We start from the raw sequence: 41,272 nt of genomic DNA, 5'->3' as shown, positions 1-41,272 counted from the left end.
GACGCTCCGGACGAGGGATCGAGGCGGGGTCGACGTGCCGTGCCCCTGTGGATAACTTCGGATGCCACGGTAGTCACCCCGGCTGTGAACGGCAACCTGCCCTTGAAAACACACGCGCGTGTTGCGCGCGCCGGGCATGCCGCGGTTGTGGATAATGGCTGTGCGGTTTGTGCCGGACGTCGAGCACCGAAGCGCGCAGATTTGCTCTGCGCGCCAGTAAGACGTACCCTAAGTCGGTTGACTTATGCCTTTTCGGCAGTTCCCCATGTCTCCGGTCGAAGTGAATCCGGTGGCAGTATTCCGGAGTGATTCCATGAGCAAGCGCACCTTCCAGCCCAACAACCGTCGTCGCGCCAAGAAGCACGGCTTCCGCGCCCGCATGCGTACGCGTGCCGGTCGCGGCATCCTCGCTGCCCGCCGCGCGAAGGGCCGCACCGAGCTCTCTGCGTAGTCCGCTGTGCTCGCCCGCCCCTCTCGGTTGACCCGCGGGAGCGACTATCGCCTGGTCGTTCGACGCGGTTCCCGTTGTGGCGGAGCGCGCGTCATCACGTCGATGCTGTCGACGGGCGAGAGCAGAGCCGCGAGGTTCGGATTCATCATCAGCAAGCAGGTGGGCACCGCAGTGGTGCGCAACACCGTGCGCCGGCGACTCAAAGCCGTGTGCGCGGAAGCACTGCCGCGCGTCCCCGAGGGCACGGATGTCGTCATCCGTGCCCTTCCTGCGTCCGCGAAGGCGTCCTTCGCGGAACTCGAGGCGGACGTCCACCGTTGCCTCGGCAGACTCTCCGCCTCCGCGCCGGCGGGATCGTCATGACCGCGCTGCCGGCGTCGTCCATCGGCACGGCGCGGCTGCAGGGTCGCGATGTGCTCCGCAGCATCCCGCTGATCCCGCGGAACCTCGTTCTCGGGTTCCTCACCGCGTACCGCAAGGTGATCTCGCCGATGTACGGGGATGTGTGTGCGTATTACCCCAGCTGCTCCGCCTACGCTGTAGGTGCGGTGCAGCAGCACGGTGCTGTGAAGGGAGCGATGCTCTCCGCATGGCGCATCCTTCGCTGCAACCCCTGGACCAGCGGTGGCGTCGACGACGTCCGTCCGCATGACCACTTCCGTTACGACCTGACCGCGCACGGTTTCGTCGTCCCTTCCCGAAAGGACTGATCGGTGGGTCTTGACCTTCTGCTCGCCAGCGCCACCCCCAGCCAAGAACCGGCTGCGGGTGGATTCGACCTGATCGGCACCATCCTCTGGCCACTGAAGTGGGTGGTCGAGCTGATCCTCGTCGCCTGGCACTGGCTCTTCACCACCGTCGGACTCCCCGCCGCATCCGGCATCACCTGGGTGCTGTCGATCGTCGGTCTCGTCATCGTCGTGCGCGCCGCGCTGATCCCGCTCTTCGTGAAGCAGATCAAGAGCCAGCGGAAGATGATGGAAATCGCTCCTGAACTGCGAAAAGTTCAGGAGAAGTATCGCGGCAAGAAGGATCAGCTCTCTCGCGAGGCGATGAGCCGCGAGACCATGGCGCTGTACAAGAAGCACGGCACGACGCCGATGTCGAGCTGTCTGCCGCTGCTCGTGCAGATGCCGATCTTCTTCTCGCTGTACAGCGTGCTGAGCGACGTCAGCAAGCACGCGCGAGACAACATCGGTGGTGTCGGTCTTCTCAGCCCGGAGCTGACGAAGGAGTTCTACGACGCCAAGCTGTTCGGTGTGGCCTCGCTGCACGAGACGCTCGGCAACGCGGTGGACGCCCAGAACACGACGGCCATCATCATCCTGGTCACGCTCGTCGTCCTCATGATCGCGTCGCAGTTCTTCACGCAGCTGCAGATCATCTCCAAGAACCTGTCCCCCGAGGCCAAGACCGGCCAGGCGTACCAGATGCAGAAGATCATGCTGTACGTGCTGCCGCTCGGCTTCATCTTCTCGGGTGTCTTCTTCCCGCTCGGCGTCGTCGTGTACTGGTTCATCTCGAACCTCTGGACCATGGGTCAGCAGTTCCTCGTCATCCGTGAGATGCCGACGCCGGGTTCCGAGGCCGCCAAGGCTCGCGAGGAGCGCTTGGCTCGCAAGGGCAAGGCGATCGATTCGTCCGGCAAGGTCGTGCCGATGGCAGCGTACGAGGCGGAGCAGCAGCGCCTGCTCGAGGAGGCGGAGAAGGCGAAGGCCGCCGCCCCAAGCGTCAGCAGCCTGTCGGCAAGAAGCGTGCGAAGAAGAAGGGGAGCGGTTCATGAGCGAGGTCGTGACCGAGAACGACGTGCCCACGGTGGCACAGCTGGAGCACGAGGGCGACGTCGCCGCCGACTACCTCGAGGAGCTGCTCGACATCGCCGACATCGATGGCGACCTGAACCTCGACGTTCGTCAGGGCCGCGCCTACGTCTCCGTGGAGGCAGAGGGTGACGCGCTCGCGCTGCTCTCCGCTCCCGAGACGGTGCAGGCGCTGCAGGAGCTGACGCGCCTGGCTGTGCAGAGCAAGACCGGTTCCTTCTCGCGCCTCATCCTCGACATCGCCGGCTCGCGCGACACGCGCCGCCGTCAGCTGGAGACCCTGGTGGACGCCGCTGCCGCGAAGCTCGACGAGGGATCCTCGCAGGCGTCGCTGCCCTCGATGTCGAGCTACGAGCGCAAGCTGGTGCACGACATCGCTGCGGAGCGTGGCCTGGTGTCCGAGTCCTACGGCGAGGGCGCCGACCGTCACACGGTCCTGCGTCGTCGTTGATGGCTCAGAACCCTGCTTCCACGCGATGACCGGCGAAGATCTCGTTCTGGAGGAGGAGCCCGCGGTCGCCGCGCAGCTCTTCGCGGACCGAATCGATGCCGCCCGCGCCTTCACCGCAGCACTTGCGCGTGAGGGGGAGGAGCGCGGTCTCATCGGTCCCCTGGAACTCCCGCGCCTGTGGACTCGTCACATCCTGAACAGTGCGATCGCGGCACCACTCTTCCACGGTTCTGTCGCGGACATCGGCTCTGGAGCCGGACTCCCGGGTATCGTGCTCGCCATCGCCCGTCCGGACGTCACCTGGACGCTCGTCGAGCCGATGGAGCGTCGCATCACCTGGCTCACCGAGCAGGTACAGGCCCTCGGGCTGGAGAATGTCACCGTACTCCGTGCTCGTGCGGAGGATGTCCGGCCGGTGGGCGGGTTCGATGTGGTGACCGCCCGCGCGGTGAGTGCACTGCGGACCTTGATCCCGATCACCGCCCCGCTCGTCCGCGACGGCGGGGAGCTGACACTCCTTAAAGGAATGAACGCTGCGAACGAGATCGAGGCCGCTCAGAAGCAGATCAAGAAGTTCCGGCTGAGTGATGTGCGCGTAGAGGTTCTGGGCGAGGGAGTGCTCCCGGAGACCACTCGTGTCGTCCGGGCCCGGGTTCGGTAGCCGTCCCGTCGTCTGAGCGGGGTGTTTCACGTGAAACACCCCGCTTTCGCGTTCGGTGCCGTCGTGATGACGCGCGTGCTCGTCGAGTTTCACGTGAAACGGTCGCGGTCGGCCAGGATGCGCTCTGCGGCTGTGATTGGTTGATGTGTGGGCGGCAACTCCTTCGCGTCGCCGAAGCGTGAGCTACGCCTGCGCAGCGGCAGTCCCCTACGGCGCAGGGACGTCTAGGAGGAGTCGCGCCGAGCGATGTTTGACGTGAAACGTCTGGATCAGGAGACGCTTGCCAGCGAGATGACGTGGGTTCTCACTTGATGGGCCGTGTGCCGAACAGAGGTCTCGCTCTCCCGGAGGATTCGGTCGACACACTCTCCCTGGTGGTGATGGCCGACCAGGCGCCGACACCCGCACGCAGTGCGTACCAACCGAAGTGGAGGTCTCGCACCTCCTTGGCAATGGGTGTTTCACGTGAAACATCAGAGCGCGGGCCGGTGGCTTCGCACGGAAGGTGCTCGTCGCCATCGATCTCCGCTTGTAGGCCGAGTCGGTGGTGTTGGCGCACGTAAGTCGGTTGGTGGCTCAAGGTTCAGCGAGGGCACCCGACGGCTGCGGCTCGGTGTTTCACGTGAACACAATCGCTTCTCGGCGGCCGATCGGCGCTGTGACCGGGTATCACCGACGTGGAGTGGATGCGGGAGCAGAAGTGCGTCCTGGGGGGAGAGGGCGACACTTGGAGCACGGGCCTGTAGCCGGCGCGATCCGTCGTGACCTGCGCATCCTGTAGCTGCTTGTTCTCGTCCGCCCGGCGCATCGCAGGGGCAGGTGGTGGGTCGGTCAGGTCCCGCTGGAACGCTCGGCGTGCACGGGTCAGCGCTCTCGGCGAGTTGTGCCCTGAGAGACAGGCTCGCCCACTTGATGCGGAACAGCTACGGGGCGTGGGCAGACGGTACACAGGCACGCACCGTTTCACGTGAAACGGACGGTCGATGACCTCCGCAGGCCACTTCGGGATTGTCCGCGGGAGCGTCGCCTCGGCGGAGCGGGGGCCGCTTTGTCGGGATTTCACTATGCCGCGGCGAAAGGCCAACGGGCATTACTCCGGCGGATGGGATGACAGTTGGGCGTGTGTCAGTGCCCCCAGGCCCCCATCCCGCAACCAGAGCGTCCGTTCCAGACCCCGACCGTGTGAGGCGGCCCCTGTTTCACGTGAAACAAGGGACGCTTCTCCCGCAGCTCCGCGATGACGATGTAGAGGTGCGGTACCGCTCATTCCGCGCCGCGACCGGGCCACTGGCGAGGGAACGTCGGCGCGAGCGATTAGAGTGGAACGCGGCCCCGAAAGGAGTGGATGTTTCACGTGAAACAGTCCGAAAAGGCTTCCTCGAACGAATCGTTCGGGATGGATACACCGCTCGCGCGGGAACTCGCCGACCTGTCCGCCCGGAGACGCGCGCTGGAGAGCACCACGGTGCAGTTCACGGGGGAGACCCGAGTGCTGACGGTGTCGAACCAGAAGGGTGGCGTCGGCAAGACGACCACCGCGGTCAACATCGGATCAGCACTGGCCGCGTTGGGCGCGAAAGTCCTGGTGATCGACCTCGATCCGCAGGGGAACGCCTCCACGGCACTCGGGGTGCCGCACAGTGCAGAGGTCCCCAGCGTCTATGACGTACTGATCGATGAGATGCCTCTCGCCGACGTCGTGCAGCCGAGTCCGGAGAACCCGAACCTCTTCTGTGCGCCGAGTACCATCCACCTCGCAGGCGCCGAGATCGAGCTCGTCGCCCAGGTGGCACGAGAGCACCGCCTGCGACGTGCTCTGGATGTGTACCTCGCTGACCACCCGATGGACTTCGTCATCATCGACTGCCCGCCGTCGCTCGGTCTGCTCACGATCAACGCCTTCACCGCTGCGTCTGAGGTCTTCATCCCGATCCAGTGCGAGTACTACGCGCTGGAGGGGCTGAGCCAGTTGCTCGGGAGCATCCAGATGATCCAGAAGCACCTGAATCCGCCGCTGCACCTCTCCACGATCCTGCTGACCATGTTCGACGGGCGCACGCGCCTCGCGCAGCAGGTCGCCGAAGAGGTTCGCACGCACTTCCCGGAACAGGTGCTGGAGACCGTGATCCCGCGTTCGGTCCGGGTGTCCGAGGCTCCGAGCTTCGGACAGACCGTGATCGCCTACGACGGACAGTCCGCCGGAGCGATCGCCTATCGGGAAGCGGCTGTCGAGATCGCGTCGCGCACCGCGACACAGAGCAAGGAGAAATGATGGCCAAGCGCACTGGACTGGGTCGGGGTATCGGCGCCCTCATTCCGACCGCCGATCAGGCGGAACGTCCTGTCGACGTCTTCTTCCCCGGAGCGAGCCTGCGGCAGACCGCGGTGGACGAGGCCGCCCCGGCGGAGGAGTCGCAGCCGGACACCGAGGTCGACACCCCCGATCTGGAAGCCGTGCCGGGAATCCACCTGATCCAGGTCGACCCGCATTCGATCGTCGCGAATCCGCGTCAGCCCCGCACTCACTTCGATCCGGAGGACCTGGCGGAGCTGGTGCACAGCGTTCGCGAGTTCGGCGTCCTCCAGCCGGTGGTCGTGCGCAAGAACGCCGACGGCGACTACGAGCTGATCATGGGGGAGCGGCGTACCAGGGCCGCCCGCGAGGCAGGGCTCGACGCCATCCCGGCGATCGTCCGCGAGACGGCGGACGAAGATCTGCTCCGTGACGCCCTGCTCGAGAACCTGCACCGTTCGGAGCTGAACCCTCTGGAAGAGGCCTCCGCGTATCAGCAGCTGCTGGAGGACTTCGGCATCACACAGGAGGAGCTGGCCACCCGCATCGGCCGCTCCCGCCCGCAGATCAGCAACACGATCCGCCTCCTCAAGCTTCCGGTGCCGGTGCAGCAGCGGGTCGCGGCCGGCGTGCTCACCGCGGGTCACGCACGCGCCATCCTCAGCCTCGAGACGCCGGAATCGATGCAGCGTCTCGCCGACAAGGTCGTGAACGAAGACCTGTCGGTGCGGGCGACGGAGCAGGCCGCGAAGTCGCGGCCGTCGGCCGGTAAGACCCTGAAGCCGACGCCCGGTGCGCGGCGCGCCTACCTCGATGAGGTCGCCGGCAAGCTCGGTGACCGCCTCAACACCCGGGTGAAGATCGCCCTGGGTGCTCGAAAAGGCCAGGTCACGATCGATTTCGCTTCGATCCAGGATCTGAACCGCATCCTCGAGGAACTGGGCGAGAGCAGCTACGGCGCCGGGCGATAGCCGGGTGGCACGCGGTCCTCTAGACTCGCGTGATCGATGACGATGAGGGGGATGTCATGTCCAGACCAGTGGATGCAGCAGGTATCCGACGCCGCGTGATCGCGGTCAGCATCGCGGCGGCGTTGGGAGGGTTCCTCTTCGGGTTCGACACCGCCGTGATCAACGGCGCCGTCGACGCTCTCGCCGGCGACGTCTCGGGCTTCGACCTCGGCACCGGATTGAAGGGCTTCGCGGTCTCGTCCGCTCTCATCGGCTGCGCCGTCGGAGCATGGTTCGCCGGTCCGGTGTCCAACAGGTTCGGACGCATCCCGGTCATGGTGGTCGCGGCCGGCATGTTCTTCATCTCCGCGATCGGCTCCGGACTCGCGTTCAGCGTCGTCGACCTCATCATCTGGCGCGTGATCGGTGGCCTCGGCGTCGGAGCAGCCTCCGTCATCGCGCCCGCGTACATCGCCGAAGTCTCCCCCGCCGCCATCCGAGGTCGTCTCGGCTCGCTGCAGCAGCTGGCGATCGTGACCGGTATCTTCGCTGCTCTCCTGTCCGATGCGCTGCTCGCCGGAATCGCGGGAGAGGCCGATCAGCCCCTGTGGGGCCTCACCGCGTGGCGGTGGATGTTCATGGTCGCGGCGATCCCCGCCCTCGTCTACGGCCTGGTGTCGCTCCGACTCCCGGAATCGCCGCGCTATCTCGTCCGCAAGGGGGAGATGAAGCGCGCGGCAGACGTGCTCGAGACGGTGACGGGCACGATCGACGTCGACGCCAAGATCAAGGAGATCACGGGCACGATCGACACGGAGCGTTCGGAGTCGCTGCGCGACCTGCGCGGTAACCGTCTGGGCCTGAAGCCGATCGTGTGGATCGGCATCCTGCTGTCGGTGTTCCAGCAGTTCGTGGGCATCAACGTGATCTTCTACTACTCCACGACCCTGTGGCAGTCCGTGGGCTTCGATGAATCCAGCGCCCTCCTCACTTCCGTGATCACATCGGTCACGAACATCGTCGTCACGATCGTCGCTATCCTGCTCGTCGACAAGATCGGCCGGCGCATCATGCTGCTGGTGGGTTCGGTGGGGATGACCGTGACCCTGGGCCTCATGGCCGTCGCGTTCTCGTTCGGCACGCTCGACGCGCAGGGCACCGCGACGCTCCCCGATCCCTGGGCGACGATCGCCCTGATCTGCGCCAACGGGTTCGTGGTGTTCTTCGGCGCGAGCTGGGGTCCGCTGGTCTGGGTCCTGCTGGGCGAGATCTTCCCGAACTCGATCCGCGCCGGTGCCCTCGCGGTGGCCGCCGCGGCGCAGTGGGTCGCGAACTTCTTCATCTCCACGACGTTCCCGGCGTTCGCCGAGATCGGACTCACCTTTGCGTACGGGTTCTACGCCTTCTTCGCACTCCTGTCGTTCTTCTTCGTGTTCTTCAAGGTTCCCGAGACCAAGGGCAAGGAGCTCGAGGAGATGAGCGAGAACATGAAGGTGGAGCGCCGGAGGGGCCCGCAGCCGACGTAGGCTGGATGCATGAGCGAGTCCGTCGAACGTCGCGCGAGCCTGGAAGTGCTGCGCGCCGAAGCAGCCGACGAACTCGCTGTGCTCATTCAGGAGCGGCTCCTCGGCGGGGAAGATCCCTGGGAGTTCATGGAGGAGCTGCCGAGCGTCGACGAGCTGGTGGTCTACCTGCTGCGCGCCGACAACATCAACGCGAATGACGGGGTGCGACCCAATGCTGCCCGCCACTACCGCGTGCTCCGCCAGATCGCACTGGAGTATCCGGAGCTGACGTCGGCGGTGTGGGGACTCCTGGACGAGAAGCAGCGCCACCGCCGGTGGGACCCGACCGTCGCAGACGCCTCCTGAGATGACCGTCGCGCTGGTTCCCTACGACCCGGCGTGGCCATCCCTCTTCCGGCAGACGGTCGTGGAGCTGCGTGCTCACGGCAACCCGGGATGGGTGATCGAGCACATCGGCTCGACCGCGATCCGGGGGATGAGCGCGAAGCCGGTGATCGACGTCGCCGTCCGCATCGCGGATGACTCTGACTTCGTTGCGCACCGCGCGGGGCTGGAGGCTGCGGGGTGGCGGATCGGCAGCGCCGTCCGCGCCCACCGGGTGATGATCTTCGTCGAGGACGGAGAGCGGACGCGCATCGCGCACTTCTTCGAAACCGCGTCCTGGGACCGGGTGAACCAGCGGATCCTGCGCGATTGGCTGCGGACGCACCCCGAGGATGCCGAGCTGTACGAGCGCGCGAAGCACGCCGCAGCCATGGCTGCTCAGCGAGGGACGGCGTCGTACAACGACGGGAAGACGGTGACGATCCAGGTGATCATCGACCGGGCTCGTGCGGAGCGCGGACTGCCCCCGGTCCCGGTCTCCGACAAGCGCTGACCGGGCGACGCCGTACGACGGCTGCGGACACAGGAAGGGCCGCACCTCCGAGGAGGTACGGCCCTTCGAGTCTGTGGGGATCAGCCGATGAACGCGGCCAGGTCCTTCTCCAGCGCGAACTTCGGCTTCGCGCCGATGATGGTCGTCTTGACCTCACCACCGCTGAAGACCTTCATCGCCGGGATCGACGTGATCTGGTACTTCATCGCCAGCTCCGGGTTCTCGTCCACGTTGAGCTTGAGGATGGTGATCTTGTCGGGGTTGTCGGCCTGGATCTCATCCAGCACCGGCGCGACCATGCGACACGGACCGCACCACTCGGCCCAGAAGTCCACCAGCACGGGACCGTCGGCCTGCAGAACGTCCTGCTCCCAGGTCGCCTGGCTCGTAGCCTTTGCACTCATCAGAGTTTCTCCTTGTTCGAGGTTCGCCTGCTACAACAACGGGCGAGGGGAAAGTGTTCCCGGCCCTGATCAGGCCGTGATGATCTCGGCGGCTTCCGCGGCGGGCACCTCGACGGACGCATCCTCGAGGTCAGCGAGGAAGTGCTCCGCGTCGAGAGCGGCGACCGTACCGGAGCCGGCAGCCGTGATGGCCTGACGGTAGGTGGGGTCGATGACGTCGCCCGCGGCGAACACACCGGGAACGGAGGTGCGCGAGGAGCGACCGTCGACCCAGATGGTGCCCTCCGGCGTGAGCTCGAGCTTGTCGTGCACGAGGTGGGTCCGCGGGTCGTTGCCGATCGCGATGAACAGCCCGTCGAGGGGAAGGTCGCGCAGGGTGCCGTCGACCGTGGAGCGCAGCTGCACGCCCTTCACCGCGTCGCCACCGAGCACCTCGGCGACCTCGCTGTTCCACACGAACTCGATCTTCTCGTTCGCGAAGGCGCGCTCCTGCATGATCTTGGAGGCTCGCAGGGAGTCCTTGCGGTGGATGACGTAGACCTTGTCGGCGAAGCGGGTGAGGAACGTGGCCTCCTCCATCGCGGAGTCACCGCCGCCGACCACCGCGATCGTCTTCTCGCGGAAGAAGAAGCCGTCGCAGGTCGCGCACCAGGACACGCCGTAGCCGGAGAGACGCTCTTCGCCCTCGATGTTCAGCTTGCGGTAAGCGGATCCGGTCGCGTAGATCAGCGTCTGCGTCTCGTGCACCGTCCCGGAACCGAGCGTGACGGTCTTGACGGGGCCGGCAAGGTCGAGCTCGGTGACGTCGTCGTAGACGACCTCGGTGCCGAACCGCTCGGCCTGCTCCTGGAACTTCGCCATCAGTTCAGGACCCTGGATGCCTTCGGGGAAGCCGGGGTAGTTCTCGACCTCGGTGGTGTTCATCAGCTCGCCGCCGACCTCGACCGAGCTCGCGATGAGCAGCGGCTTGAGGTTCGCTCGGGCCGCATAGATGGCAGCCGTGAATCCGGCGGGGCCGGAGCCGATGATGATGACCTGACGCATGTGCTCTCCGTCTTAGAAACTGCAGTCGAATGACCTTCGAGTGGTTCAACCCATGGTAACCGCGGGGCATTCCCCGGACAGTCTGCGCCGCGGTGCTGGGAGAACGCTCCGCCCGGAGCCGACCTCCGGCTCAGCGACCGGGGAGGAAGCGGCGCACCAGCCCGCTGGCGGCCTTGAGCTCGGGCGCGCGCAGCACAGCCAGGATCGCGACGTACACGGCCACGACGACGAGCCCGATGATCGCGGTGCCGAGTGCGCCCTGGATCTTGTCGTCCATCGTCCACCCGTCGGTGCCGCCCAGCAGGGCGAACACCCCCCAGCCGGCGAGACCGGCGGGGATCCCGGCGACGGCGAAGCGTGCGATGGCGGACATCCAGGAGCGGATGCGCAGGCCACCGAGCTTGCGGTGCAGCAGCCAGGTGGCCACGACGGTCTGCAGGATGCTCGCGATCGACTGCCCGAGGGCGACCGCCGCGGCGAGGGAGGTGAGGGGGATGATCCCGGCTTCCCGGAGACCGAGCGCGGCGAGGGCCGTGACCACGATGAGCACGCACTGGAAGATCGTGAACCAGAACGGGGTGCGGGTGTCGTCGTACGCGTAGAAGGTGCGCTGCACGATGAACAGGATCGTCAGGGGGATCAGACCGAAGAGGTAGGCGATCAGCACCAGCGCGGCCGCCTGGGCGTCGTCGGCGGAGTCGGTGAAGACCCGTGACGCGGGGATGGCCGCCGCGGCGACGGCGGCGGTGGCGGCCACGATGAAGAAGAGCAGCGTCCGGATGCTCTGCGCGATGTCGGCGCGCACCTCATCATCGCGGCCGGCGGCGGCATGCCCGCTGATCTGCGTGAAGTACGGGGTGCCGATCGAGAGCACGATCACCGAATACGGGAGCATGAAGATCAGCCAGGCGTTGGCGGTGACTGTGGCCGATGCACCGAGACCGGCCACCTCGCTGACGATGTACCCCTGGAGGATCCCCGCGGACAGGCTCGCGAAGGCCATGAGGAACGTCCAGCCGGCGAGACGGCCGACATTGCCGAGGCCCACGCCGCGCCAGTGGAAGTCGGGCTTCAGCGCGAGGCCCGTGCGACGCCAGAAGACGAGCAGGACGACCGCCTGGAGGGCGATTCCGAGCGTTGCGGTGGCGCCGAGCAGGGTGATCATCTCCGGCGTCCAGGCTGCCGCCTTCGTGGGCACCGGACCGAAGAGGGCGCCGAGAGCGAGGAACCCCGCGATCGACACGATGTTGTTGACGACGGGCGCCCAGGTGAACGGTCCGAATATCTTGCGTGCGTTCAGCGCCTCGCCGAGCATCGCGTAGAGGCCGTACAGGAGGATCTGGGGCAGGCACCAGTAGGCGAGCGCCGTGGCGAGGGCGAGGGTGGCCTCGTTCGCCTTGCCGGCCACCAGGTGCACGAGCCACGGGGCTGCGGCGGTGGCGATGCCCGCCACCACGACCAGGACGACGGTTCCGAGGGTGAACAGCTTGGAGATGAAGGCGTTGCCCCCGTCCGCGTCCGCCGTCGCCTTGACGATCTGGGGGACGATGACGGCCGTCAGGATGCCGACCGAGATGAGCGAGAAGACGCTGTTCGGCAGCTGATTCGCATACGTGAACGCGTCTGCTGCTTCGGAGGCCACGGAGCCGAGGACGCCGACGAGCACGATGCTGCGGAGCAGCCCGGTGACGCGGGAGACGAGAGTGCCGGCGCCGATGATGGCGCTCGCGCGCCCGAGGCTACTCACGCGGTGCTCCGGGTTCGTCGAGCATGGCCTGCGTCTCCTCCAGCGATTCGATCTGCGCCTCGACGGCCGCCTCCTCAGCGGATTCGCGTCGCTTCCGTCGGACCGTGCGGATGACGCCGAGAGCGATCAACAGGACCGTGAGACCGCCGAAGATCACGAGTCCGATGGCCTCCCACTCCGCGCGCACGGCGACCCTGACCGACTGATCGCCCTGGATGAGGACGCCGGTGGGACTGTAGAGATTGAGCCGGAGGGTGACCTCGCCGCTGCCGACGCGGGCCGACACCGGCACCTTCACGCGGGTCGTCGAGTTCGCCTGCACCTCGGTCTCGATCATGGGCTTGACCTCGAGGCGGGGGTCGGTCGGCGAGGCGAAGAGCTGCACCGTCACCGGCCACGGCAGGTCGTTGCGCACGGCGATCGGGAGGTCGGCGTTGGCCGTGAGGAGCTGGATCGTGCTCGATGGCGGGATGCTGACAGCCGCGAGAGTGCCCTGCGTCCGCGCCTGGTGCTCGGCCACGTCCTCGGCGAACGCGCTTTCCGAGGTGCCGACGGCGAGTGTGCGCATGATCCGGATCCGCTCCGGGCTCAGCAGCACCTGAGGGTCGCTGAGGATGGAGGAGAAGGCCGTGAGGGCTCCCTCGTCGGCGAGCAGACTCGTCACGGCGGCGGCGCGAGCGGGGTCGGGCGCATCCGTGAGAGTAGCCGCGGCGGCAGGCGTCGCACGGAGGGCGGCGAGTTCGAATCCGATCGAGTCCGCCGTGGAGATCGCGTCACGCAGCGCGTCGGACGACCGATTCTCGTCTCGATCCAGCCCGATGAGCAGGGGAGCACCCGGAGCGCGGCCCTGCGCGAGCTGGAGGAGAGCGGTCGCTTCGGCGAGCAGCCGCTGCCGCTTCACGGCATCCGCGGTGCCGGCCACCTGGGACAGCGCCTGCGAGATCGCGGCATCCGTCACCAGCAGATCCTGGCCGTCCACGGTCGCGTGCGCGACGCTCTGCCCGCCGACGGCCGTCGACGAGACGATCGTGGTGGTCCCGTTCCCGAGATAGCCGGCGAAGGCACGCAGATCGCCTTGCGTGAGGCTGTCGTCCGGCCAGAGGATCCGCGGGAGGGCCCCCTCGACGGCGGTGAGCTCCGCGTCGGTCGGCAGCACGGGTGCGTCCGTGGGCTGCGGGGTCGGCACGGATGCCGCCCCGGGAGTCGCCGTCGGAGTGGGGGTGGCTGTGGCCGCATCGCGCGGGAAGTTCACGGGGTCGAGGTACGGAGCCAGAGTCGTCGGCTGCAGCAGCTCGGGCAGCCCCGCCTGCGCCTGGGCGGCGGCATCCGCGTCGGCGAACTGGAGAGCGAATCGCGTGTTCGGAAGCTCGTCGAGCCGTGTGAGCCATTCGCGGGCCGTCTCCGGAGCCGACGTGCCGAGCACCCGGATCGCGGCGGGGATCGCCGGGTCGAGGGCGATCACGGCCGTGGTCCCTGCGACGCCGTCGAGTTGTGCCGTCAGATCGCCGTCCGGGGCGGTGAGCGTCGAGAGCTCCTCGGCGGTCAGCAGCGCACCGTCGGCGGGGGTGGCGGTCACGGGGACGAGGACCCCGATCTGCGTGGTCTCGGAGGCGGCCACCACGAGCACGCTGGTCGCGGTCGTCTCGACTCGGACCCGCGAATCCTCGCCGAGCCGTGCGCCGGTCAGCTCCGCACGGAGCGGGTACACCCCCGGGGGGAGGTCGCCGATGGTGCTCTCCGGAACGAAGATCGTGCTGGTCGCGTCAGCGCCGGCGTTCACGGCAGGAGTCTGGTCGCTGCCGATCGAGACGAAGTCGCCGGCGGCCTCGCCGTCATCGAGCCACGTCGACACGGCTGCGTCATCGGTCAACGGAGTCCTGTTGAGCTCGACGTCCACCTGACCGGCCGAGAGCCGCGATTCGCTGTCGTTCTCGACCGTGACCATCGCGGTGGCCGACGATCCCGGCGCGATGAGACCCCGCAGCCCGGCGGAGACATGCAGCGCGACGCTCTGCTCATCGCTCGACGGAGTCGGATCGGCGGCACTCGCCGACGCCGGTGCCACGACAGCGAGGCCGCCGACGGCGATCGCGAGAACAGCGGTCCTGGCGGCGAGCCGTCGTAGGCGCGCACGGAGGCCGTGTTCGGGGGTGGTCGCGGTCATGGAGGTCTTCCTCGAACGCCCGGGAAAGGGCTGATCGTGAGTACTGACCTTGCGATTCTAGGAGGCTCGGGGAAGGAGAACCCTGAAGACGCGTAGAGTGACGGCCGTGTCCGACACCCCCGCACCCTTCCCTGACCCGCTCCTGACCGCCGCGCTCGCCGCGGATCTGGACAGCGCCGATCTCCGTTCGGAGCCTCTTCGGCGACTGTGGGGGGAAGAAGCGGACGATGCCCTCGCCCGCGGCATGCGGGAGCCGATCCTGCGTGCGATCGCGGACGACCGCGGGGTGCTCGCGACACTCGGACGACTGCTGGTGCTGGGAATGGCTCAGCCGACGCGTGCGGTGGCCGACGCGCTGCCCCGCCTGGGCGTGGACGGCCTCGTCGCCCTCGGGCTCGCGACGCGTAAGGGCGACGACGTGATCCCGACCGCGCTCCTGCGCCCCCAGTCGTTCGTCGACGCGGACGGCGTCGGGGAGTGGTGGATCGCCAGCGACCTCGACGAGGTGGCTCTCGACGGCCCGCTGCCCGCCGATCACGTGCTCGGCGTGGGGGGCGCGTCACGGACTCTGGCCGAGACGGTCGTGCCCGTGCAGGTCGACCGCGCGCTCGACCTGGGCACGGGGTGCGGCATCCAGGCGCTTCTCGTATCCCGCAGAGCCCGATCGGTCGTCGCGACGGACATCTCCGCTCGCGCTCTGGCGTTCGCCGAGCTCAACGCCCGCCTCAACGGGGTGACGAACATCGAGTTCCGGCTCGGGAGCATGTTCGAGCCGGTGGCGGGGGAGGCGTTCGACCTGATCGTCTCCAATCCCCCCTTCGTGATCACCCCGCGCGTGGATGGGGTCCCGGCGTACGAGTACCGCGACGGCGGCCTGGTGGGTGACGCGCTGGTGGAGCAGTTCGTGCGGACCGCCCCGCGGTTCCTGACGCCGAACGGCATCGCGCAGCTGCTCGGCAACTGGGAGTCGAAGGCGGGCGTCACCGGTCTCGTCCGGCTCGAGGCCTGGGTACCGACGGACCTCGACCTCTGGGTCATCCAGCGAGAGGAGCTCTCCCCGCTGGCATACGCGGAACTGTGGATCCGTGACGGAGGAACGACACCGCGCGACTCCGCTTTCACCCCGCTGCTCACCGCGTGGCTCGACGACTTCGCAGCGCGAGGGGTGACGGCGATCGGGTTCGGCTACGTGCTGCTCCGGCGGCCCGCCGCGGGCGACGACGCAGAACCTCTCCGGCGCACCGAGCGGATCGCCCAGCCCGTGTCGAACGTCGGAGCCGCCCTGGGCGCCGGACTGGCGGCCCACGACGCGCTGGCGCACGGAGTCCCTACGACGCTGGTGACGGCGCCGGATGTCACCGAGGCGCGGCACTTCCTGCCCGGCAACGACGATCCGAGCGTCATCGAGCTGCGGCAGGGCGGGGGATTCGCCCGCACCGTCAACGTGGATCCCGCGCTCGCCGGATTCGTCGGCGCCTGCGACGGAGAGCTGACCGTGATGCAGATCGCCGCTGCTCTGGCAGACCTGTTCGAGGTGCCCCTCGACGAGCTGTGGGCCGAACTGGAGCCGCGCATCCGCTCGCTCGTCCGCGACGGTCTGCTCGTGCCGGGGGAATAGAAGCGCCTTCCATGCGTTCGAATACATCATGAAGGCTTTCGGATTCCTCTCCTTCGGGCACTACGCGGATGTGCCCGGTTCGGCGACCCGCACGGCGGGCGACATGCTGAAGCAGACCATCGAGATCGCCGAGGGCGCAGACGAGATCGGCGTCAACGGCGCCTCGGTGCGCGTGCACCACTGGGCGCGTCAGGCCGCGTCGCCGATGCCTCTGCTCTCCGCCATGGCGGCCCGCACGAAGCGCATCGAGGTCGGCACCGGCGTGATCGACATGCGCTACGAGAACCCTTTCCAGTTCGCGGAGGAGGCCGCCGCCCTGGACCTGATCGCCGACGGACGCATCGCGCTCGGCGTCAGCCGCGGTTCACCCGAGACGGCCCTGCGCGGCTACGAGACCTTCGGGTTCCACGACGAGGAGGACCCCGAGCGCGGCAGCGTGCTCGCTCGCGAGAAGTTCGACCTGTTCCTGCGTGCGATCGACGGCGAAGGACTCGCACCCGGCGACCCGCGCATGGTGGGCGCCGGCCGGTACCTGGCGATCGAGCCGCAGTCGCCCACACTCCGCGATCACATCTGGTGGGGATCGGGATCCCGCGCGACCGCGGAGGAGACCGGACGCAAGGGCCTCAACATGATGAGCTCGACCCTCGTGACCGAAGCGACGGGTCAGCCGTTCCACGAGCTGCAGCGCGAGCAGATCGACCTCTTCCGCGCGGCGTACAAGGAGGCCGGCCACACCGGCACCCCGCGTGTCTCGGTGAGCCGCAGCGTCTTCCCCCTGGTGTCCGACATGGACCGCGCGTACTTCGGCCTCCGCAGCGAGGAGAACGCCGACCAGGTCGGCATCATCGACGGATTCCGCTCCACGTTCGGCAAGACCTACGCCGCGGAGCCCGACGTGCTGATCGAGCAGCTCCGCCAGGACGAGGCCGTGATGGCCGCAGACACCCTGATGCTCACGATCCCGAACCAGCTCGGACCGGACTACAACCTGCACGTGCTGGAGTCGTTCGCGAAGCACGTCGCTCCCGCGCTCGGCTGGAAGCCGAACACGGAGGGCCCGGTCCAGGGGTACCCGATCGCCTGAGAGCGAACCGTCTCTTGACACGGGGCGGGCGAGCACGGACGCTGGGGGACGGCGCGTCGAACGGACGCGGCGTCCCCCTTCTCCTCCGGAGGCCCCGATGACCCGTGTCCGCGTCGATCTCAACATCTCGCTCGACGGCTTCGCCACGACGACCGACCAGACGCCGGAGAACCCCTTCGGCGAGGATTGGGGTCGCCTGACCGCCGCCTACACCGCCACGCGCACCTTCCAGGAGCGCGTGTTCCACGACACGAGCGGAGCCGGGACCACGGGCGTCGACGAGAAATACGCCGCACAGTACTTCGAGAACATCGGGGCGGAGATCATGGGGGCCGGGATGTTCGGTCTCCACGCGAATCCGGACGACCCCGACTGGCGCGGCTGGTGGGGCGAGGAGCCCCCCTTCCACGCCCCGGTCTTCGTGCTGACGCACGCTCCGCGTCCGTCGATCGAGTTCGACAACGGCACCAGCTTCCACTTCCTCTCGGCATCCCCGGAGGAGGCGCTGCAGAAGGCCGTCGAGGCCGCGGACGGACGCGACGTGCGCGTCGGCGGGGGCGCGACGACCGTGCGCGAGTTCCTGCGCGCCGGTCTGATCGACGACCTGCACGTCGGGATCACCCCGATCCTGACCGGCAGCGGCATCCGGCTGTGGGACGACCTCCGCGGACTGGAGTCCGGTCACCGCGTGACCTCCGAGGTCGCGGAGTCCGGCGTCGTGCACGTCACGTTCTCGCGCGAGGGCTGATCCTCAGCCGCTCTCGCCGCGTCGTCGGAGGCCCCGCGCGACCAGCAGGCCGGCGGCGGCCGCGAGCAGGCCCGCTGCGGCGAGCAGCGCTGTCGGGCCGGAGAGGCCTGTGGCGGCGAGGTCACCCGCCCCCGGATCAGCCGTGGGGGCGGGAGCCGGGGTGCTCGGGCTCGGGTTCGGGCTCGGTGTGGGGTCCGGCGTGTCCGCCGTGTAGGAGTTGTCGATCGTGACGGTCGTGTCCGTCCCCGCGGCGACCGGGAACCAGCTGTCGAACGGCTCGAGAGGAACCGCGGCGCCATCGTCGGTGCGCACGGTCGCCGAGGTCACCACGGAGGCGCCCGCTGCGGCTCCCGTCGCCGTCTCGACGACTCGGCAGCGCTGATCGTCGAGCACAGGGGCCTCGCCGGTGTCGAACGCCGCGCTTCCCCGCGGGACGGTGAACGCGTAGTCGGTGTCCGGAGTGCACTGCACCTCCAACTCGGCATCGCCGTCGCGCAGTCCGACGTCGGTCGTGGCGTTCTTGATCACGCGCAGGTGCCCCGCCGGCCGGAACACGTTCGTGAAGTCGCAGACGGCGTCCGGGTTCTGGGTCGTGAGGGTCACGTCGACGCTGGCCGCCGCGAGATCCACGTCGGCGTCGTTGGGTCCGCAGTCCACGGATTCGAGAGCCCACGAGCCCGCGGCGCTCGGTGCGGGCAGGAGTTCGACGATCCCGTACCGGGAGGCGGGGTCGACCACCAGCTCACTCGGCGCTGCGCCGTCCCACTCCACTTCCTCGAACCGATCGGCGTCGGTGGTCGTGACGGTCGCGCGATACGCCTCCCCGGCGTCGGCGGCGATGCGCTCGCCATCCCGCTGGGTGACCACGAACCCCGCGGTGCCGGGCGTGGGCGAGGTGGCCTTGCGGATCGTGATCCTGCCGCCGGGAGTGAACTCGTTCGTGACGAGGCAGTCGAACCCCTCGCCCTCGCCGATGCGGATACTGCCTGTGCGCTGCCGACCTTCCGTCGTGACCGGCACAGTGCTGCCGTTGCACTGCGCGTCCACGAGATCCCAGCTGCCCGCACCGGTGGGCGCAGGCAGGGTCTCCGTCACGGTGTAGGTGCCGGGGATCGACCCGACGGCGTCCGCGACGAGAGCCTGATCGCCGTCTCCCTCCGTGGTGACGGTGGCGGTGCGGTCGACGCCGGGGTCGGGGACATCGATCGTGAACGGGAACGTCCCCCCGCCGCCGAGCGTGAGCTTCGAGAGCGAGCCCGGCCCCGTGAGCACCCGCTCGTTCGTGAACGTGCAGGTGACGGTGTCTCCGGCGAGCAGACCGATCTGCGCCGTCTGCCCCGAGATGGACACCGGCGTCCCTCGGGCGCTGGTGCACGCCGGCGGTCCTGCGGGCTGCCAGCCGTCGCCGACCGACGCCTCCGAGACCTGCCAGGCGGGGTCGCCCGCACCGACGGCGCCGCGGACGAAGGTCTGCGACGCGGGTGCTGTCGCGGTCGGGGCGAGGAGGAAGTCGTTCACGCCATCGGCGTTCGTGTCGGCGAACGAGAGGTTGCCGTCGAAGCGGAACGTGCCCTGCCCGAGCGAGCCGGGAGCGAGCTGCTTCCGGATGACGATCGTCCCGGACTCCGGTGGCGGTGAGACGGCGTAGTAGTAGCAGAACACGTGCGACTGGTTCTTGGGGAATGAGACGAACTCCACGTTGTCTCCGTTGACGGCGTCCTGTGCGCAACGCAGGGCCGCGTAACCGTAGGTGGTCTGCTGTCCGTTCAGCGGCGCGGTCGGTGTGCCGCCCTGGACCCACAGGGTGCGACCGGAGCGGACGATGGCCGCCTGAGCGCTGTCGAGCGGCACGGTCACGGCACCGTCGATCGTGCGCCCGGTGTCGGCGCCGTTCGCGTCGAGTTCGGGCACCTCGGGACGCGTGACGATCCCCGTGCCGAACGGCTGCGTCACCGTGGACAGGTCGAGCGTCGCGGGTGACTTGCCCTGGTACGACTGCCCCAGCGTCAGGCGCCAGTCCGAGAGCGGTCGGCAGTTCGGAGACCCGGCGGCCTCATCCGCGACGGTCACGACCCCGTTCCCCGGATACGTGCTGTCGGGGCCGAGGTCCCGGAGCGACTCCATGAGGTTGTTGCGCGCCTTGTTCGCCATCACATCGGTGTACTCGTCGCACACTCGGGCGACATAGGTCACCAACAGCGGGACATCCGCGGCGGTGGGCGGCAGCACGACCGCCGCGGCGCCGCCCGGAGCGAGGACCGAACCCAGCAGGATCGTGCCCGTCAGCAGGGACGCTATCCGCCCGCGTCGTCGATCCGTCGTCTTCCTCATTCGTCGCGCCCTCCTCGCAGCTGCGCGGCAGAACACCCCCCGGTGTCGACACAGCACTGCCGACAGTACGACGCGGGCGCGACGAGACCCCCATCCAGCTCGACCCGCATTCCGGTCTTCCGATATACGTTGGCGCGATGCGGTGGGGCTACGTCTCACGCGGACGCACATTCACACCCAGGTCGCACGGATCTGCGCTTTTCCCCGCGACCGCGCGAGGATCTGCGACCGCGTGAGGAAATTGCGACTGCGTGAGGAAATTGCGACTGCGTGAGGATTTGCGACTGCGTGAGGAAACTGCGACTGCGTGAGGAAACTGCGACTGCGTGAGGAAACTGCGACGGCGTGAGGAAACTGCGACTGCGTGAGGATTTGCGACGGCGTGAGGAAACTGCGACCGCGCGAGGAAACTGCGACCGCGCGAGGAAACTGCGACGGCGTGAGGAAACTGCGACGGCGTGAGGAAACTGCCTAGCTGGCGGAAGGGGGCCCGAACAGCTCCTCACCGTGCTCGTGAAGCAGCCTGTACGCGTCGGCGAAGGTCTCCGGCTCCGGCTCCCCTGGTCTCCCGTAGCGGGCGAGGAGGAGACCGAGCAGACCGCGCGCCGGAGGAGTGAGCGGCTTGAGGTGGTCGTCCTCGTTCGGCTGCGGCGTCGTGTCCTCGGGGTTCGGCGGGGTGTAGGCGGGAGTGGTCACCGGCCAGTCCGCGGGGTGCCGCGGCTTGTCGAGGTTCACCACGTTCAGCAGGGTGTTCGCGGACTGGTCGCGGTCGTTGAGCGGCTTGAGCCCATGGAGACGGGAGAGCGTCGCGGTCACCGAACCGTGGTGCATCTCGTCGTGGATGATCGTCCCGCGCTTCGTGTACGCCGACACCGCGATCGCCGGGACGCGGCAGCCGAGCCGGTCGAAGGTGAAGCCCATCTCGCCGGCGCCCGTGTCGGGGGTGGGCTTGGTCGCGGCGGGCGGTGGCACGTGGTCGTAGCATCCGCCGTGCTCGTCGAACGTGATCAGCAGCAGGGTGTTGACGGCGTTCGAGCCCTTCGGCGAGGCGCTCGTGCGCACGGCCTCGTAGATGTCATGGATGAGCCGGTCTCCGGCGCGCACGTCGGAGATCGCGCTGTCGAACACGGGCTCGCCGTCGACCTCGCTCTCGCGCGGCTTTCCGAACGGCGGATGGAAGTCGTTGTGGTCGTAGACCATGCGCGGCTCGATGAACGCGTATGCGGGGAGGGTGCCGTTCTTCGCGTCGGCGTAGAAGTCCTCCATCGTGCCGAAGTGCTCCGTGCGCCAATACTTCTCCAGCACCGTCGCATGAAGCATCCCCGTGAAGGAGACGAGCTGGAGCTTGTCGATGTAGACCTTCCAGCTGAGCTTCTCGTCCTCGAGGCGATTGAACACCGTCGGTGCTGCGGGGGCTTCGATCCACTTGCGGTAGCCGCCGCCGGCCTGGTTCGTCACGAAACCGTGCGAGGTCGAGGCGTGGAAGAAGGACCGGTTACAGAAGGTCTGCGACGGCACTCCCGCGTACCAGTGATCGAACACCGCGAACTCGGCGGCGAGGGTCGACAGCACCGGAAGCATCTCGGGCGAGAACGAGCCCATGATGTGCCTGGCCTCGTCGACGCTCGGCTCCTTGCCCTGGCGGAGGCGCCGGAAGTTGATGATGTAGTCCTGGAGGAAGCCGGACATCGCCGCCTTCTCGCCGTGCGTCGGCGCGTTGAAGGGCGCGCTCATCTGATCGACGAACAGATCGGCGTTGGACTTGGGGTCGACCGTGCCGAAGATCTGCGTGTTGACGTGCGGATACTCCTCACCGGGGTCCGGATCGGGAAGGCTCATGATCCGGTCGGTGTCGCCGGTGTAGACATGGGCATCGACCACCGTGCCGTCCGAGGCGGTGTTGCTGTACGAACCGAAGTTCAGACCCTCGAACTTCTCGCCGTCCGGCAGGTTCTGCGACGAGTACAGATAGCCGAGGAGGTTGTCGAAGGAGCGGTTCTCGCCCATCACGACGACGAGGTGATCGAACCCCGGCTCGCTCCGCGGCGTGAGCGCGGCGAAGGGGTCCGGGTCGTCGGCGAAGCCGTTGCGACCGCTGCCGCCCGCGACGGAGGCGCCGATCGCCGCGCCTCCAGCTCCGCCGACGACGGCGCCGGCGATCGCTGCGCCGCCCACCTTGAAGAACCCGCGACGAGACGTGTCGCGGGGAGCGGATGCGGGGGTGGGGGTGTCGTCTTCGGCCACGAGGCGATCCTAAGCGCGGACATCGCCCGACCACAGGGGTCTCAGAATATTGGTGTTCCAGGAGGAGGATCGGCGCCTCTGGGAGGATCGACGGATGCAGCCCGCCATCCTCACCACGGATCCCGCCCGGCCCTGGGCCCGACCCTCGGTGGTGTTCGCCGCCTTCCTCGCGGCTCTGCTCGGCGCGGTCCTGCTCTTCAGCGGGGACAGCGGACCCGTCTTGCTCCTCTGCCTCGTGGCGGTCGCGCCCGCAGCGGTCGTGACGATGTTCGCGGCGCGGTGGCTGGCACCACGGGGGCTGCGGGCCTGGACTCCGACCCTGCTCGCGGTGGTGTGGGGCGCGGGCGGTGCCGCCCTCCTCGCGGCCTGGGGAGGCGCCTGGGTCTCCGACGTGGTGGTCTACGTCGACGACCAGAACGTGCTGCGCGAGGCGATCCCGAGCTCGTGGGTGCTGACTCCGCTCGTCGAGGAGCTCGCCAAGGGGGTGGGTGTGCTCGCCGTGCTGCTGCTCGCTCGACGCGCGGGACTCCGGGGTGTGCTGTTCGGGGCGATGGTCGGCGCGCTCGTCGGCGTCGGTTTCGGGTGGATCGAGGACGCAGCCGCGATCGCTTCGGACATCGCGACGAACGACCTCGGCTACGGCATCGGCAGCTGGATCGTGCGCACGGCGACCGCTCCGACCCATGCCGCGTTCACGATCTGGACCGGGGCGGCGTTCGGACTGGCGATGGCGATGCGCCGACGCTGGGCGCGACCGCTGATCGCGCTCGCCGGATTCGCGGTCGCCTGTGTGGCGCACGGTGCGGTCAATCACGCCAACCTCACCGGATTCCGCGTCGCGCTGCTCACGGCCTTCGGCTGGGTCGCCCTCACCGCCGCCGTGGCCGTCACCGCCCGCCTGCTCCTCACCCGCCTTCGCCCCTGACGCCCCGTCCGCCTCGCGCCCGTCCGCCTGCACAACTTCGGAGATCTGAGACGACACGCCGGCCGGAACCGGCGGTGCTGCGGTGTGTCGCGACCGATCTCCGAAGTTGTGCGTGGGGAAGCGTGGGGGGAAGAGCGTGGGGAAGAGCGGCGGGAGCGCGTGGGGAAGCGCACGGGGGGAGGGGGAGGGGCGGGGCGCCGCCGGGGGAGCCGACGGCGCCCAGGGCGTGCGAGGGACTAGTCCGCGGGAGGAGCCTCGGCGACGGCGTGCTGCCGACGGCGACGCAGGGCGAACAGGCCCAGGCCGGCGGCGAGCAGCACCACAGCCGCGATCACATACGGCATGCTGTCGGCTCCGGTCGCGGCGAGGTCTCCGTCCGAAGATCCGGTGGATGCGCCGCCGGAGCCGCCCTGACCGGGGGCGACGGCACCGCCGCCCGCCGCAGCGGTGACCGTGACCGGCGTCGTGACCTCCGTGCCGTCGGGGAGGATCACGGCCAGCGTATGCGTCCCCGCCGGGGTCTCCGCCGGAATCGCGACCGTGCGGGAGAACGTGCCGTCCGTCGCCGCGGTGACCGTGCCCAGCGACACCGGGTCGGAGCGGAGTTCGAGCTTCAGCTCGGCCCCTGGCGTGAAGCCGTCGCCCGACACCGAGAGCGTGCCGCCGGCGACGACCGTGGCGGCCCCGAGCGAAACCGTCGCGGGCGTCTCGGGTTCCGGCTCCTCGATGACCGGCGGGGTCACGCCGGCCTCGGTGACCCACTTCTCGCCGGCGTCGGACTTCGTCACGGTGAACGTGTCGTACACCGCGCCGACGGGAAGGTCGGTCGAAGCCGACGCGGTCTTCTCCGCGAGGTAGGAGCGGTACACGAGCTGATCCTTCGAGACGTCGATGACCTGGTACGTCGTGACACCCTCGCCGCGCAGCACCTGGGTGGCGCCGTTGTTGGTCCAGACGTTCTTCTCGGCGGTCTCGAGGTCGTAGTGCTTCGCGCCCGAGTTCGACACCACGTACACCGGGCCGGAGGTGAGACCGGGGGTCTCCGTCGCATCCGTGTTCACGTATCCGCGGGCGTAGGTGTGGTCGTGGCCCATGAGCACGAGGTCGATGTCGTTGCGCTGGAAGACGGGCAGCCACTCGGCGCGGAGTACCGGCTCATCGCGGCCGGCCGAGGCCGAGAACACCGGCTGGTGGAACGTGACGACGTTCCACTTGGACGGACTGTTCTGCAGCAGCAGATCGAGCCAGGCGGCCTGGAAGCGTGTCCAGAGGACGGCGATCTGACTCGACGGGCACTCCTCGCCCGTGCACGAGGGAAGCCCCGCCGGAGTGAGGAAGGTCGTGTCGCGGGTCGCGTTCAGCGTGATGAAGCGCACGCCCTGGTAGTCGGTGTAGTACGCCGTCTCGGCGGCGAACGAGCTCCAGTGGTCGAAGAACGCGCGGTACTGCTGCGCGACCTCCGAGTCGCCCTTGGCGAGGTCGGCCAGCTCGCCGATCGTGCTCGTCGACGGGTTGTTGTGCGGGTACTCGAACGCGGCCTTCCAGGCCGTGAGCAGCTTGTCGCCGGAGTACTCGTGGTTGCCGGGGGCGGCCATCACGTTGGTGCGGACGGCCGAGTCCTTCATGCCCTTGAACCAGTTGACCCACTCGTTCTCGTTGCTCGACGTGTTGATCAGGTCGCCCGCGTGCACGGAGCCGATGGAGCGCGGGGCGTTGGCTTCAGCCTGCTTGACGACGCTCGGCCACGTGGTGTCGAGTCCGATCTGGGCGTCGCCGTAGTAGATGAACTGGAAGTCGGTCGCGTTCGGGTCTGCGGTGCGGAACGTGAACCAGTCGCTCCAGCTGCCGGGCAGACCGACCCGGTACCGGTACTCGGTGGCGGGGGTGAGGGCGGTCACCGTGGCGGAGAAGTGCTTGTTGAGGTTGCCGTTGACGACGCCGGCGTCATAGGCGTCGATCGTGCGGGTCTCCCCGCCGGCCGCGGGCGCGATCTCGACCTGGCCGACGGTGTGCGAGGCATCGCCGGCGAGCCACGAGAAGGACTGCGAGACGGTGGGCTGCTCGGTCGGGGTGAGGATCACCCGGGTGGGCGGGGCGACGACCGGGCTGCCGGGCTCGGATGCCTTGACCAGGGTGAGCGACGACATGTCGAAGTAGATGTCTGAGCTGGTCGCGCGGTCCTGGAACAGCGACACCGCGATCGTGTTCGTGCCGTCGCGCAGCAGGTCGCCCTCGGCGCTGAACGTGCTGGTGAGCGGGTCGCCGTTGGAGTCACCGGCGTACTCGACGTTGGCGGTGTCGGTGATGCGTCCGTCGACGTAACGGGCGACCTCTTCGCCGTTGATCCAGACGATGAGCGCGTCGTCGTAGGTGACGGTGCTCTGCAGCGCAGCGACCTGCTCGGCGACGCCCGCCTCCAGCTCGAAGGTCGTGCGGAAGAAGTAGGTCGGGACCGTCGGGGCCGCCGTCCCGTCGAGGTAGTGGTTCAGGAGGGTCTTCGGCGTCTGAGGGCCGACCGGGGCGAGCTTCCCGCCCTTCGCGCCGAACGATCCCGGGGCGGTCTTCCACGCGCTGTCGTCGTAGGCGGGGAGGGTCCAGTCGCGCAGAGCCGCCGGTGCGGGCGACGGGTCGGATCCGTCGTCGAGGTAGTGCCACGCGGTGTCGCCGGTGATCAGAGAGCCGGTCGGCACGTCGGGGTCGGGGGCGGCGAGGGCCGCGGGGGCGACGACGGCGCCGCCGAGCACGGCGAGGAGCGCGACGGATGTCAGTCCGCGACGCCGCCACCGCACCGCAGGGGAGGGGGAGGTCATGTCAGTCCTTCGGGGTGGGTTCTCGTGCGGAGCCGCACGGGCGCATCCAGCCCATCGAAGCCGGATGACGAGGACCTGACCCCGAGGCGAAGGCCGGGTGAACTCCTCGACGGGAGGGGAGTGAGGGCGCGGGTACGCTGGAAACCATGCTCAATATGGCTGACGGCCTCGCTCGTCTCGGTGCGCTCGCCGAGAATCCGGTCGTCCGCACTCTCGCGGCGGCGTTCGAGCAGGCGGGCTTCGATCTGGCTGTCGTGGGCGGGCCGGTGCGGGATGCGCTGCTCGGGCGCGACACGCACGACCTCGACTTCACCACGAACGCCTCGCCCGACGACATCCTGCGCATCGTCACCCCGGTCTCGACGGCGCAGTGGGACATCGGCCGCGCGTTCGGCACGATCGGCGCGCGCGTGCAGCGGGAGCAGGTCGAGATCACCACGTACCGCGCCGACAGCTACGACGGCGTGACCCGCAAGCCGACCGTCGAGTTCGGCGACACGATCGACGGCGACCTCGTCCGCCGCGACTTCACGGTCAACTCCATGGCCCTGCAGGTTCCCGCGGTGAAGCTCGTCGACCCGACCGGCGGGGTCGAAGACCTCATCGCCGGCGTGTTGCGCACCCCCGCCGATCCCCGGGTCTCGTTCGGCGACGACCCGCTGCGGATGCTGCGGGCGGCGCGTTTCAGCGCCCAGCTCGGCTTCCGCGTCGAGGAGGCGACGGCCGAGGCGATCGCCGAGCTCCGCGAGACCCTGAAGATCGTGAGTCCCGAGCGCATCCAGTCCGAGCTCGTGCGCCTCATGCAGACGGACGACCCCGTGCGCGGCATCCGGGTGCTGGTCGACACCGGCCTGATCGACGAGTTCCTGCCCGAGATCACCGAGCTGCGCCTCGAAGTCGACGAGCACCACCACCACAAGGATGTGTACGAGCACTCCCTCACCGTCCTCAGCCAGGCGATCGAGCTCGAGCACTCCCGGCACCCCGGGGCCGCGCCCGACGTTCCGCTGCGCATCGCCGCGCTGCTGCACGACATCGGCAAACCCCGCACCCGGAAGCTGGAAGCGGGCGGCGTCGTGACGTTCCACCACCACGACGTGGTCGGTGCGCGTATGGCCCGCAAGCGCCTGCAGGCCCTGCGCTTCGACACCGAGACGACGAACGCGGTCGCCACGCTCATCGAGCTGCACCTGCGCTTCTTCGGATACGCGGAAGGGGCGTGGACGGATGCCGCGGTGCGCCGCTACGTCCGCGACGCCGGTGACCTCCTGGAGCGGCTGCACATCCTCACCCGCGCGGATGTGACGACGCGGAACAAGCGCAAGGCCGGCCGACTGGCCGCCGCCTACGACGACATCGAATCGCGCATCGCGGCTCTGCGGGAGCAGGAGGAGCTCGACTCGATCCGTCCCGAGCTCGACGGCAACCGTATCCAGCAGGTGCTCGGCATCAGCCCGGGCCGCGAGGTCGGCGAGGCCTACAAGTTCTTGCTCGACCTGCGCCTCGACGAGGGCGTGCTCGGTGAGGATGTGGCCGAGCAGCGCCTGCGTGAGTGGTGGGCCGCGCGCGGCTGAATTCGTCGGATCAGCGCCATTCCGGCGTGACGATCTCCACCTCTTCCGCCACGAGCTCGAAGTCTTTTGCGTTGAAGGTGAGGAGCTTCGCTCCCAGCGCTCGAGCATGCCCGGCCAGCATGATGTCTGTGCTCCGCGCGTGGGCTGGGCGTTGCTTCACGACGCTCGCGGCGAGGTGCGCGTAGGACTCCGCCGCGGCCGTGTCGAACGGCAGCCAGGCGGAGGAGAAGATGCTGCGGAGCTGAGCGACGTCGCCCTGACGCATCCGGCGCGTGTCGGCGTCGGTCGCACGTTCGATGCCGAAGCACAGCTCGGCGTAGGAAAGCGCGCTGACGACGACCCGGTCCTCGGGAAGGCGCACCTGCCTGATGCGGATCAGGACATTCGTGTCAAGCAGGAGCATCGTCTTCCCAGGGGTCTCGGATGCTCTCGTCGCACAGAGGGTCTCGTCGCTCGGCCCGCCGCTCGATCGCCCACTCCTCGCGGATTCTCTCCTCTTCGGATGTCTCCGGGTTCGCCTCGACCCATGCCACGACATCGCTTGCGGGAAGTGACCACCGGTGGACTCGCGCCACCTGTTCCGCGAGCACGGCTTCCAATGCGCTCGGAGCCTCCTGGGCTACGCGCGTGAGGAGATCGCGCACCTCGGCCTCCATCGAACGAGAGTTGCGTCGCGCGCGCTCCTTCAGTGCGACGACGATATCGTCACTGAGATTCCGGATGGTCACAGTTGCCATGGCGTCCTCCTGATAGCAGAACGCTAGCACCGCGCAGGCGGCATATCAGGATGGAGTCGGGGCCACGATCGCCGCACTGTCGGGGGGCAGGGTCAGGGTCCCACCGTCGCGTGTGAGTGCCGCGGTCGAGAGCAGCGCGTCCGCTTCCGGTTCCACGTCGAAAGAGGTCGACTGCGCCGAGAGGTTCACCAGCACCGACAGGCCCCCGCGGCGGAAGCGATACACCCGCCGTTCGGGGCTTCCGTCCGTGTCGCGGACCTCGGCGGTGGTGTGCGCCGCAACCGGATCGGTGAGTTCGGGTCGCTCCCGCCGCAGTCGGGCGAGGTCGCGGTACAGCGCCAGCAGCCGGGCATGGCCTGGTGCGCCGACCTCCTCCCAGTCGAGGTGCGACCGCGCGAAGGTGTCCGGGTCCTGCGGGTCGGGCACGGCATCCCGGTCCCACCCCATGCGGGCAAACTCCGCGGCCCGCCCCTCGGCGACGGCGCGACCGAGCTCCGGTTCCGGGTGTGACGTGAAGAACTGCCAGGGCGTGGAGGCGCCCCACTCCTCCCCCATGAAGAGCATCGGAGTGCCGGGTGCCGTCAGGGTCAGGACCGCGGCGACGGCCAGCCGGTCGGGGGAGAGGGAGGCCGAGAGCCGGTCGCCGGCGGCACGGTTGCCGACCTGGTCGTGGTCCTGCGCGAAGGTGACGAGACGCCAGGTCGGCACCTCCGCCGGGATCGGCGCTCCGTGCGCGCGTCCGCGGAACGAGGAGAACGTCCCATCATGGAAGAACCCGCGCTCCGTGACCTTGCTCAGGGCGTCCTCCGCGGCGAAGTCCGAGTAATAGCCGCTCGTCTCTCCGGTGAGGGCGACGTGGACGGCGTGATGCCAGTCGTCCGACCACTGCGCGGTGAGCCCGTATCCTCCGGCCTCGCGCGGGAGGATGAGCGTCGGATCGTTCAGGTCCGACTCCGCGATGAGAGTGAGGGGCCGGTCCTGCTGGGCGGCCAGTGCATCGACGCGCTCGGCGAGCTCCTGCAGGATGTGCGGCGGTCGCCGGTCGTGCAGCGCGTGCACGGCATCCAGGCGCAGTCCGTCGACGTGGAAGTCGCGCAGCCACAGCAGGGCGTTGTCGAGGATGTACTCCCGCACGGCGGGCTCGTCGAGGTTGACGGAATCACCCCAGGTGGTGCTCTCGCCCTCACGCAGGTAGGGGCCGAACGACGGCAGGTGGTTGCCGCTCGGCCCGAGGTGGTTGTAGACGACGTCCTGCACGACGGCCAGTCCCCGCGCGTGGGCGGCGTCGACGAAGCGCTGATACGCCTCCGGACCGCCGTACGGCTCGTGCACCGCGTACCAGAGCACCCCGTCATAGCCCCAGTTCCAGGGTCCGTTGAAGGCATTGACCGGAAGGAGCTCCACGTGGGTCACGCCCAGGTCGGCCAGATGGTCGAGGCGGGTGACGGCCGCGTCGAGCGTTCCCTCGGGGGTGAACGTGCCGAGGTGCAGCTCGTAGATCAGGCCGCCGGCGAGCGGACGTCCGGGCCAGGTCGCGTCCGTCCAGGCGAAGAGCCCGGGGTCGAACGCCGCGGAGGCTTCATGCACGCCGTCGGGCTGGCGGCGCGATCGTGGGTCTGGACGCAGCTGCGGGTCGTCGTCGAGGAGGAATCCGTAGCGCTCGCCCTGGCCGAGGACGACGTCCGCGCGCCACCATCCTTCCGCCGCGCGCTCCAGCTCCGTCTCGCTCGCTGTGCCGTCGCCCGCGATCCGGCGCAGTCGCACCCGCCCGGCGCGGGGCGCCCACACCTCGATCGGCGGGATGCCCCCGGTCATCGAGCCAGCTCGATCAGCGCCACCGGATACGTGTCCAGCAGCTCGGCGAGCCGGACAGGACCCGGAGCGATCCGACGACCGGTGAGCAGATCCGTCCCGGGGATGTCGGGGCGCATCATCACGGTGTCGCCCCATCCGCCCGTGCGGGCCAATCCGACCGGGAGTCGCGTCGCCACCGACGTCACCCCTCCGCGATGGGCGGCGACGGCGTGATCGGCGGCGGCTCCCTCGATGACGGCGGGGCGGTAGAAGCGGAACAGCTCGGGGTTCTCGCGGCGCACCCGCAGTGCTCTCGACGTGACGAGCAGCTTCGCACGCCCGGAGTCGTCGATCGGCGGCAGGACGCCTCGCGCCACCTCGGCGTCGAGCTCCCGCAGCATCTGCGACCGGAGGCGGAAGTCGACGGGGCGGCGGTTGTCCGGATCGACGAGGGAGAGGTCCCACAGCTCGCTGCCCTGGTACACGTCCGGCACTCCGGGCGCGGTCAGCTGCACCAGTTTGGCGGACAGGGAGTTGGAGCGACCGGCATCCTGGATCTCGGCCACGAAGCGGTCCAGGATCGGTGCGGCATCGCCCTCGACGGATCGCGCGATGGCCGCGAGACCCTCCTCGAAGCGGGCATCCGGATGCTGCCAGGTCGTGCCCTCCGCCGCTTCCCGCGCGGCCTTCGTGGCGTACGCGAGGAGACGGTCCGACGGGATCGGCCACGCCCCGACCGCAGCCTGCCAGAGCAGAGCGTCGAGTGGACCATGCCCGGTGGTCGCGATCTCCCGCAGCCCGTGCAGCACCTCGGCCCAGCGATCGGGGATCTCGGCGAGCACCGCCAGTCGGGCCCGGACGTCTTCGGAACGCTTGGTGTCGTGCGTCGAGAGCGCCGTCATCGAATGGGGCCAGGCGGCGAGCCTGGCATGCTGCGCGCGGTGGAACTCCTCGACGCTCACGGCGGCGATGGAGGGGTCGGCGCCGACCTCGGTGAGCGTTCCGAGCCGGGTGAACCGGTAGAACGCGGTGTCCTCGACGCCCTTCGCCATCACCGCCCCGCTCACCTGCGGGAAGCGCTGGGCGACCTCGAGACGCGGATCGAACAGCAGCGGCTCCAGCTCGGCGAACGCGGTCGCCAGGTCGGGGCGACGCCGGCGCGCTTCCGTGAACGCGGAGCGCAGGTGCTCGCGACCCTCGGGCAGATACGAGCGGTAGACGGGGAAGCACGCCAGCAGCTCGGCCAGCGCGTCGTCGGCGTCCACGATGCCGTGCGGGAGGGTGCGGACCAGCCTGCGCACCTCGGCCCGCAACAGGCCGTCCGCGATCATCCGCTTCGTGTCGTGGATCAGGTCGTGCCATGACGGAGCGGCAGGCAGGCCGGTCTCGGCGCGCAGCCGCTCGTCGAGACGGTCGAGCTGCCCGACGCCGCTGCCGTCCACGAAGAGGCGGTCGATCTCGGCGAGGGCGTCGTACCCGGTCGTGCCGTCCGTACGCCACCATGCGGGCAGCGCCTCGCCGGGCTCCAGGATCTTCTCGACCAGCGTGTACGCCCGACCCGTGGCGTCCGCCAACCGCTCCAGGTAGGCGCCGGGGTCGACCAGCCCGTCGGGGTGATCCACCCGGAGACCGTCGGCGAGACCCTCGCGGATCCATCGGATGATCTCCCGGTGCGACTCGGCGAAGACATCCGGCAGCTCCACCCGGATGCCGGCGAGCTCGGACACCGCGAAGAACCGTCGGTAGGTGAGGTCGGTGTTCTGGTCCTCCCAGAACCGCAGCTCGTAGTGCTGAGCCGCCAGCAGGGCGGGCAGGTCGTCGGCGAGGTGCGCGGTGCCCGGTGCGAGGGGCAGCACATGGTCGAAGTACGCCAGCACGCCGTCCGGAGCATCGGGTGCCGCGGTCGTGTCGACCGTGATCTCGCCGTTCGCGATGGCCTCCGTCGGCGCCGAACCGAGGATCGGCAGGGGCAGGCGCCCTCCGCCGGCGGCCCAGTCGATGTCGAAGGCGGCGGCACGGCGGGTCTGTCGGCCCAGCCGCAGCACGTCCCACCACCACGCGTTCTGGCGCGGCACGGCGACGCCGACATGGTTCGGCACGATGTCGGCCAGGATGCCGAGCCCTGCGGCGCGGGCGGCCGCGACGAAGCGCTCCAGGCCCTCCTCGCCGCCGCGGTCGGAGTCGATGCGTCCGTGATCGACGACGTCGTAGCCGTGGTTCGAGCCGCGGACGGCCGCGAGCAGCGGGGAGAGGTACGCCCACGAGACGCCGAGCTCCGCGAGGTACGCCGTGACCTCCGCTGCCGCGTCGAGCGGGAAGTCCTCGGTGATCTGCAGTCGGTAGGTGGAGAGCGGGCGGGCGGTCACGACGCCGCCTGCCCGGTCTGGACGCGGAGCGAGGCGTCGACCGAGTCGTCGGTCTCGACCGGCATTCCGTCGATCTCCTGGAGCACGAGGGTCGCCCTGCCGTCCAGCGGCACGCTCTCACCCGGCGCCAGCGGCCGTTCGTGGGCGAGCTCTCCGGTCGTGTCGACCGCGATCCGCCACTGCGCGCCGTGGCGCTCATCGGGGATGACGAGGTCGACCGGTTCGTCGCCGCTGTTGAAGTAGACGAGGAAGTTCACGTCGGTGACCGGCCGCCCCCGCGAATCGTTCTCGCGGATGCCCTGCCCGTTGAGGAACATCCCGATCGACCGCCCGAAGCCCGAATCCCAATCCTCCGGCGCCATCGGACCGCCATCCGGACGCAGCCACAGCACGTCCGGGATCCTGTCGTCGTCGGCATGCCCGGGGCGGCCGTCGAAGAACCGGCTGCGGCGGAACGTCGGATGCTCTCTGCGCAGACGGGAGACGGCCGCGGTGAACTCGACCAGCGGCAGGTCCGCCGACTCCCAGTCGATCCAGGTGATCTCGTTGTCCTGCGCATAGCCGTTGTTGTTGCCGTGCTGCGTGCGCCCGAGCTCATCGCCGTGGGAGAGCATCGGCACGCCCTGGGACAGCAGGAGGGTGGTCAGGAAGTTGCGCTGCTGCCGCGCCCGCCGCCGGTTGATCTCGACGTCGTCGGTCGGTCCCTCCGCGCCCAGGTTGTCGGAGCGGTTGTGCGATTCGCCGTCGTTGTTGTCCTCGCCGTTGGCCTCGTTGTGCTTCTCGTTGTACGAGACGAGGTCCCGCAGGGTGAAACCGTCGTGCGCGGTGACGAAGTTGATCGACGCGACGGGGCGGCGCCCGGAGTGCTCGTACAGGTCGGCCGAGCCGGTGAGGCGCGAGGCGAACTCGCCGAGCGCCTGCGGCTCGCCGCGCCAGAAGTCGCGCACCGTGTCACGGTACTTGCCGTTCCACTCCGACCACTGCGGCGGGAAGTTGCCCACCTGGTAGCCGCCGGGCCCGACGTCCCACGGCTCGGCGATGAGCTTCACCTGCGAGACCACCGGGTCCTGCTGCACGAGCTCGAAGAACGCGGCGAGGCGGTCGACGTCGTAGAACTCGCGCGCCAGGGTGGAGGCGAGATCGAAGCGGAAGCCGTCGACGTGCATCTCCGTCACCCAGTAGCGCAGCGAGTCCATCAGCAGCTGCAGGGCGTGCGGGTTCCCGGCGTTCAGGCTGTTGCCCGTGCCGGTGTAGTCCGTGTAGTACCGCTTGTCCTCTTCCAGCCGGTAGTACGCCTCGTTGTCGATGCCGCGCATCGAGAGGGTCGGGCCGAGGTGATTGCCCTCCGCCGTGTGGTTGTACACCACGTCGAGGATGACCTCGATCCCGGCCTCGTGCAGGGTGCGGATCATCGCGCGGAACTCCTGCACCTGCTGGCCGTGCTCTCCGGTGGCGGAGTAGGCGTTGTGCGGGGCGAAGAAGCCGAGCGTGTTGTAGCCCCAGTAGTTGGACAGGCCCTTGTCCTGCAGGACCGAGTCGTTGACGAACTGGTGCACGGGCATGAGCTCGAGGGCGGTGATGCCGAGGCGCTGGAGGTGCTCGACGACGGCCGGGTGGGCGATGCCGGCGTAGGTGCCGCGCAGCTCCTCCGGGATGTCGGGGTGCCGCTCCGTGAGTCCCTTCACGTGGGCTTCGTAGATCACGGTCTCGGCGTACGGCGTCTTGAGCGGGCGGTCGCCCGCCCACTCGAAGAACGGGTTGATGACGACGCTCTTCGCCATCGCGGCCGCGGAGTCGTCGTCGTTGCGGGAGTCCGGATCACCGAAGTCGTAGCCGAAGAGGGACTGCCCCCAGTCGATCTCGCCGGCGACGGCCTTGGCGTAGGGGTCCAGGAGCAGCTTGTTCGCGTTGAAGCGCTGTCCCTGCGTCGGGTCATAGGGACCGTGCACACGGTAGCCGTAGAGCTGTCCCGGCTGCACCGTCGGGAGGTAGCCGTGCCAGACGAAGGCGTCGACCTCGGTCAGCGGCACGCGCGTCTCGGCGCCGTCGTCATCGAAGAGGCAGAGCTCGACGCGCTCGGCACCCTCGCTGAAGAGGGCGAAGTTGGTGCCCTGACCGTCGAAGGTCGCTCCGAGCGGGTAGGCGGTTCCCGGCCAGATCTCGCCGCTCATCCGGCGAGGGCGTGGTTGCGGGAGCCGGTGGCCATGGCACTGACGATACCCACAGCGCGGTCGAAATCGTAGACCTGCGCGATTTCGACGGCACGCGGGTAGGGGTGGCCCAGGTAGCAGACGAACAGCGGCGGCACGACGTCGACGTATCCGACGGGGACGTCATGGTTCACGACGTAGCGATCGAAGCCGACGCGCTCGCAGGCGATCTCGACGGCGGGTCGTTCTGCCGTCGACTCGGTGTGCTGCGAGGAGCCAGTGGGGATGGGGACTCGGACGTTCATGGCGTCTCCTGACTCGGGGGATGACCTCACGATAGGAAAGGACACCGGATCCGGAAACGGCATTGCCAGGGCGGCGCGGAGAGGGTATGGATGCTCGTCCACGCCGCCGCGCGATCACGTCGCGGCGCGGCGGCGCTGCAGCTCCGTGACCACCACGCCGGACCCGTAGGCCACGGTCTCGACCGCGTCGAAGTGCTCCGGGCGGTACGGCCGGTCGCCGAACAGGGGGATGCCCGCGCCGAAGAGCAGCGGCTGCCGCTTGAGCACCAGGCGGTCGATCTCGTCGGCGAGGACCGCGGCGAGAGCGCCCCCTCCGCACAACCAGATCCCCGCGCCCTCCTCCTGCTTCAGGCGTCGGACGACGGAGACGGGATCCTCGGCGGTGACCTCGAGGTTCTCGGCGTCGGCGGTCCTGGTGCGGCTGAACACGATCTGCCTGAGGTGCCGATACGGGCTGTCCAGGCCGCCCACCGTGTAGGTGTTCCATCCCATCAGCACCGTGTCGAACACCTCGCGACGCTGATCGATGCCGAGAGCTTCGGCCGCGACGGTCGGCAGGGTGTCGGGGAAGCGGGCGTTGATCCCCTCCATGTGGTCGCCTTCGACGAGGAAGGCGTCGAACTCGCCGTCCGGGCCGGCGATGAAGCCGTCGAGGGTGACGGCGGCGTAGTACACGAGCTCTCGCATGATTCTCCAATCACTACAGCTGTCGCGGTTGACTGTACAACAGCTGTAGTGATTGCGCTAGTGTCATCCCATGGTCAAGAACGAGGCGCGCCGCCGGACGATCGCGGATGCCGGACTCGCGGTCCTCGCCCGCGATGGATCGCGCGGCCTGACGCACCGGGCGATCGACGCCCTCGCGGAGGTCCCGACCGGCACGACGTCGAATTACTTCCGCACGCGGGATGCGCTCATCGAGGGCCTCGTCGACCGCATCGGCGAACGCCTCGCTCCCCCTCCTGAGGATCTCCGTCGCCGCGCCGCCGGAACGCCCGGTCCCGCTCTTTTCGCCGACTACGTGCGCGACATCGTCCGTCGTCTCTCCGCCGACCGGGACGTGACGCTCGCCCTGTTCGAACTGCGGCTGGAGAGTGCACGGCGCCCCGAGGTGGCCGCCGTCCTCGGGGCCTGGCAGCGCGCGGGCTTCGACGCCGACGTGGCGTTCAACACCGCCGCGGGACTCCCGGGTGGCCGGCGAGAGATCGCCCTGTTCCACTACGCGATCGACGGCCTGCTCCTGGACCGATTGACGACACCGATCGATCCGGACACGGACACCGACGTCGTGATCGACGACCTGGTGGCCGGACTCCTGCGCTGACGCGTCCGTGCTCGGGAGAACGCTGTTCCCCCGGCGGCGGCGTGCTCGTACACTGAGGGCACGCTCCACCGCTGATGATCGGAGAACGCGTGTCCGGGTCCTGGCGCGATTCCCGGGAGGCCCTGCCGACGGCCTCGCGACTGCTGGTCGAGCGTGCGCACGAGGAGCTGATCGCCGGCAATCTCGACGACCGCCGGCTGCAGCAGGTGCGGCCGCTCGTGCGCGCCTCGTGGGAGCGGTCCTGGCGCGGGCGGGTCGGGCCGGAGGGGCTGCCTCCGCTCGACCTGCACACCGCGGAGCTGGAGGCATACCGCCTCGCGCATCCGCTCGCCTCGGCGATGGACATGATCCGCGCGCTGCTCCTGCCCGGCGCCTCCGAGGACGCCGGAGTGATCATCGCGGTCGGCGATCAGGCCGGACGTCTGCTGTGGATCGAAGGGGACAGTCAGCTGCGCTCCCTGACCGATGGCATGGGCTTCGTGGCGGGAGCCAACTGGTCGGAGGAGGCGGTCGGCACGAGTGCGCCGGGGACGGCGCTGGCGCTCGGGGAGTCGGTGCAGATCCGCGGCGCCGAGCACTACAACCGTCTCGTGCACCCGTGGTCGTGCTCGGCGGCGCCCGTGCGTGACCCGGAGACCCAGCGTGTCCTCGGGGTCATCGACATCACCGGCGGCACCGAGGTCGTCAGTCCCCAGGCGCGCCTGCTCATCGATGCGACCGCGCGGGCGGTGGAGTCGGAACTGCTGGTGGCGCGGCTCCGCGCACGCGCCGAGGCGCCGCGCAGCGACCCCGCACCCGGACGGACGCGGACCACGCCGACGGCGAGGGCGCGACTGCACGTGCTCGGACGCGACCGCGCACGGCTGGAGACCGAATCCGCGCACGGCGAGTCCGTCATCGAGCTCAGCGCGCGGCACGCGGCCATCCTGCTCATGCTCGCGGTGCACCGCCAGGGCCTGTCGGCCGAGCGGCTGTGCGAGCTGGTCTACGGACCCGGTGTGTCGCCGGACACGCTGCGCCCCGAGATGGTGCGGCTGCGCAAGGTGCTCGAGCGCACGACGCCCGACCTGGTGCCCGAATCCCGTCCCTACCGACTGCCCCTCCCGCTGGAGACCGACGCACACGACCTGCTGTCGCTGCTCGACCGCGGGGCCCATCGGGTCGCGCTCACCGCCTACCGCGGGCCGGTGCTGCCCGAGTCGGCCTCACCCGGAGTGGAGGAGTTCCGCGAGTCGGTGCGCGCCGCGCTGCGCGAGGTGATGCTGTCGGAGGCCAGCCTCGATGTTCTCCTCGCCTATGCGGACATCCCGGAGGGCCAGGGCGATGTCGAAGCACTGCGGCTCGCCCTCGAGATGCTCCCCGCACGGTCGCCGAAGCGCGCGGGGCTGGTCGCCCGGATCGAGCGTCTGGAGAGCGAGTGAGCCTGGCGCCGACTCGAGGAGGCCGTGTCGGAGGGGGCGGATAGCGTCCGGGCATGACCGAGATCCGTCCGTTCAAGCTCCACGTCCCCGACAGCGTCCTCGCCGACCTGCGCGACCGTCTGCGACGGGCGAGGATCCTCGACGACTCGCCGCGCCGCATGCCCTCCGGCATGAACGCGGTCTGGCTGCGTGCGCTCGTCGGCACATGGGCGGAGTGGGACTGGCGGGCGCGCGAGGAATGGCTGGCGCAGTTCCCGCAGTTCCTCGCCGATGTCGACGGCACCGACATCCATTTCGCCCACCTGCGCTCGCGGCGGGCCGATGCGCCGGCGCTGCTGATCATGCACGGCTGGCCGCACACGTTCGCGCTGCAGCTCGACGCCGCAGCGCTCCTCACCGACTTCCATGTCGTCGTGGCCAGCCTGCCCGGATTCGCGTTCTCCGCCCCGTACGCCGACGGTCCGGCCGACGAGCGACGATTCGCGGCGACGATGCACCGGCTGATGACAGACGTGCTCGGCTACGCGTCGTACCTCACGTACGGCGAAGACGTCTCGGCCAACGTGAGCGACCTCATCGCCGGAACCCATTCCGAGCAGGTCGCGGGCATCGTCGCCACCCACGCACATTTCGGCACGCCCGAGGAGCGGGCGGCGAGCGACGATCCCGACGTGCGCGCGTTCTTCGCGCGTCTCGACGCCGAGCACGGACCGAACGGCTCCTACGGCCATGTGCAGTGGGCGCGTCCCGACACGCTGGCCGTCGCTCTCAACGACTCGCCGGCCGGACTCCTCGCCTGGATCGCCGAGAAGCTCTCGGAATGGGCCGACACGGCAGGCGACGATCCGGCGGCCGTGGAGGCCGTGATCTCACGCGAGCGCATCCTGACCGAGGCGATGATCTACTGGGTCACCCAGAGCATCTCATCGTCCTTCCGCCCGTACTACGAGGGCGCGGACACCCCGGACGCCATGCCCGCCGTCACGGTGCCGGCAGCGGTCTTCGTGCAGCGGCATGAGCACGATTACCCGGAGGTGCTGGCGCGCGGCTTCTACCGCGACCTCCGGGTCTTCGAGCGGCTCGAGCAGGGCGGGCACTTCACGATCGCCGAGGTGCCGGAGGCGATGGCCGAGCGCATCCGCGCCTTCGCGGCGTCCCTCGCCTGAGGCCCGCAACTTCTCGCAACGTTGCGCATCGGGGTGCAACGTCGCGCGACCTACTTTCGAGGGAACGCCGCGGCATCGAGGCTGCGGCGCACCCGTCGAAGGAGACCCCATGACCATCGTCGAAGAAGACGTGTCGCTCGCCTACACCGCTCCGGGTCAGCCCGGGGCCCTCGCCACCTATCGGCCGCGGTACGGCCACTACATCGGTGGCGAGTTCGTGGAGCCCGTGAAGGGCCAGTACTTCGAGAACATCAGTCCCGTCAACGGCAAACCCTTCACCGAGGTCGGACGCGGAACCGCCGAAGACATCGATCGAGCGGTCGATGTCGCCTGGAAGGCGTTCGCCGCCTGGGGCAAGACGAGCCCCGCCGAGCGCTCCGTGCTCCTCAACCGCATCGCCGACCGGATGGAACAGCACCTCGAAGAGATCGCTGTCGCCGAGACCTGGGAGAACGGCAAGCCCGTGCGGGAGACCCTCGCCGCCGACATCCCGCTCGCGATCGACCACTTCCGCTACTTCGCCGGGGTGCTCCGCGCGCAGGAGGGCGGGATCAGCCAGCTCGACGAGAACACGGTCGCGTACCACTTCCACGAGCCGCTCGGGGTGGTCGGCCAGATCATCCCGTGGAACTTCCCGATCCTCATGGCCGTGTGGAAGCTGGCGCCGGCGCTCGCCGCAGGCAACTGCGTCGTCATCAAGCCGGCGGAGCAGACCCCCGCGTCGATCCTGTTCCTGTTCGACATCATCGGCGACCTGCTGCCTGCCGGGGTCGTGAACATCGTGAACGGCTTCGGGATCGAGGCCGGCGCCCCGCTCGCGCAGCACAAGCGGATCCGCAAGGTCGCCTTCACGGGGGAGACCACGACCGGCCGCCTCATCATGCAGTACGCCTCGCAGAACCTCATCCCCGTCACCCTGGAACTCGGCGGCAAGAGCCCGAACGTCTTCTTCGAGGACGTCGCCCGCTCCACCGCTGATCCGTTCTACGACAAGGCGCTCGAGGGATTCACGATGTTCGCGCTCAACCAGGGCGAGGTCTGCACCTGCCCGTCGCGCGCCCTCATCCAGCGCTCGATCTACGACGGCTTCCTGGCCGACGGACTGGAGCGCGTGAAGAAGGTCGTGCAGGGCAATCCGCTCGACCCCGCGACGATGATCGGCGCGCAGGCCTCGAACGATCAGCTGGAGAAGATCCTCAGCTACATCGACATCGGGAAGCAGGGCGGGGCACGGCTGCTCATGGGAGGGGAGCGCGCCGACCTCGGCGGCGACCTCAGCGAGGGCTTCTACGTGCAGCCGACCGTGTTCGAGGGGACCAACGACATGCGGATCTTCCAGGAGGAGATCTTCGGGCCTGTCCTCTCGGTGACGTCGTTCGACGACTTCGACGACGCGATCTCGATCGCGAACGACACCCTGTACGGCCTGGGCGCCGGTGTCTGGAGTCGCAGCGGCGACACCGCCTATCGGGCGGGTCGTGCGATCGAGGCCGGTCGAGTCTGGACCAACACGTATCACCAGTACCCGGCGCATGCCGCGTTCGGCGGGTACAAGCAGTCCGGCGTGGGTCGCGAGAACCACAAGATGATGCTCGACCACTACCAGCAGACGAAGAACCTCCTCGTCTCGTATGCGGAAGGCCCGATGGGCTTCTTCTGAAAACCCCGCCCGGGTGTCGAGCGAGCAGGCCGCGGTCTCTCGTCCGACGCCCGGGCGCTCCGGAAGGGATGTCATGGCCGAGACGACCACACCCACCCGCGTCGCCGTGACGGATGCCGCGGCCGCGCTCGTCCGCGAGCTGACGGCGCAGCACGGTCCGCTCATGTTCCATCAGTCGGGCGGCTGCTGCGACGGCTCCGCGCCCATGTGCTATCCGGTCGGGATGTTCCTCACCGGCGCGGGAGACGTCCTCCTCGGAGCTCTCGACGTGGGGCTCGACGAGCCCGTTGAGGTGTTCATGTCGGTGTCGCAGTTCGAGTACTGGAAGTACACGCACCTCACGATCGACGTCGTGCCGGGGCGCGGGGCGGGGTTCAGCGTCGAGGGTCCGACCGGGATGCGGTTCCTCATCCGGTCGCGGATGCTCGGGGAGGACGAGCTGGCGGCTCTCGGCGTCCGGTGAGACGAGCCCTCAGCGCGGTGCCGGGGGAGGTGTCGGCGTCCGCAGGGCGTCGGCGGCAGCCTCGAGGGCCGCGTCGTTCAGGGAGAAGTACGCCCATCGTCCTCGCTGCTCGCGGGTGACGAGCCCGGCTTCGGCGAGCATCTTCATGTGATGGGACACGG

General features: G+C 69.0%; 35 protein-coding genes and 1 pseudogene (1 of these 36 only partly in view). 21 read left to right on the top strand and 15 right to left on the bottom strand.

Annotation, left to right across the window (positions count from 1 at the left end):
• Positions 1–313: 313 nt before the first annotated feature.
• The 11 genes and pseudogenes from rpmH (at position 314) to CSX12_RS18340 (ending at position 9,029) form a co-directional block, all read left to right on the top strand.
• On the top strand, positions 314–451 hold the full coding sequence (rpmH, locus tag CSX12_RS18390; protein WP_013584598.1) for a 50S ribosomal protein L34: 138 nt from the start codon (positions 314–316) through the stop codon (positions 449–451).
• Between the two features lie 6 nt (positions 452–457).
• On the top strand, positions 458–814 hold the full coding sequence (rnpA, locus tag CSX12_RS18385) for a ribonuclease P protein component (protein WP_124896759.1): 357 nt from the start codon (positions 458–460) through the stop codon (positions 812–814).
• Entirely contained in the window at positions 811–1,161 is a 351-nt protein-coding gene (yidD, locus tag CSX12_RS18380) for a membrane protein insertion efficiency factor YidD (protein WP_124896758.1), read from the top strand. Before rnpA ends, yidD begins: the two co-directional genes overlap by 4 nt.
• 18 nt (positions 1,162–1,179) lie before the next feature.
• Positions 1,180–2,234, top strand: a pseudogene (gene yidC, locus CSX12_RS18375) (membrane protein insertase YidC).
• Positions 2,231–2,722, top strand: coding sequence for a R3H domain-containing nucleic acid-binding protein (locus CSX12_RS18370; RefSeq protein WP_017203849.1), 492 nt, complete (start codon positions 2,231–2,233; stop codon positions 2,720–2,722). Before yidC ends, CSX12_RS18370 begins: the two are co-directional and overlap by 4 nt.
• Positions 2,723–2,747: 25 nt before the next feature.
• Positions 2,748–3,383: a 16S rRNA (guanine(527)-N(7))-methyltransferase RsmG gene (gene rsmG / locus CSX12_RS18365; RefSeq protein ID WP_017203848.1), complete on the top strand. Its 636-nt coding sequence runs from the start codon at positions 2,748–2,750 to the stop codon at positions 3,381–3,383.
• A gap of 1,345 nt (positions 3,384–4,728) precedes the next feature.
• Positions 4,729–5,655 (top strand): ParA family protein, encoded by a 927-nt coding sequence (locus CSX12_RS18360; protein ID WP_026049928.1) that lies wholly within the window; start codon positions 4,729–4,731, stop codon positions 5,653–5,655.
• Positions 5,655–6,647: a ParB/RepB/Spo0J family partition protein gene (locus tag CSX12_RS18355; RefSeq protein ID WP_124896757.1), complete on the top strand. Its 993-nt coding sequence runs from the start codon at positions 5,655–5,657 to the stop codon at positions 6,645–6,647. Before CSX12_RS18360 ends, CSX12_RS18355 begins: the two co-directional genes overlap by 1 nt.
• A gap of 56 nt (positions 6,648–6,703) precedes the next feature.
• Positions 6,704–8,152 carry a sugar porter family MFS transporter gene (locus tag CSX12_RS18350; RefSeq protein ID WP_206427111.1) on the top strand — a complete coding sequence of 483 codons (1,449 nt, stop codon included), beginning with the start codon at positions 6,704–6,706 and terminating at the stop codon, positions 8,150–8,152.
• A 9-nt stretch (positions 8,153–8,161) separates the two neighbouring features.
• Positions 8,162–8,497, top strand: coding sequence for a hypothetical protein (locus tag CSX12_RS18345; RefSeq protein ID WP_017203844.1), 336 nt, complete (start codon positions 8,162–8,164; stop codon positions 8,495–8,497).
• A 1-nt stretch (position 8,498) separates the two neighbouring features.
• Positions 8,499–9,029, top strand: a complete 531-nt coding sequence (locus CSX12_RS18340; protein ID WP_124896756.1) for a GrpB family protein — start codon at positions 8,499–8,501, stop codon at positions 9,027–9,029.
• Positions 9,030–9,109: 80 nt separating this feature from the next.
• Here the strand turns inward: CSX12_RS18340 and trxA are convergent, their stop codons facing one another.
• The 4 genes from trxA to CSX12_RS18320 form a co-directional block, all read right to left on the bottom strand.
• Complete coding sequence (gene trxA / locus CSX12_RS18335; RefSeq protein ID WP_017203843.1) at positions 9,110–9,433, bottom strand: thioredoxin; 324 nt, start codon at positions 9,431–9,433, stop codon at positions 9,110–9,112.
• 69 nt (positions 9,434–9,502) lie between these two features.
• The gene (trxB, locus tag CSX12_RS18330; RefSeq protein ID WP_017203842.1) at positions 9,503–10,477 is read right to left on the bottom strand and encodes a thioredoxin-disulfide reductase; all 975 of its coding nucleotides are present in this window, start codon (positions 10,475–10,477) and stop codon (positions 9,503–9,505) included.
• Positions 10,478–10,607: 130 nt separating this feature from the next.
• The gene (gene murJ / locus CSX12_RS18325; RefSeq protein ID WP_124896755.1) at positions 10,608–12,224 is read right to left on the bottom strand and encodes a murein biosynthesis integral membrane protein MurJ; all 1,617 of its coding nucleotides are present in this window, start codon (positions 12,222–12,224) and stop codon (positions 10,608–10,610) included.
• Positions 12,217–14,388 (bottom strand): DUF6049 family protein, encoded by a 2,172-nt coding sequence (locus tag CSX12_RS18320; protein ID WP_124896754.1) that lies wholly within the window; start codon positions 14,386–14,388, stop codon positions 12,217–12,219. The genes murJ and CSX12_RS18320 overlap by 8 nt, the downstream gene beginning before the upstream one ends.
• A gap of 97 nt (positions 14,389–14,485) precedes the next feature.
• Between CSX12_RS18320 and CSX12_RS18315 the strand changes: the two genes are divergently transcribed.
• The 3 genes from CSX12_RS18315 to CSX12_RS18305 all read left to right on the top strand — a co-directional run bounded on the left by CSX12_RS18315 (position 14,486) and on the right by CSX12_RS18305 (position 17,841).
• Positions 14,486–16,006, top strand: a complete 1,521-nt coding sequence (locus CSX12_RS18315; RefSeq protein ID WP_124896753.1) for a methyltransferase — start codon at positions 14,486–14,488, stop codon at positions 16,004–16,006.
• Positions 16,007–16,034: 28 nt separating this feature from the next.
• Entirely contained in the window at positions 16,035–17,093 is a 1,059-nt protein-coding gene (locus CSX12_RS18310) for an LLM class flavin-dependent oxidoreductase (protein WP_017203838.1), read from the top strand.
• A gap of 97 nt (positions 17,094–17,190) precedes the next feature.
• Positions 17,191–17,841: a dihydrofolate reductase family protein gene (locus CSX12_RS18305; RefSeq protein ID WP_124896752.1), complete on the top strand. Its 651-nt coding sequence runs from the start codon at positions 17,191–17,193 to the stop codon at positions 17,839–17,841.
• A gap of 3 nt (positions 17,842–17,844) precedes the next feature.
• Here CSX12_RS18305 and CSX12_RS18300 read toward each other — a convergent pair whose 3' ends face one another.
• Both CSX12_RS18300 and CSX12_RS18295 read right to left on the bottom strand, forming a co-directional pair.
• A complete protein-coding gene (locus CSX12_RS18300; protein ID WP_124896751.1) occupies positions 17,845–20,172 on the bottom strand; it encodes a DUF5979 domain-containing protein in 2,328 nt (775 codons plus the stop codon).
• Between the two features lie 471 nt (positions 20,173–20,643).
• Positions 20,644–22,416 carry an alkaline phosphatase family protein gene (locus CSX12_RS18295; RefSeq protein ID WP_124896750.1) on the bottom strand — a complete coding sequence of 591 codons (1,773 nt, stop codon included), beginning with the start codon at positions 22,414–22,416 and terminating at the stop codon, positions 20,644–20,646.
• 94 nt (positions 22,417–22,510) lie between these two features.
• Between CSX12_RS18295 and CSX12_RS18290 the strand changes: the two genes are divergently transcribed.
• Positions 22,511–23,341, top strand: coding sequence for a PrsW family glutamic-type intramembrane protease (locus CSX12_RS18290; RefSeq protein ID WP_124896749.1), 831 nt, complete (start codon positions 22,511–22,513; stop codon positions 23,339–23,341).
• A gap of 236 nt (positions 23,342–23,577) precedes the next feature.
• Here the strand turns inward: CSX12_RS18290 and CSX12_RS18285 are convergent, their stop codons facing one another.
• Positions 23,578–26,151 (bottom strand): fibronectin type III domain-containing protein, encoded by a 2,574-nt coding sequence (locus CSX12_RS18285; RefSeq protein ID WP_124896748.1) that lies wholly within the window; start codon positions 26,149–26,151, stop codon positions 23,578–23,580.
• Between the two features lie 146 nt (positions 26,152–26,297).
• On the opposite strand from CSX12_RS18285, the gene CSX12_RS18280 reads away from it, so the two are divergent.
• Entirely contained in the window at positions 26,298–27,725 is a 1,428-nt protein-coding gene (locus CSX12_RS18280; RefSeq protein WP_124896747.1) for a CCA tRNA nucleotidyltransferase, read from the top strand.
• 10 nt (positions 27,726–27,735) lie between these two features.
• Here CSX12_RS18280 and CSX12_RS18275 read toward each other — a convergent pair whose 3' ends face one another.
• From CSX12_RS18275 to CSX12_RS18250, 7 genes are all read right to left on the bottom strand, one after another.
• Entirely contained in the window at positions 27,736–28,128 is a 393-nt protein-coding gene (locus CSX12_RS18275; RefSeq protein WP_164479606.1) for a PIN domain-containing protein, read from the bottom strand.
• On the bottom strand, positions 28,115–28,462 hold the full coding sequence (locus CSX12_RS18565; protein ID WP_017203831.1) for a hypothetical protein: 348 nt from the start codon (positions 28,460–28,462) through the stop codon (positions 28,115–28,117). The genes CSX12_RS18275 and CSX12_RS18565 overlap by 14 nt, the downstream gene beginning before the upstream one ends.
• Positions 28,463–28,507: 45 nt before the next feature.
• Positions 28,508–30,277 carry a malto-oligosyltrehalose trehalohydrolase gene (treZ, locus tag CSX12_RS18270; RefSeq protein ID WP_124896745.1) on the bottom strand — a complete coding sequence of 590 codons (1,770 nt, stop codon included), beginning with the start codon at positions 30,275–30,277 and terminating at the stop codon, positions 28,508–28,510.
• Positions 30,274–32,622, bottom strand: a complete 2,349-nt coding sequence (gene treY / locus CSX12_RS18265) for a malto-oligosyltrehalose synthase (protein WP_124896744.1) — start codon at positions 32,620–32,622, stop codon at positions 30,274–30,276. Before treY ends, treZ begins: the two co-directional genes overlap by 4 nt.
• Complete coding sequence (glgX, locus tag CSX12_RS18260; RefSeq protein WP_124896743.1) at positions 32,619–34,793, bottom strand: glycogen debranching protein GlgX; 2,175 nt, start codon at positions 34,791–34,793, stop codon at positions 32,619–32,621. Before glgX ends, treY begins: the two co-directional genes overlap by 4 nt.
• Entirely contained in the window at positions 34,790–35,077 is a 288-nt protein-coding gene (locus CSX12_RS18255; RefSeq protein WP_124896742.1) for a hypothetical protein, read from the bottom strand. Before CSX12_RS18255 ends, glgX begins: the two co-directional genes overlap by 4 nt.
• 114 nt (positions 35,078–35,191) lie before the next feature.
• Entirely contained in the window at positions 35,192–35,764 is a 573-nt protein-coding gene (locus CSX12_RS18250; RefSeq protein WP_124896741.1) for a dihydrofolate reductase family protein, read from the bottom strand.
• A gap of 70 nt (positions 35,765–35,834) precedes the next feature.
• Between CSX12_RS18250 and CSX12_RS18245 the strand changes: the two genes are divergently transcribed.
• The 5 genes from CSX12_RS18245 (at position 35,835) to CSX12_RS18225 (ending at position 41,111) form a co-directional block, all read left to right on the top strand.
• The gene (locus CSX12_RS18245; RefSeq protein ID WP_124896740.1) at positions 35,835–36,401 is read left to right on the top strand and encodes a TetR/AcrR family transcriptional regulator; all 567 of its coding nucleotides are present in this window, start codon (positions 35,835–35,837) and stop codon (positions 36,399–36,401) included.
• Between the two features lie 74 nt (positions 36,402–36,475).
• The gene (locus CSX12_RS18240; protein ID WP_017203824.1) at positions 36,476–37,822 is read left to right on the top strand and encodes a GAF domain-containing protein; all 1,347 of its coding nucleotides are present in this window, start codon (positions 36,476–36,478) and stop codon (positions 37,820–37,822) included.
• A 53-nt stretch (positions 37,823–37,875) separates the two neighbouring features.
• Positions 37,876–38,988, top strand: coding sequence for an epoxide hydrolase family protein (locus CSX12_RS18235; protein WP_124896739.1), 1,113 nt, complete (start codon positions 37,876–37,878; stop codon positions 38,986–38,988).
• Positions 38,989–39,097: 109 nt separating this feature from the next.
• Positions 39,098–40,648, top strand: a complete 1,551-nt coding sequence (locus CSX12_RS18230; protein ID WP_124896738.1) for an aldehyde dehydrogenase family protein — start codon at positions 39,098–39,100, stop codon at positions 40,646–40,648.
• Positions 40,649–40,721: 73 nt separating this feature from the next.
• Entirely contained in the window at positions 40,722–41,111 is a 390-nt protein-coding gene (locus CSX12_RS18225; protein WP_124896737.1) for a DUF779 domain-containing protein, read from the top strand.
• 9 nt (positions 41,112–41,120) lie between these two features.
• On the opposite strand, the gene CSX12_RS18220 is transcribed toward CSX12_RS18225, so the two are convergent.
• Positions 41,121–41,272, bottom strand: partial view of a metalloregulator ArsR/SmtB family transcription factor gene (locus tag CSX12_RS18220; protein WP_241160516.1) — the end only. The gene runs 211 nt beyond the window's last position; 152 of the gene's 363 nt are visible here — the last part of the coding sequence; its start codon lies beyond the right edge, outside the window; it ends in the stop codon at positions 41,121–41,123.

Origin of the sequence: Microbacterium sp. Y-01 (genome assembly GCF_003856715.1) — a bacterium.
Classification (GTDB): Bacteria; Actinomycetota; Actinomycetes; order Actinomycetales; family Microbacteriaceae; genus Microbacterium; species Microbacterium algeriense.
Note: the sequence above shows the minus strand (reverse complement) of the source record. Positions and strands in the feature narration are given on the sequence as shown.

Bases quoted from the DNA above. Each gene is read 5' to 3' on its own strand.
- rpmH (WP_013584598.1), top strand. From the start codon at position 314: ATGAGCAAGCGCACCTTCCAGCCCAACAACCGTCGTCGCGCCAAGAAG.
- yidD (WP_124896758.1), top strand. From the start codon at position 811: ATGACCGCGCTGCCGGCGTCGTCCATCGGCACGGCGCGGCTGCAGGGT.
- CSX12_RS18370 (WP_017203849.1), top strand. From the start codon at position 2,231: ATGAGCGAGGTCGTGACCGAGAACGACGTGCCCACGGTGGCACAGCTG.
- rsmG (WP_017203848.1), top strand. From the start codon at position 2,748: ATGACCGGCGAAGATCTCGTTCTGGAGGAGGAGCCCGCGGTCGCCGCG.
- CSX12_RS18360 (WP_026049928.1), top strand. From the start codon at position 4,729: ATGTTTCACGTGAAACAGTCCGAAAAGGCTTCCTCGAACGAATCGTTC.
- CSX12_RS18355 (WP_124896757.1), top strand. From the start codon at position 5,655: ATGGCCAAGCGCACTGGACTGGGTCGGGGTATCGGCGCCCTCATTCCG.
- CSX12_RS18350 (WP_206427111.1), top strand. From the start codon at position 6,704: ATGTCCAGACCAGTGGATGCAGCAGGTATCCGACGCCGCGTGATCGCG.
- CSX12_RS18345 (WP_017203844.1), top strand. From the start codon at position 8,162: ATGAGCGAGTCCGTCGAACGTCGCGCGAGCCTGGAAGTGCTGCGCGCC.
- CSX12_RS18340 (WP_124896756.1), top strand. From the start codon at position 8,499: ATGACCGTCGCGCTGGTTCCCTACGACCCGGCGTGGCCATCCCTCTTC.
- trxA (WP_017203843.1), bottom strand. From the start codon at position 9,433: ATGAGTGCAAAGGCTACGAGCCAGGCGACCTGGGAGCAGGACGTTCTG.
- trxB (WP_017203842.1), bottom strand. From the start codon at position 10,477: ATGCGTCAGGTCATCATCATCGGCTCCGGCCCCGCCGGATTCACGGCT.
- CSX12_RS18320 (WP_124896754.1), bottom strand. From the start codon at position 14,388: ATGACCGCGACCACCCCCGAACACGGCCTCCGTGCGCGCCTACGACGG.
- CSX12_RS18310 (WP_017203838.1), top strand. From the start codon at position 16,035: ATGAAGGCTTTCGGATTCCTCTCCTTCGGGCACTACGCGGATGTGCCC.
- CSX12_RS18305 (WP_124896752.1), top strand. From the start codon at position 17,191: ATGACCCGTGTCCGCGTCGATCTCAACATCTCGCTCGACGGCTTCGCC.
- CSX12_RS18300 (WP_124896751.1), bottom strand. From the start codon at position 20,172: ATGAGGAAGACGACGGATCGACGACGCGGGCGGATAGCGTCCCTGCTG.
- CSX12_RS18290 (WP_124896749.1), top strand. From the start codon at position 22,511: ATGCAGCCCGCCATCCTCACCACGGATCCCGCCCGGCCCTGGGCCCGA.
- CSX12_RS18285 (WP_124896748.1), bottom strand. From the start codon at position 26,151: ATGACCTCCCCCTCCCCTGCGGTGCGGTGGCGGCGTCGCGGACTGACA.
- CSX12_RS18280 (WP_124896747.1), top strand. From the start codon at position 26,298: ATGCTCAATATGGCTGACGGCCTCGCTCGTCTCGGTGCGCTCGCCGAG.
- CSX12_RS18275 (WP_164479606.1), bottom strand. From the start codon at position 28,128: ATGCTCCTGCTTGACACGAATGTCCTGATCCGCATCAGGCAGGTGCGC.
- CSX12_RS18565 (WP_017203831.1), bottom strand. From the start codon at position 28,462: ATGGCAACTGTGACCATCCGGAATCTCAGTGACGATATCGTCGTCGCA.
- treZ (WP_124896745.1), bottom strand. From the start codon at position 30,277: ATGACCGGGGGCATCCCGCCGATCGAGGTGTGGGCGCCCCGCGCCGGG.
- glgX (WP_124896743.1), bottom strand. From the start codon at position 34,793: ATGAGCGGCGAGATCTGGCCGGGAACCGCCTACCCGCTCGGAGCGACC.
- CSX12_RS18255 (WP_124896742.1), bottom strand. From the start codon at position 35,077: ATGAACGTCCGAGTCCCCATCCCCACTGGCTCCTCGCAGCACACCGAG.
- CSX12_RS18250 (WP_124896741.1), bottom strand. From the start codon at position 35,764: ATGCGAGAGCTCGTGTACTACGCCGCCGTCACCCTCGACGGCTTCATC.
- CSX12_RS18245 (WP_124896740.1), top strand. From the start codon at position 35,835: ATGGTCAAGAACGAGGCGCGCCGCCGGACGATCGCGGATGCCGGACTC.
- CSX12_RS18240 (WP_017203824.1), top strand. From the start codon at position 36,476: ATGATCGGAGAACGCGTGTCCGGGTCCTGGCGCGATTCCCGGGAGGCC.
- CSX12_RS18235 (WP_124896739.1), top strand. From the start codon at position 37,876: ATGACCGAGATCCGTCCGTTCAAGCTCCACGTCCCCGACAGCGTCCTC.
- CSX12_RS18230 (WP_124896738.1), top strand. From the start codon at position 39,098: ATGACCATCGTCGAAGAAGACGTGTCGCTCGCCTACACCGCTCCGGGT.
- CSX12_RS18225 (WP_124896737.1), top strand. From the start codon at position 40,722: ATGGCCGAGACGACCACACCCACCCGCGTCGCCGTGACGGATGCCGCG.